This window comes from Micromonospora sp. WMMD882, from assembly GCF_027497255.1.
Taxonomy (GTDB): Bacteria; Actinomycetota; Actinomycetes; order Mycobacteriales; family Micromonosporaceae; genus Micromonospora.
In genome coordinates, this window is the sequence record NZ_CP114903.1 from 5,745,362 (window position 1) to 5,801,645 (window position 56,284).

General features: G+C 74.0%; 53 protein-coding genes and 2 tRNA genes (2 of these 55 cut by a window edge). 31 read left to right on the top strand and 24 right to left on the bottom strand.

Features of this window, described 5'->3' with window-relative positions:
- On the top strand, positions 1-28 hold the 3' end of the coding sequence (locus O7606_RS24775; RefSeq protein WP_281596397.1) for a hypothetical protein. It extends 167 nt beyond the left edge of the window; 28 of the gene's 195 nt are visible here — the last part of the coding sequence; the start codon falls outside the window, past its left edge; its stop codon occupies positions 26-28.
- On the opposite strand, the gene O7606_RS24780 is transcribed toward O7606_RS24775, so the two are convergent.
- Genes O7606_RS24780 through O7606_RS24795 form a run of 4 tightly spaced genes read right to left on the bottom strand, consistent with a single transcriptional unit; the run spans position 21 to position 3,179 of the window.
- Positions 21-464, bottom strand: coding sequence for an Rrf2 family transcriptional regulator (locus tag O7606_RS24780; RefSeq protein ID WP_281596398.1), 444 nt, complete (start codon positions 462-464; stop codon positions 21-23). The two genes, O7606_RS24775 and O7606_RS24780, sit on opposite strands and share 8 nt — an antisense overlap.
- Before the next feature lie 3 nt (positions 465-467).
- Positions 468-1,352: an ABC transporter permease gene (locus O7606_RS24785; RefSeq protein ID WP_281596399.1), complete on the bottom strand. Its 885-nt coding sequence runs from the start codon at positions 1,350-1,352 to the stop codon at positions 468-470.
- Positions 1,342-2,121, bottom strand: a complete 780-nt coding sequence (locus tag O7606_RS24790; RefSeq protein WP_281596400.1) for an ABC transporter ATP-binding protein — start codon at positions 2,119-2,121, stop codon at positions 1,342-1,344. Before O7606_RS24790 ends, O7606_RS24785 begins: the two co-directional genes overlap by 11 nt.
- Complete coding sequence (locus O7606_RS24795) at positions 2,118-3,179, bottom strand: ABC transporter substrate-binding protein (protein WP_281596401.1); 1,062 nt, start codon at positions 3,177-3,179, stop codon at positions 2,118-2,120. Before O7606_RS24795 ends, O7606_RS24790 begins: the two co-directional genes overlap by 4 nt.
- A gap of 287 nt (positions 3,180-3,466) precedes the next feature.
- Here O7606_RS24795 and O7606_RS24800 point away from each other — a divergent pair, with 287 nt between their 5' ends.
- The 3 genes from O7606_RS24800 to nudC are packed head-to-tail and all read left to right on the top strand — an operon-like array spanning position 3,467 to position 7,097.
- Positions 3,467-4,777 carry a pitrilysin family protein gene (locus O7606_RS24800; RefSeq protein ID WP_281596402.1) on the top strand — a complete coding sequence of 437 codons (1,311 nt, stop codon included), beginning with the start codon at positions 3,467-3,469 and terminating at the stop codon, positions 4,775-4,777.
- Positions 4,778-4,788: 11 nt separating this feature from the next.
- A complete protein-coding gene (locus tag O7606_RS24805; protein ID WP_281599863.1) occupies positions 4,789-6,132 on the top strand; it encodes a pitrilysin family protein in 1,344 nt (447 codons plus the stop codon).
- A complete protein-coding gene (nudC, locus tag O7606_RS24810) occupies positions 6,129-7,097 on the top strand; it encodes an NAD(+) diphosphatase (protein WP_281596403.1) in 969 nt (322 codons plus the stop codon). Before O7606_RS24805 ends, nudC begins: the two co-directional genes overlap by 4 nt.
- Before the next feature lie 94 nt (positions 7,098-7,191).
- Here nudC and O7606_RS24815 read toward each other — a convergent pair whose 3' ends face one another.
- Both O7606_RS24815 and O7606_RS24820 read right to left on the bottom strand, forming a co-directional pair.
- Complete coding sequence (locus O7606_RS24815; protein ID WP_281596404.1) at positions 7,192-7,431, bottom strand: DUF397 domain-containing protein; 240 nt, start codon at positions 7,429-7,431, stop codon at positions 7,192-7,194.
- Positions 7,432-7,496: 65 nt separating this feature from the next.
- Complete coding sequence (locus O7606_RS24820) at positions 7,497-8,462, bottom strand: helix-turn-helix transcriptional regulator (RefSeq protein WP_281596405.1); 966 nt, start codon at positions 8,460-8,462, stop codon at positions 7,497-7,499.
- Positions 8,463-8,671: 209 nt separating this feature from the next.
- On the opposite strand from O7606_RS24820, the gene O7606_RS24825 reads away from it, so the two are divergent.
- A complete protein-coding gene (locus O7606_RS24825) occupies positions 8,672-9,943 on the top strand; it encodes an MFS transporter (RefSeq protein WP_281596406.1) in 1,272 nt (423 codons plus the stop codon).
- A gap of 22 nt (positions 9,944-9,965) precedes the next feature.
- On the opposite strand, the gene O7606_RS24830 is transcribed toward O7606_RS24825, so the two are convergent.
- The gene (locus O7606_RS24830) at positions 9,966-10,211 is read right to left on the bottom strand and encodes a mycoredoxin (protein ID WP_281596407.1); all 246 of its coding nucleotides are present in this window, start codon (positions 10,209-10,211) and stop codon (positions 9,966-9,968) included.
- Between the two features lie 93 nt (positions 10,212-10,304).
- Between O7606_RS24830 and O7606_RS24835 the strand changes: the two genes are divergently transcribed.
- From O7606_RS24835 to O7606_RS24845, 3 genes are all read left to right on the top strand, one after another.
- The gene (locus tag O7606_RS24835; protein ID WP_281596408.1) at positions 10,305-12,491 is read left to right on the top strand and encodes an ATP-dependent DNA helicase UvrD2; all 2,187 of its coding nucleotides are present in this window, start codon (positions 10,305-10,307) and stop codon (positions 12,489-12,491) included.
- A gap of 129 nt (positions 12,492-12,620) precedes the next feature.
- Complete coding sequence (locus tag O7606_RS24840; RefSeq protein ID WP_281596409.1) at positions 12,621-12,884, top strand: hypothetical protein; 264 nt, start codon at positions 12,621-12,623, stop codon at positions 12,882-12,884.
- Between the two features lie 137 nt (positions 12,885-13,021).
- Entirely contained in the window at positions 13,022-13,387 is a 366-nt protein-coding gene (locus O7606_RS24845) for a WhiB family transcriptional regulator (protein ID WP_281596410.1), read from the top strand.
- A gap of 465 nt (positions 13,388-13,852) precedes the next feature.
- Here O7606_RS24845 and O7606_RS24850 read toward each other — a convergent pair whose 3' ends face one another.
- From O7606_RS24850 to O7606_RS24860, 3 genes are all read right to left on the bottom strand, one after another.
- Complete coding sequence (locus O7606_RS24850; RefSeq protein WP_281596411.1) at positions 13,853-15,205, bottom strand: AarF/ABC1/UbiB kinase family protein; 1,353 nt, start codon at positions 15,203-15,205, stop codon at positions 13,853-13,855.
- Positions 15,202-16,326, bottom strand: coding sequence for a hypothetical protein (locus tag O7606_RS24855; protein WP_281596412.1), 1,125 nt, complete (start codon positions 16,324-16,326; stop codon positions 15,202-15,204). The genes O7606_RS24850 and O7606_RS24855 overlap by 4 nt, the downstream gene beginning before the upstream one ends.
- A gap of 187 nt (positions 16,327-16,513) precedes the next feature.
- Entirely contained in the window at positions 16,514-16,681 is a 168-nt protein-coding gene (locus O7606_RS24860; RefSeq protein WP_170107818.1) for a DUF5679 domain-containing protein, read from the bottom strand.
- A 519-nt stretch (positions 16,682-17,200) separates the two neighbouring features.
- Between O7606_RS24860 and O7606_RS24865 the strand changes: the two genes are divergently transcribed.
- The gene (locus O7606_RS24865) at positions 17,201-17,731 is read left to right on the top strand and encodes a M48 family metallopeptidase (protein ID WP_281596413.1); all 531 of its coding nucleotides are present in this window, start codon (positions 17,201-17,203) and stop codon (positions 17,729-17,731) included.
- Between the two features lie 117 nt (positions 17,732-17,848).
- Positions 17,849-18,448: a hypothetical protein gene (locus tag O7606_RS24870; RefSeq protein ID WP_281596414.1), complete on the top strand. Its 600-nt coding sequence runs from the start codon at positions 17,849-17,851 to the stop codon at positions 18,446-18,448.
- Between the two features lie 164 nt (positions 18,449-18,612).
- Here O7606_RS24870 and O7606_RS24875 read toward each other — a convergent pair whose 3' ends face one another.
- Positions 18,613-19,827, bottom strand: a complete 1,215-nt coding sequence (locus tag O7606_RS24875; RefSeq protein WP_281599864.1) for a zinc-dependent metalloprotease — start codon at positions 19,825-19,827, stop codon at positions 18,613-18,615.
- A 194-nt stretch (positions 19,828-20,021) separates the two neighbouring features.
- On the opposite strand from O7606_RS24875, the gene O7606_RS24880 reads away from it, so the two are divergent.
- The 6 genes from O7606_RS24880 to O7606_RS24905 all read left to right on the top strand — a co-directional run bounded on the left by O7606_RS24880 (position 20,022) and on the right by O7606_RS24905 (position 27,063).
- Positions 20,022-21,035, top strand: a complete 1,014-nt coding sequence (locus O7606_RS24880) for a PDZ domain-containing protein (protein WP_281596415.1) — start codon at positions 20,022-20,024, stop codon at positions 21,033-21,035.
- A gap of 108 nt (positions 21,036-21,143) precedes the next feature.
- Positions 21,144-24,140 (top strand): UPF0182 family protein, encoded by a 2,997-nt coding sequence (locus O7606_RS24885; protein ID WP_281596416.1) that lies wholly within the window; start codon positions 21,144-21,146, stop codon positions 24,138-24,140.
- A gap of 111 nt (positions 24,141-24,251) precedes the next feature.
- Positions 24,252-24,325, top strand: a tRNA-Met gene (locus O7606_RS24890).
- Positions 24,326-24,597: 272 nt separating this feature from the next.
- Complete coding sequence (locus O7606_RS24895) at positions 24,598-26,193, top strand: Ig-like domain repeat protein (RefSeq protein WP_281596417.1); 1,596 nt, start codon at positions 24,598-24,600, stop codon at positions 26,191-26,193.
- A 279-nt stretch (positions 26,194-26,472) separates the two neighbouring features.
- Positions 26,473-26,549, top strand: a tRNA-Met gene (locus O7606_RS24900).
- A 268-nt stretch (positions 26,550-26,817) separates the two neighbouring features.
- Positions 26,818-27,063 carry a hypothetical protein gene (locus O7606_RS24905; RefSeq protein ID WP_281596418.1) on the top strand — a complete coding sequence of 82 codons (246 nt, stop codon included), beginning with the start codon at positions 26,818-26,820 and terminating at the stop codon, positions 27,061-27,063.
- A gap of 135 nt (positions 27,064-27,198) precedes the next feature.
- Here the strand turns inward: O7606_RS24905 and O7606_RS24910 are convergent, their stop codons facing one another.
- On the bottom strand, positions 27,199-28,530 hold the full coding sequence (locus O7606_RS24910; protein ID WP_281596419.1) for an extracellular solute-binding protein: 1,332 nt from the start codon (positions 28,528-28,530) through the stop codon (positions 27,199-27,201).
- Positions 28,531-28,694: 164 nt separating this feature from the next.
- Here O7606_RS24910 and O7606_RS24915 point away from each other — a divergent pair, with 164 nt between their 5' ends.
- Positions 28,695-29,528, top strand: a complete 834-nt coding sequence (locus tag O7606_RS24915) for a phosphoribosylaminoimidazolesuccinocarboxamide synthase (RefSeq protein ID WP_281596420.1) — start codon at positions 28,695-28,697, stop codon at positions 29,526-29,528.
- Positions 29,529-29,535: 7 nt separating this feature from the next.
- Here O7606_RS24915 and glpK read toward each other — a convergent pair whose 3' ends face one another.
- Both glpK and O7606_RS24925 read right to left on the bottom strand, forming a co-directional pair.
- On the bottom strand, positions 29,536-31,008 hold the full coding sequence (gene glpK, locus O7606_RS24920) for a glycerol kinase GlpK (RefSeq protein WP_281596421.1): 1,473 nt from the start codon (positions 31,006-31,008) through the stop codon (positions 29,536-29,538).
- 20 nt (positions 31,009-31,028) lie between these two features.
- On the bottom strand, positions 31,029-31,493 hold the full coding sequence (locus O7606_RS24925; protein ID WP_281596422.1) for an ATP-binding protein: 465 nt from the start codon (positions 31,491-31,493) through the stop codon (positions 31,029-31,031).
- A 121-nt stretch (positions 31,494-31,614) separates the two neighbouring features.
- On the opposite strand from O7606_RS24925, the gene O7606_RS24930 reads away from it, so the two are divergent.
- A complete protein-coding gene (locus tag O7606_RS24930; RefSeq protein ID WP_281596423.1) occupies positions 31,615-32,832 on the top strand; it encodes a DUF5931 domain-containing protein in 1,218 nt (405 codons plus the stop codon).
- A gap of 73 nt (positions 32,833-32,905) precedes the next feature.
- Entirely contained in the window at positions 32,906-33,574 is a 669-nt protein-coding gene (locus O7606_RS24935) for a response regulator transcription factor (protein ID WP_281596424.1), read from the top strand.
- Between the two features lie 16 nt (positions 33,575-33,590).
- On the opposite strand, the gene O7606_RS24940 is transcribed toward O7606_RS24935, so the two are convergent.
- Both O7606_RS24940 and O7606_RS24945 read right to left on the bottom strand, forming a co-directional pair.
- The gene (locus tag O7606_RS24940; protein ID WP_281596425.1) at positions 33,591-34,163 is read right to left on the bottom strand and encodes a DUF5709 domain-containing protein; all 573 of its coding nucleotides are present in this window, start codon (positions 34,161-34,163) and stop codon (positions 33,591-33,593) included.
- Positions 34,164-34,267: 104 nt separating this feature from the next.
- Positions 34,268-35,272: an SDR family oxidoreductase gene (locus O7606_RS24945; protein ID WP_281596426.1), complete on the bottom strand. Its 1,005-nt coding sequence runs from the start codon at positions 35,270-35,272 to the stop codon at positions 34,268-34,270.
- 156 nt (positions 35,273-35,428) lie between these two features.
- Here O7606_RS24945 and O7606_RS24950 point away from each other — a divergent pair, with 156 nt between their 5' ends.
- Positions 35,429-36,628 (top strand): glycosyltransferase, encoded by a 1,200-nt coding sequence (locus O7606_RS24950; protein ID WP_281596427.1) that lies wholly within the window; start codon positions 35,429-35,431, stop codon positions 36,626-36,628.
- Between the two features lie 27 nt (positions 36,629-36,655).
- Here O7606_RS24950 and O7606_RS24955 read toward each other — a convergent pair whose 3' ends face one another.
- The 4 genes from O7606_RS24955 to aroA form a co-directional block, all read right to left on the bottom strand.
- On the bottom strand, positions 36,656-37,537 hold the full coding sequence (locus O7606_RS24955) for a hypothetical protein (RefSeq protein ID WP_281599865.1): 882 nt from the start codon (positions 37,535-37,537) through the stop codon (positions 36,656-36,658).
- Between the two features lie 59 nt (positions 37,538-37,596).
- On the bottom strand, positions 37,597-38,400 hold the full coding sequence (gene hisN / locus O7606_RS24960) for a histidinol-phosphatase (protein ID WP_281596428.1): 804 nt from the start codon (positions 38,398-38,400) through the stop codon (positions 37,597-37,599).
- 23 nt (positions 38,401-38,423) lie between these two features.
- Positions 38,424-39,446, bottom strand: coding sequence for a ribosome small subunit-dependent GTPase A (rsgA, locus tag O7606_RS24965; protein ID WP_281596429.1), 1,023 nt, complete (start codon positions 39,444-39,446; stop codon positions 38,424-38,426).
- Positions 39,447-39,566: 120 nt separating this feature from the next.
- Positions 39,567-40,868: a 3-phosphoshikimate 1-carboxyvinyltransferase gene (gene aroA / locus O7606_RS24970; protein WP_281596430.1), complete on the bottom strand. Its 1,302-nt coding sequence runs from the start codon at positions 40,866-40,868 to the stop codon at positions 39,567-39,569.
- A 103-nt stretch (positions 40,869-40,971) separates the two neighbouring features.
- Here aroA and O7606_RS24975 point away from each other — a divergent pair, with 103 nt between their 5' ends.
- The 5 genes from O7606_RS24975 to rsrA all read left to right on the top strand — a co-directional run bounded on the left by O7606_RS24975 (position 40,972) and on the right by rsrA (position 44,409).
- The gene (locus O7606_RS24975; RefSeq protein ID WP_281596431.1) at positions 40,972-41,718 is read left to right on the top strand and encodes an SOS response-associated peptidase; all 747 of its coding nucleotides are present in this window, start codon (positions 40,972-40,974) and stop codon (positions 41,716-41,718) included.
- Between the two features lie 199 nt (positions 41,719-41,917).
- Complete coding sequence (locus O7606_RS24980; RefSeq protein ID WP_281596432.1) at positions 41,918-42,310, top strand: WhiB family transcriptional regulator; 393 nt, start codon at positions 41,918-41,920, stop codon at positions 42,308-42,310.
- 112 nt (positions 42,311-42,422) lie between these two features.
- Positions 42,423-43,046 carry an alpha/beta family hydrolase gene (locus tag O7606_RS24985; protein ID WP_281596433.1) on the top strand — a complete coding sequence of 208 codons (624 nt, stop codon included), beginning with the start codon at positions 42,423-42,425 and terminating at the stop codon, positions 43,044-43,046.
- Positions 43,047-43,298: 252 nt separating this feature from the next.
- Positions 43,299-44,120 (top strand): sigma-70 family RNA polymerase sigma factor, encoded by an 822-nt coding sequence (locus O7606_RS24990; protein WP_281596434.1) that lies wholly within the window; start codon positions 43,299-43,301, stop codon positions 44,118-44,120.
- A gap of 1 nt (position 44,121) precedes the next feature.
- Positions 44,122-44,409, top strand: coding sequence for a mycothiol system anti-sigma-R factor (gene rsrA / locus O7606_RS24995; protein WP_281596435.1), 288 nt, complete (start codon positions 44,122-44,124; stop codon positions 44,407-44,409).
- 136 nt (positions 44,410-44,545) lie between these two features.
- Here the strand turns inward: rsrA and O7606_RS25000 are convergent, their stop codons facing one another.
- Positions 44,546-44,677, bottom strand: coding sequence for a hypothetical protein (locus tag O7606_RS25000; protein WP_281596436.1), 132 nt, complete (start codon positions 44,675-44,677; stop codon positions 44,546-44,548).
- 124 nt (positions 44,678-44,801) lie between these two features.
- Between O7606_RS25000 and O7606_RS25005 the strand changes: the two genes are divergently transcribed.
- Complete coding sequence (locus O7606_RS25005; RefSeq protein WP_281596437.1) at positions 44,802-45,017, top strand: biotin/lipoyl-binding carrier protein; 216 nt, start codon at positions 44,802-44,804, stop codon at positions 45,015-45,017.
- Positions 45,014-45,547, top strand: a complete 534-nt coding sequence (locus tag O7606_RS25010; protein WP_281596438.1) for a GNAT family N-acetyltransferase — start codon at positions 45,014-45,016, stop codon at positions 45,545-45,547. The genes O7606_RS25005 and O7606_RS25010 overlap by 4 nt, the downstream gene beginning before the upstream one ends.
- Before the next feature lie 7 nt (positions 45,548-45,554).
- On the opposite strand, the gene O7606_RS25015 is transcribed toward O7606_RS25010, so the two are convergent.
- On the bottom strand, positions 45,555-46,121 hold the full coding sequence (locus O7606_RS25015; protein ID WP_281596439.1) for a TetR/AcrR family transcriptional regulator: 567 nt from the start codon (positions 46,119-46,121) through the stop codon (positions 45,555-45,557).
- A 109-nt stretch (positions 46,122-46,230) separates the two neighbouring features.
- Between O7606_RS25015 and O7606_RS25020 the strand changes: the two genes are divergently transcribed.
- Positions 46,231-47,859 carry an MDR family MFS transporter gene (locus O7606_RS25020; protein ID WP_281596440.1) on the top strand — a complete coding sequence of 543 codons (1,629 nt, stop codon included), beginning with the start codon at positions 46,231-46,233 and terminating at the stop codon, positions 47,857-47,859.
- Between the two features lie 109 nt (positions 47,860-47,968).
- Here O7606_RS25020 and O7606_RS25025 read toward each other — a convergent pair whose 3' ends face one another.
- On the bottom strand, positions 47,969-49,801 hold the full coding sequence (locus tag O7606_RS25025; protein WP_281596441.1) for a tetratricopeptide repeat protein: 1,833 nt from the start codon (positions 49,799-49,801) through the stop codon (positions 47,969-47,971).
- Between the two features lie 185 nt (positions 49,802-49,986).
- Between O7606_RS25025 and O7606_RS25030 the strand changes: the two genes are divergently transcribed.
- Together O7606_RS25030 and O7606_RS25035 are read left to right on the top strand one after the other, a co-directional pair.
- Positions 49,987-51,018 (top strand): SIS domain-containing protein, encoded by a 1,032-nt coding sequence (locus tag O7606_RS25030; protein ID WP_281596442.1) that lies wholly within the window; start codon positions 49,987-49,989, stop codon positions 51,016-51,018.
- 70 nt (positions 51,019-51,088) lie between these two features.
- Positions 51,089-52,687: a PAS domain-containing sensor histidine kinase gene (locus O7606_RS25035; protein WP_281596443.1), complete on the top strand. Its 1,599-nt coding sequence runs from the start codon at positions 51,089-51,091 to the stop codon at positions 52,685-52,687.
- A 555-nt stretch (positions 52,688-53,242) separates the two neighbouring features.
- On the opposite strand, the gene O7606_RS25040 is transcribed toward O7606_RS25035, so the two are convergent.
- The gene (locus tag O7606_RS25040; protein WP_281596444.1) at positions 53,243-54,730 is read right to left on the bottom strand and encodes a glycosyltransferase family 39 protein; all 1,488 of its coding nucleotides are present in this window, start codon (positions 54,728-54,730) and stop codon (positions 53,243-53,245) included.
- 389 nt (positions 54,731-55,119) lie between these two features.
- On the opposite strand from O7606_RS25040, the gene O7606_RS25045 reads away from it, so the two are divergent.
- Positions 55,120-56,284, top strand: partial view of a nitrite/sulfite reductase gene (locus tag O7606_RS25045; RefSeq protein WP_281596445.1) — the 5' portion only. The gene runs 548 nt beyond the window's last position; 1,165 of the gene's 1,713 nt are visible here — the first part of the coding sequence; it begins with the start codon at positions 55,120-55,122; the stop codon falls past the right edge of the window.

The following is a 56,284-nucleotide window of genomic DNA, read 5'->3' on the forward strand; positions in this document are numbered from 1 at the left end:
GGGCGCGGACGCCAACCCGGTCAGTTGACCGGGGTCTCGCGGCCGGGGGAGCTCGGCCGGCGGTCGGGGGCGAGCAGGTCGGCCAGGCTGGTCTGGTCGACCACCTGGGTGATCGCACCGTGTACGGCGAACCAGACGTCCCGTAGGCCGGTGGCGACGCCCTGGTAGCCGGCGGCGTCGGCGGGCAGGCCACGGACGCTGGTCAGGGTTCCGCCGACGGCGCGCAGCACGTCGCCGACGGTGATCTGGTCGGCTGGGCGGCTCAGCGTGTAGCCGCCCTCCGTGCCGCGGTGACTGACCAGGACGTCGGCCCGGCGCAGGTCGAGCAGGATCCCGTGCAGGACGCTGAGCGGGATCTGCTGGACCTGCGCCAGGGCGGCGGCCTTGACCGGCTCCCCGGAGGCGGTGTCGGCGATGGCCAGCACGGCACGGAGGGCGTAGTCGGCGCGGGCGGAGACGTGCACGGGTCAGAGGCTCCCCTGGTCGAGAACGCCCCAGCGGCGGCGGATCGCCTTGTCGGCCGCGCCGAACACCGCGTCGACGACCAGACCGACCACCAGGATGACGATCATGGTGGCGAGCAGCCAGGGCGCGTCGGACAACTCCCGTGAGTAGGTGAGCTGCGCGCCCAGCGAGGTCTGCGAGATGCCGACCACGATCAGCTCGCCGGCCATCAGGCTCCGCCAGGAGAAGGCCCAGCCCTGCTTGAGCCCGGCCACGATGGCGGGCAGCGCGGCGGGCGCGATCACGTACCGGTAGAGGTTCAGTCCGCGTGCGCCGAGGTTGCGGCCGGCGCGCAGCAGCAACGGCGGCACGTAGTCGACCCCGGCGATCACCCCGTTGGCGATGGACGGCGCCGCGCCGAGCACCACCACGAAGAAGATGGCCTGTTCGCTCAGCTCGAACAGCAGGATCGCCAGCGGGAACCAGGCGATCGACGGCATCGTCTGCAACGCCGTGATCATCGAGCCGATCGCGGCGCGCAGCACCCGGAAGCGGGCCACCGCGAGACCGACCAGCAGACCCACCGCGACGGAGAAGACGTACCCGACGGCGGCCCGGCGCAGGGTGGTCGCCATGCCGTCCCAGAGCTGCGCGGTGCCGGCCTGCCGGAACAGCTCCTCGCCGACGGCGACCGGGCCGGGCAGCGAGTACTCCGGTTTCCAGCCCGTCCAGACCACGACCTGCCACAGTGCCAGGGCGAGGCCGAACGCGGCCAGCTTGGGCCAGGTGGCCGACCAGAGCCGGGTGGCACGCGACGGCGGTCTCTCCTGGCCGGCGATCTCCAGCGCGTCCAGGCCGGAGAGTTCGGCGTCGGTCCGCGTCCCGCTGGTGAGGGTGTCACCGGCCATGGCGGCCCACCTCCGTACGGAGTCGGTCGGTGACCTCGGCGGCGATCGAGGCGACCTCGGGAGCGTCGATGCGTCGGGGGCGGGGCACGTCGACCCGGGTGGACCAGATGATCCGGCCGGGCCGGCTGGAGAGCAGGATGATCCGGTCGGCGAGCCGGGCCGCCTCGCGGACGTTGTGCGTCACGAACAGCACGGTCAGCTTCTGCTCGGACCAGATCCGTTCCAGCTCGTCGTGGAGGAGGTCCCGGGTCATCGCGTCGAGCGCGCCGAACGGCTCGTCCATCAGCAGGACCGGGGTGTCGAGGGCGAGGGTACGGGCCAGCGCGACCCGCTGCCGCATGCCGCCGGAGAGCTCGTGCGGACGTTTCCGGTCGAAGTCGGCCAGCCGGACGGCGCCCAGCAGCTCGGCGACCCGTTCCCGGCGGGCGGCGCGGGACAGGCCGCGCAGTTTCAGCGGAACCTCGACGTTGCCGGCCACGGTCAGCCAGGGGAAGAGGGCGGACTCCTGGAACATCAGCCCCGGGTCGACCCCGGTCCCGAGGTCGATCTCGCCGCTGGAGACCCGGTCCAGGCCGGCGACCAGGTTGAGCAGGGTGCTCTTGCCGCAGCCGGACGCGCCGACGAGGCAGACGAACTCGCCCGGCGCCACGTCGAGGGTGACGCCGTCCAGCGCGAGGACGGCGCCCTCGCCGCGTCCGTACACCTTGGTCACGCCGCGTAGCGCGATCGCACCTGTCGCGCTACGCGGCGTCGTCGTGGTCGACGTCACGGCTGGACGACCTCGGGTTTGCCCTGGGCCTTGAGCACCTCGTTGAGGTACTTCAGGTCGTACAGGCCGTCGAGGTCGACCGGCTGGGTGAGGCCGACGGCGACGGCGTGGTCCAGCCCCGTCTTGAGCGACGAGGGGATCGGGTCGTTGGTGAACTCCAACGTGGGCCAGGCCTGCTTGATCAGCTTGAGGTCCAGCGGCTTGCCGGTGATCTTGCCGAGGTGGTCGGAGATCGCCTGCTGCGCCTCGTCGGGGTTGGTGTTGACGAACTCGTTCGCGGCCACCTGGGCCTCGACCAGCTTCTGCACCACGTCCGGATGGTCCTTGAGGAACTTCGCGCTGACGATGAGGTTGGTGATGACGAACTTGCGGTCCGGCCAGAGGTCCCGCTCGTCGACGAGCACCTTGCCGCCGGCGTTGACCAGTCGGGAGACGAACGGCTCGGGCACCCAGGCCCCGTCGATCGCGCCGCTGCCGAAGGTCTCGACGGTCTGCGCGTTCTCCTGCGGGACGATCTTGACGTCGCCGCCGCCCTCCTTGGTGGTCTCGATGCCCTTCTCCTTGAGCCAGAAGCGCAGCGCGACGTCCTGGGTGTTGCCGAGCTGCGGGGTGGCGATCTTCTTGCCCTTGAGCTGCTCGACCGAGGTGATCCCGGGCTTGACGACCAGCGCCACCCCGCCGGAGGCCGCGCCGGAGATCACCCGGACCGCCTCGCCGTTGCTCTTGGAGTGGGCGTTGACCGTCGGGTTCGGGCCGATGTAGGTGGCGTCCAGCGCGCCGGAGAAGATCGCCTCGATGGCGGCCGGGCCGGCGTTGAAGGTCTTGGGCTCCAGCTTGACGTCCGCGCCGAGCTTCTCGGCGAAGATGCCCTTCTCGACGCCGACGACCGCCGGCGCGTGGGTGATGTTGGGGAAGTAGCCCAGGCGCAGGGTCGTCGACCCGGAGGAGCCGCCGGCCGCGCCCGCGTCGTCCTCGCCGCCGCAGGCGGTCAGGGCCGCCAGCCCGACCAGCGCCACGGCCGCCAGGGACCACGTCCGACGATGGGGGTGCCGTCTCATCCCGCTGATTCCAATCTGCAGTATTCCTACTTGGTAGGTAGGAAGAGTGGACCAGGGGGCGGGTGGCGTCAAGCGCCGACCGGATCGCGGGAAAACGACATCGGGGCTATCCCGGTTTTCCTATCTCTTTGGTAGGTTAACCGGACGGCGTCTCCGGTCGGGCGCACCTGGAGGAGGCCGAGCGGGTCGGCGCGGAGGCGCTGTCCCTGGTGTCCGCCCGGCCGACGCCGGCCGCCACCGGGGGCGGCTCCGGGCGCGTGGAGGTCCCGACACGTTAGGGTCGACGGGTGGCGGCGCGGAGATCCAGAATTCCAGCGACGAAGTACCCGGTGGAACGCTTCACCCTCGACAACGGCCTGCGGGTGGTGCTCACCCCGGACCGCAGCGCCCCGGTGATCGGGGTGGCGGTGGTCTACGACGTGGGCATCCGGTCCGAGCCGCAGGGCCGGACCGGCTTCGCCCACCTCTTCGAGCACCTGATGTTCCAGGGCTCCGAGAACCTGGAGAAGCTGGCCCACTTCCGGCACGTGCAGGGCGCGGGCGGCACCTTCAACGGCTCCACCCACCTGGACTACACCGACTACTACGAGACCCTGCCGGGCAACGCGCTGGAACGGGCCCTCTTCCTGGAGGCCGACCGGATGCGCGGCCCCCGGCTGACCGAGGAGAACCTGCGCAACCAGGTCGACGTGGTCAAGGAGGAGATCCGGGTCAACGTGCTCAACCGCCCGTACGGCGGGTTCCCCTGGCTGACCCTGTCGCCGGTGGCGTTCGACACCTACCCCAACGCGCACGACGGCTACGGCTCGTTCGAGGACCTGGAGTCGGCCACCGTCGACGAGGCGGTCGACTTCTTCCGCCGCTACTACGCCTGCGGCAACGCGGTGCTGGCGGTCAGCGGGGACGTCGACGTCGCCGAGGCCACCGCGCTGGTCGAGCGGCACTTCGGGGACGTCGAGGCGCGTCCCGCCCCGACCCGGCCGGATTTCGCCGAGCCCGACCTGACCGTGGAACGGCGTTCGTCGTACACCGACCGGCTGGCCCCCATGCCGGCGGTGGCGAGCGCCTGGCGGGTGCCGGACCCGCTCACCGACTTCACCGGCTACCTCGCGTACGTGGTGCTCGCCGAGGTGCTCACCGACGGCGACGCGTCCCGGCTGGTGGAGCGGCTGGTCCAGCGGGAGCGGCGGGTCACCAGCACCGGCGGCTACCTCGGTTTCATGGGTGACCCGTTCGACGTGCGGGACCCGACGGTGCTGATCCTCCAGCACCACCTGCCGCCCGGCGGGGACGTGGACAAGGTCCTCGCCATCGTCGACGAGGAGCTCGACCGGCTCGCCACCGACGGCCTGACCGACGGCGAGCTGGCCCGGACCCAGGCCCGGATGGCCACCCACCTGCTGCGGGACACCGACGCGGTGCTCGGCCGGGCGCTGCGGATGGCCGTGCTCGAACAGCAGCGCGGCGAGCCCGGCCTGCTCAACGAGCTGCCCCGGCTGGTCGGCGAGGTCACCGGGGAGCAGGTCCGCGCCGCCGCCGCCACCCTGCGGCCCGAGCGTCGGGCGTCCATCGAGGTCGTTCCCGGAGGTGCCCGGTGACCCCACCGACCCTGACCAACCCGACCCCGACCGCCCGGCGGGAGCTGCCGCCGCTCGGCCCGGTGGGCCGGCTGAAGCTGCCCCGGCAGGCCGAGCGGACGTTCGCCAACGGCCTCACGGTGATCGTGGTGCGGCGTCCGGCGGTGCCCCTGGTCGAGCTGCGGCTGTGGATGCCGTTCGGCCGGGCCCACGCCGCCCGGGGCACGCTGCTCGCGCAGACCCTGCTCGCCGGCACCGAACGGATGTCCAGCGTGCAGATCGCCGCCGAGTTGCAGGCGGTGGGCGGCGGGCTGTCCGCCGGGGTCGACCCGGACCGGCTGATGCTCTCCGGGGTGGGCCTGGTCACCGGGCTGGACCGGATGCTGGACATCCTCGCCGACGTGCTGACCGGCGCGACGTACCCGGCCGACGAGGTGGCCACCGAGCGGGCGCACACCGTCGACCGGATCGAGATGGCGCAGAGCCAGCCGGCGCACCTGGCCCGGGTGGCGCTGCTGCGGCGGATCTACGGCCGGCACCCGTACGCGGAGCAGACCCCGGAGCCGGAGCAGGTCCGGGCGGTACGGCCGGCGGCGCTGCGCCGGCTGCACGCCGAGCGGGTCCACCCGCAGGGCGCGGTGCTGGTGCTGGTCGGCGACGTGCAGCCGGACCGGGCGCTGGACGCGGCGGAACGCGCGCTCGGCGGCTGGCAGGGCGCCGGCCGGGAGGTGGCGCTGCCGCCCGTCCCGCCGCTGGCGCCGGGGCCGATCCGGCTGGTGGACCGGCCCGGCTCGGTGCAGTCGTCGGTGCGGATCGCCCTGCCGGCGGTCGGCCGCACCCATCCCGACCACGCCGCCCTGCAACTGGCGAACCTCCTCTTCGGCGGCTACTTCTCCTCCCGCTGGGTGGAGAACATCCGGGAGGACAAGGGCTACACGTACGGCCCGTACTCGGTGGTGGAGCACTCGGTGGCCGGTTCGGTGCTGGTCGCCGCGGCGGACGTGGCGACCGAGGTGACCGGGCCGGCGCTGCTGGAGACGGTCTACGAGCTGGGCAGGCTGGCCTCGCTGCCACCCGCCGCCGACGAGCTGGAGCAGGCCCGCCGGTACGCCCTGGGCAGTCTCCAGCTCGGCATGTCCACCCAGTCCGGTCTGGCCTCGCTGACCAGCGCGTACGCCGGCAGCGGGCTGCGCCTGGACTTCCTCGCCGAGCACGCCGCCCGGCTGGCGAAGGCCACCGTGGACGACGTCGCCGAGGCGGCGGCCCGGTACCTCGCGCCCGCGCGGGCGGTCACCGTGGTGCTCGGGGACGCCGAGCGGATCGCCCCCGGCGTGGCGGTGCTCGGCCCGGTGGAGTCGGAACCGGCGTCCACATGACCCGGGCCGGCAGCGTCCCCGGGTCGGCGGTCGACGCCGGGGCGCCCCCGCTGGCCCGGGTGGTCCTCGACCGGGCGGCGCAGCACCGTACCGACCCGGAGTGGCTGGCCGCGGCCTGGCGGCGGGGCCGGGTGCTGGTGGTGGACGCCGCGGCCGGGGGCCGGACCCTGGTCGTGGCCGACCGTGACCCGCCGGCGCTGCGGCTGGTGGACCCGTCGGACGCGCCGGACGCGCCCCCGATGTTCCTCGGCGTCCAGCCCGACGGGGCGCCGGTCTTCGCGGTGGACGCCGCCCTGCCCACGGTGCCGGGCGCCCGGGCGGCCGGGATCCGGGAGGTCGGGCATCTGCTCGGCGACCGGGACGCGGCCCTGCTCATCACGGCGTTGGCGTTGGCGAACTGGCATGTGCGGCACGGCTTCTCGGCGGCCACCGGTGATCCGACCACCCCGGACGAGGGTGGCTGGTCGCGGGTGGACGCGCACGGCAGCCGGGTGTGGCCGCGTACCGATCCGGCGATGATCGTGCTGGTGCACGACGGGGCGGTCGGTCCGGCGGGGCGTTGCCTGCTGGCCAACAACGCGACCTGGCCGGTGTCTCCGGGCGGTCGCCGGTTCTCCTGCCTGGCCGGCTACGTGGAGCCGGGTGAGTCGGCGGAGGCCACGGTCGTCCGTGAGGTGGCCGAGGAGGTCGGCGTCGCGGTCACCGGGATCACGTACGTCGGCAGCCAGCCCTGGCCGTTCCCCGGCTCGTTGATGCTCGGGTTCCTGGCCCGGGCCGATCCGGCGCAGCCGTTGCGGCTGGAACCGGCGGAGATCGCGCAGGCCCGGTGGTTCTCCCGGCGGGAGGTCGCCGACGCGATCGCCGGTGGGGCGGTGGACGTGGGGGACGGCGACCGGCTGCTGCTGCCGCCACCGTTGTCGATCGCGCGTTTCCTGCTCGACCGCTGGCTGGGCCTGACCGGCTGACCCCGACCGGCTGACCCTGGCCGCTCGGTCGGCGGTGGGACGGTCGGGCCGCCGCGTCCGGTCGGCGGACGTGGCGGCCCCCGGTCGGAGATGGTCAGCGGAGGTCGAACTCCCCGTTGCGCGCGCCGGTGAGGAAGCCGGCCCACGGCGCCCGGTCGAAGAACAGCACCGGCCCGCTGCGGTCCTTGCTGTCCCGCAACGCCACCGCCGCCGGACCGGTGCGCAGCGGCGCGACCTCGACGCAGTTGGACGTCTGGCTGCGCGAGCTGGTGCGCCAGGGGGCGCCCGCCAGCTGGGCGACGGTGCCGGACGCGGTCTCGTGGATCTGGTTCATGGCCTGCTCCTGGTCGTGAGCTCCGATGGGGCGAGTGGCCCGCCAGCTCCGGCAGGCGGCCCCGGTCAGCGCTCCGTCAGCCGAGCGGATCGGCTGCGGCGTTGGGCCGGCGTCGTTGGCGGCCCGTACGCCACCGTGGACGGTGCCGCCGTCTCGGTCACCCGTTCCGAGGCGTTGCTCAGCCAGGAGAGGGAGTCCGATGGGGAGCGTGCCGCCGCGCGCAGCCACTCGAAGACCATTTTATAGCGATTAAGGGCTTTTGCCTCGTGTGACACGACGTCGGTGAAACCTCCTTCGATGGCCAGCGTCTCCGGGTCGGCCGGGTCGGGAAAGCGGTAGAGCGAGAACGCCGTCGGGGGGAGGTACCACTCGCCGATGGTGGCGTCCCGGGGCAGCACCAGGATCGTCACGTTGGGCAGCGCCGCCAGCTCGCACAACTTGGCCAACTGCTCCCGGATCACCTCCGGCGGCCCGGCCCGCCGACTGAGCGCGCCCTCCTCCAGCACCGCCGTGTAGCGGGGCGCGTCGACCGGCTGCAACAACGCCTGCCGGGCCAGCCGCGCGTCGACCTCCGTCTCGACCGTCTGCGGGTCGGCGTCCTCGTCGGCGAACTGGGCCGAGACGATCCGGACCCGGGCGTACGTGGCGGTCTGGAGCAGGCCCGGCACCAGGACGGGGTTGTACTCGCGGATCTCCGCGCAACCCGCCTCCAGTTCGGCGTAGCTGCGCTGGTGCTCGGTCATCGCCCCGTACGATCTGAGCCAGGCTCGCATGTCGCCGGCCTCAAGGGTGATCGCGGTCAGCTCGGCGCGGATCGCGTCGGCCGCGCCGTAGAGATCCAACAGGCTGGAGACGTCCTGCGGGTCCGGGCGACTGCGGCCGTTCTCCAGTCGGGACAGCTTGGAAGCCGAGGCCCAACCGACCCGTTCGATGACCTGTTCGCCGGTGAGGCCGGACGCCTCACGCAGACTGCGTAGTTCGTGGCCGAGCCGGCGTCGCCGCAGGATCGGGCTGGGTACGGCAGGAGGCACGGCGTCCTCTTCTCCGTCGGGCCGTCGCAGACGCGACGGTAACTGAATGGCACTGGCCCCCCACGGCCAGTATGGACGGCGCGGCCGGCCCTCGACGTCCCACGCCGGGCGTGTCTCGAAAAAGGAGGACCGGAACCGGTGCCGCCCAGCCTGCCGAACCACCTCGAGTCCCCTGAGCGATACTTCCATTCCTCGTCGGAAGGACCCTGATGCACACCGTCCTGCGCCGTCCCGACTTCCGGCTGCTCTTCGGCGCGTTGGTGGCGAGCATGACCGCCGAGTCGATCCTCGTGCTCGCCCTGGCGATCTGGGTCAAGGACCTGACCGGGTCCGACGGGATGGCCGGCGCGGTGATCTTCGCGGTGGTCGCGCCGAAGACCCTCGCCCCCCTGGTCGGCTGGGTGGTCGACAGGCACCGCCGCAAGCCCTTCTTCGTGGTCGCGAACGTCGTGGCGGCGGCCCTGCTCATCCCGCTGCTGACCGTCCGGACCAGCGCCGACGTGTGGATCGTCTACCTGGTCGGGGCGTGCTACGGGCTGTCCTCGATCGCCCTCAACGCCGCGATCAGCGGGCTGATCCGCACCCTCGTGCCGATCGCGCTGCTGGCCGAGGCGAACGCCGCCCGGCAGACCGTGCGGCAGGGGCTACGGCTGGGCGGCCCGCTGGCCGGCGCGGCCCTCTACGCCGCCGCCGGTGGCTGGGCGCTCACCGTCATCGGCATCACCGGGTTCGTCGTCGCCGCCGCCGTGGCGGCCCTGCTGCGGGCGGCCGAGCCGGGCGCCCCGTCCCGGCTGGGCCGGACCCCGGCCGAGCTGAGCGCCGGCCTGCGGCACCTCACCACCGAGCCGGCGCTGCGCCGGGCCCTGCTCGGGTACGGGCTGGCCTCGCTGGTGATCGGCTTCACCGAGGCGTTGCTGTTCGCGTACGTGGAGCGGGGGCTGGACCGCCCGTCCGCCTTCGTCGGGGTGCTGTTCAGCGTGCAGGGCGTGGGCGGGCTGGTCGGCGCGCTGGTCTCCCCGGTCGCCGTCCGGCGGGTCGGCGAGGTGGGCGCGCTCGCCGCCGGGGTGGGGCTGTTCGGGGCGGCGGCGCTGACCCTGACGTACCCGAGTCTCTGGCTCGCCGTCACGGCGCTGCTGCTGGCCGGTCTCTCCCTGCCGCTGACCACCGTCGGATTGCACACGCTGGTGCAGCGGCGGACCGCGCCGGCGCTGATCGGCCGGGCCACGGCGGCCTCGGACGCGCTGGTCAGCGCGCCACAGGCGGTGTCCATCGGCACCGGGGCGCTGCTGGTCGCGGTGCTCGACTACCGGGTGCTGTTCCTGTTCGTCGGGGTGGTGACCCTGGCCGCCGCCGGCTACCTGTGGCGGGGCCGCCGCTTCTCGCCGCCGCTGGCCCGACCCGGCATCCCCACCCAACGGCGACCCCCGACCGGCGACCACGCCGACCACGAGGTCGTCGCCTCGACCCGCCGGGACCGGTGACGACCTCGTGGGACGCGGCTGATCAGGCGCCGGGCAGGCTGGCGAGGTGCTGCTTGACCTGGACGACGGAGGGGTTGGTGAGCGCGGAGCCGTCGGCGAACCGCACGGTCGGGACGGTCTGGTTGCCGCCGTTGACCTTCATCACGAACTCGGCCGCCGCCCGGTCCTGCTCGATGTCGACCACCTGGTAGGCGATGCCCTCCCGGTCGAGCTGGGACTTCAGCCGGTGGCAGTAGCCGCACCACGAGGTCGAGTACATCGTCAACATGAGTGAGATCCTCCATGGGTCCGCGGTCCGGCGGCCTGTGTTCCGCCGGGCTAACCGCTGCAACGTCGGCGGAAGCTGGGATGATTCCTCGCTGTGGCGTACTCAGCGGCGGAGCAGGTGCTGGCCGGGCTCGACGCCGAGCAACGGGCGGCGGTGACCGCGCCGGCCGGCGCGGTCTGCGTGCTGGCCGGCGCGGGCACCGGGAAGACCCGGGCGATCACCTCCCGGATCGCCTACCGGGCGCACCGGGGCGAGATCTCCCCCCGGCACGTGCTCGCGGTGACCTTCACCGCCCGCGCCGCCGCCGAGCTGCGCAGCCGGCTCACCACGCTGGGGGTGCCCGGCGTGCAGGCCCGCACGTTCCACGCCGCCGCGCTGCGCCAGGTGCGCTACTTCGCGCCCCGGCTGCTGCACGGGCGGGCCATGCCGGAGCTGCTGGACAGCAAGATCCGGCTGGTCACCCTGGCCGCCGCCCGGGCCGGCCTGCGGACCACCGACCGGGCCGCCGCCCGCGACCTGGCCGGCGAGCTGGAGTGGGCCAAGTCGTCACTGGTCGAGCCGGGGGAGTACGCGGTGGCCGCGGCGAAGGCGAACCGCGACACGCCGTACGAGCCGGCGAAGGTGGCCGAGGTCTTCGCCGCGTACGAGACGGTCAAACGGTCCGCCGGGGTGATCGACTTCGAGGACGTGCTCCGCGCGGCGGTCTGGGGGATCGAGGAGCACCCGGACGTCGCCGAGCAGGTCCGGGCCCAGTACCGGCACTTCGTGGTGGACGAGTACCAGGACGTCAACCCGTTGCAGCAGCGGCTGCTGGAGGCGTGGCTCGGCGGCCGGGACGACCTGACCGTGGTCGGCGACGCCAGCCAGACGATCTACTCGTTCACCGGGGCCACCTCGGCGTACCTGGTCGACTTCCCGCGTCGGCGCCGGGGCGCGACGGTGGTCCGGCTGGTCCGCGACTACCGCTCCACCCCGCAGGTGGTCGGGCTGGCCAACGCGGTGATCGCCCAGGCCCGGGGGACCGAGGCCCGGCTGCGGCTGGCCCTGGTCGGGCAGCGCCCACCCGGCCCCGAGCCGGAGCTGCGGATCTTCACCGACGAGCCGGCCGAGGCGAACGCGGTCGCCGTCCGCTGCCGGCAGCTCGTCGCCGCCGGCACCCCGCCCCGGGAGATCGCCGTGCTGTTCCGCGCCAACGCCCAGTCCGAGGCGTACGAGAAGGCGCTGGCCGAGGCCGGGGTGCCGTACGTGGTGCAGGGGGCGGAGCGCTTCTTCGAGCGCGCCGAGGTGCGGCAGGCGGTGGTGGCGCTGCGCGCGGCGGTGCGCTCGATCCCGGGGGAGACCCCGCTGCCGGCCGCCGTGGTCGAGGCGCTCGCCGCGGTCGGCTGGTCCCCGGACGCGCCCCCGCCCGGCGGCGCGGCCCGGGAACGCTGGGAGGCCCTGGCCGCGCTGGTCGGCCTCGCCGAGGAGTACGCGGCCACGCCCACCGTCCTGCCGATCGGCGAGGCGGCGGCGGTCGAACGGCCGGCGACCCTTGCCGACTTCACCGACGAGCTGCGCCGACGGGCCGCGCAGCAGCACGTGCCCACGGTCGACGGGGTGACCCTGGCCTCCCTGCACTCGGCCAAGGGGCTGGAGTGGGACGCGGTCTTCCTGGTCGGGCTCGCCGAGGGCACCCTGCCCACCGGGTTCGCGAAGACCGTCGAGCAGGTGGAGGAGGAGCGGCGGCTGCTCTACGTGGGCGTCACCCGGGCTCGCGAGCAGCTCTGGCTGTCGTACGCCTCGGCCCGGTCCCCGGGTGGGCGTCCGCGCCGGCCGTCGCGGTTCCTGCCGCAGCTCGACCGATCCGGCGGGACGGAGCGCGCCTCGGCCGGCGGTCCGGGTCAGCGGGCCCCGGCCGGCCCGGCCCGACGGGGCGAGCGGCGGCGCGCCGTGGTGGTGTCCTGCCGGATCTGCGGGGCGACCCTGCTCGCCGGGCCGGACCGCAAGCTCGGCCGCTGCCCGACCTGTCCGTCCGACATCGACGACGAGCTGCTGGCCCGGTTGCAGGACTGGCGGCAGCGGGTGGCCGGGGCACAGCGGGTCCCGCCGTACGTGGTGTTCACCGACGCGACCCTGACCGCGCTGGCCGAGCGGCGACCTGGCCGGCCCGAGGAGTTGATAGCCATCGCTGGCATCGGCCCCCGCAAGCTGGGGCTTTACGGCGATTCCGTGCTGGCCCTGGTGGATGGCGCGCCGGTCGACGCCGTCTGCTCAGAGAAAACTTTGGAAAACCCGTCGTAATTCGTTTGCCCTCGCCTGGTAGGGCGGAATAGCCTCAGGACGCACCTCGCGAGCGGCACCATCTTCGCTGCTCACGAGGGGCGAGACCCCAGTCGATCACGAGGGCACGTCAGGGAGGAGGTGGCACCGATGGAGAGCTACGTCTACGAGCGTCCGACGGCGCTGCCGGCTGCCGTCGTCGCTCCGTTGTCGGCCGTCCGGGCCGCCCTGACCGTCGGGCTCCCGGTTCCGCAGGCGCACCCGATTCAGGATCAGGCCGAGCTGATGCTGAATGCCGTCGTGCCGACCGGAATCGAGGGGACCAGTGGCTTCACGGGCAAGGGCTTCGCCACCACCGCCATGAAGCGGCGGCTGGACGCCCGCGGTGTTCCACCTCGAGGGAGACCGGTCTGATCTGATCAGACCACCGGCTCACCTCGAGGCCGCGGAACCCGCTACCGGGATCCGCGGCCTCAGTTTTTTGTTCCGCCGAAGCAAGTACGTCGGTAACACGATCCACGAGATCGAAGTGAGAGAGAGGTGACCGGGCGATGAGTCTGGCCTTGGCTCCGCTCGACGCGAACGTCGAGCTGGAGGCGAACCTGCCCTGCCGGAAGTTCGACCCCGACCTGTGGTTCTCCGACTCGCCCACCGAGCTGGAACTGGCCAAGTCGCTCTGCGGGGACTGCCCGCTGCGCGTCGAGTGCCTGGCCGGCGCGGTGGAGCGGGCCGAGCCCTGGGGCGTCTGGGGTGGCGAGATCTTCGAGCGTGGCGCGGTGGTCCCGCGCAAGCGGCCCCGGGGCCGCCCGCGCAAGGAGGACGTCGCCCGTGACGCCGCCCTGCGGGTCGAGGCCGAGGCGCGACTGGCCGCCAGTGGGCTGGCCACGTCCCGCAACGCGGTCCGGCTGGCGGCCTGACATGAACCCGATCCGCGTCCACGCCGGCGTCGCGCCGGTCGTACGTGAGCTGACCACGGGCGTTCCCGCCCTGACCCCGAACCTGCCCGTCCTGAACGGAGCCATCGAGATGCAACTACTCCACGAAGCGTTGTCCCGGGTGCGAATGCCCCGGCCTCAGGCCGGTCGCAGCACCACGAGCACTGAGGCAACCCGATCCGCCCGTACCGTCGCCATGGCCAGCCGTCAGCGCGCGGCCCGCGAACTGGGCGCCCTGTAAGCAGGGGCACTCCTCCTGACCCGACCGGGCCCGGGAGGGACCCCTTTCGACGATCACCAGCGCCACGGGCGCGCCCGGACTCCCCGGGCGCGCCCGTCGGCTTATCCCCGGCCCGGCCGGTTCGCCCAGCCCGGCCGGTCGGCTCAGCGCGGCCGGTTCCGCTCAGCGCGGTGGGCTGGCTCGGTGCGGTCGGCTGGCCGGCTGGCTCAGCCCACCGGGGCGAAGCCGGGCAGCCAGCGCTCCAGGATCGCCCGGTACGGGGCCTTCGCCTCCAACTGGCAGAGCACCCCGATCGACCCCAGCGTCACCCGGTGGATGAGCAGGTACGACGGCGGCAGGTTGAGCTGCCGGCTCAACTGGTAGGCCGGTGACCGGGGGCTGGCCAGCCGGGTCGCCTCGGCCCGCAGCCAGGCGCGGCTGAACTGGAACTCCTCGGTGGCCACCGGGTCCAGCATCGGCCGGACGAAGTCCAGCACGGCCTGCGCGTCGATCGGCTCGTCGGCCGGGACGAATCCCTCCGTCCGCAGCCCGTCCACCACGGCTTCCGCCTCGCCCCGCAGGGCCAGCCCGGCCAGCCGGCCGATCGGCTCGGGGGTGCCCTCGGGCAGCCGGGCCACCGCGCCGAAGTCGATCACGCCGAGCCGGCCGTCGGGCAGGATCCGGAAGTTTCCCGGGTGCGGGTCGGCGTGCAGCAGCCCGGCCCGGGCCGGCGCGGAGAGGTGCAGGGTGGCCATCAGCCGGCCGGCCTCGTCGCGCTGCTCCGGCGTGCCCGCCCGGATGATCTCGGCCAGCGGGGTGCCGTCCACCCAGTCGGTCACCAGCACCCGGGGCGCGGCGGCGACCACCGCCGGAATGAAGATCTCCGGGTCGTCGGCGTACGCGGCGGCGAAGGCGCGCTGCGACTCCGCCTCCAGCTCGTAGTCGAGCTCCTCGGTGATCCGCTCCCGCAACTCGGCGAGCAGCGGCTTGACGTCCAGGCCGGGCTGGATCGCCCGGAACATGGCGCTCAGCCGGGAGAGCTGCTTCAGGTCGGCGAGCAGGGCGTCACCCGCGCCCGGGTACTGGATCTTGACGGCCACCGGGCGGCCGGTCGGAGCGGCCGTCTTCCGGCGGCCGGCCGGACGTTCCCGCCACACCGCCCGGTGCACCTGGCCGATGCTCGCGGCGGCGGCGGGGGTGTCGTCGAACTCCAGGAACCGGTCCCGCCACTGCGGGCCGAGCTGCTCGGCGAGCACCTTGTGCACCGAGGCGGCGGGCAGCGGCGGGGCCGCCTCCTGCAACTTCGTCAACGCCTGCCGGTACGGGGCGGCGACCTCCTCGGGGAGGGCGGCCTCGAACACCGACAGCGCCTGCCCGAACTTCATCGCCCCGCCCTTGAGCTGACCCAGCACGCTGAAGAGCTGTTCGGCGGTGCGCTGCTGGATCTCGGCGGAGATCACCTCGGAGGCGAGCCCGGTGACGCGCTTACCCATGCCGAGGACGGTGCGTCCGGCGAAGCCGAGCGGCAGTGCGGCGAGCTTGGCGGTCCGGGACACGGCCCGGCGCGGGATATCGGTCACCCGGCCATTGTTACCGACTCGACCGTGCCCTTGCTGCGGTGCGGCCCGGCCGGGACCCGGTGCGGGGGCCATCGTCCCGTTCGACCGCAGTCACAGCCGTGATGTGGTGGCCAGGCGCGTCGGCGGAACCGCCCGGCCCCGACGATCTCGACGGCCGTCCCGACCGTCTCCACCGGGCCGCCCGACAGGTGGGCGAGCGCCTCGGCGGTGGCGACGGCCACGGCGGCGAGCAGGGTGGTCACGCCACAGGCGGACGGCGGGTCGGTGGCGGCGAGCTGGGCGGCCAGCCCGGCCCAACCCGGGTCGCGGTCCGTCCGGTGCAGGTCGAGACAGTTGAGGCAGGGCCCGACGGGCGGACGCACCAGCGGGCCGACCACCGGGACGCCGTCCCGCAGGGCGACCAGCAGGTGCGGCTGGCGGCGGCGGGCGTACCCGGCGGCCAGCAGGGCGGCCGGCCGGTCGGCGCCCACCTGGACCACCAGGTCGGCGCGGCGACGGCGGACCGGGCCGGTCAGCGTGTCCGGGGCGCTGCGGGCTATCGCGTCGACCACCGCGTCGGCGGTGTGCCGGCCGACGTCATCCGGCAGGAGCCCGGAGCCGGCCAGGTCGGCCGGCCGGACCAGGCCGCGCAGGTCCGGGTCGACGTGCCCCACGCCGGCCTGGGCCAACGCGACGGCGATCGGCCCGCCCAGCCGGCCGGCGCCGGTGACCACCACCCGGGAGGCGCGGCGACGACGCAACGCCTGGGCCGGGGTGCCGGTCGCCTCGGTCGCGCCGAGGGCGAGGGCGTCCGCCTCGTCGACGAGGCGGGCCCGCGTCGGCTCGGCGAGGTTGGCGGGCAGCAGCGTGTGCGCGGGGACCACCAGCCCGGCCGCCCGGAGGGCCGCCAGCAGGGTCCGCGCGTCGTCCGGGTCGACCCGGAGCCGGTGGGCCCGGTCGAGGACGTCCCGCTCGCTGTGCGTGCCGTCGAGCAGGTCGAGCAGGAGTACGGCCCGCGGGTTGGCCACCTCGACCAGCACCGCCCGGGTGGAGTCGAGGCCGAGTTGCAGGGTGTGCCGGTCCCGCCAGAGCCGGGTGAGGCCGGGCAGCAGGGTCGGCCGGAGAAGTGTGGCACGGGTCATGGTCACCAATGGTGACCGTGTCCAGACCTTCCGTCGATCGTTGTCCACAGCCCGGCGGGGACCGGGGCAGGGTTATCCACAGGCGATAGCGCGTTATCCACAACCCGGCGGTAGCCGTCTGGGTGACCGGATGGTCACGGCGCGGGAGGGGTGGCCGGTGGCCGTTCCCTCCCGCGCCGTGCCCGGATCAGACCTTCGCCTTGCCGAGAATCCGGTTCACTGTTGTGCCACAGACCGGGCACTTGCCCTTGGCCATGTTCATGCCGGTCTTCGAGACCTCGACCTTGCCCTCGAAGTCACGCTTCTCCTTGCACTTGACGCAGTAACCGTTGTAGGTCTGGGCCTGGTCGGCCACGGTGCCCTCCTCGTCTCGTCCGCCGGTCAGGTGCCCGGCGGTTGCCCGGCGGCGGGCCTCGCGGGCTCCGGCGCTGGGATTCTGCACGGCCACTTCATGACCGCTGGTCCGGCGGACCCTACCCAGGTGCGGGTGGTTCCATGTCAGAGATCCATCGACACTGTGAGCTAGTCGACGTCGAGAGTGTGCCTCCCGAATACGGTCTGAACAGTGAGTTTGGCGAGGACACGCCGAGTGAACCCCCCACCCGGGCAGCCATCGGGCACCCCGGTCGCCAGGGGTGAAAGAAGATCACCTAACGTGTTCGGGGAGGCGACGCCTCCGCTCCGGACCCGCGCCGACGGTCGCCACTGTGGGTGACCAGACCCCCGCCGGTGGTCCGGCAAACATTTTTTCCGGACGGCATGCCATCAATCCGGAGTTTCCGGGCGCGTGTCGGTGGGTTGACCCTTGCGGACTCCTGGTCAGAACGCATTAGCTTTCCCATGTGGCAGGAACCCGAGGGCGCGCGGGCCAGTGATGGCGGGCGCGCGGAAGCCGGTCGTCGAGGTGCGGCGTAGCCAGCGTCGGCGACGTACGGTGTCCGCGTATCGGGACGGCGAGCGGGTGGTCGTCCTGATTCCGGACCAGTTCTCCCGGGCCGAGGAGACCGAGTGGGTCGACCGGATGCTCGCCCGGCTCGCCGCCCGCGAGGGCCGCCTGGCCCGCAGCGACGCCGAGCTGCTCCAACGGGCCGTCCGGCTGATCGACCTCTACCTGCCCGAGTACGGCCGGCAGGCGGTCCCGTCGAGCGTGCGGTGGGTGACCAACCAGAACGGCCGCTGGGGCTCCTGCACCCCCGCCGACCGCACCATCCGGATCTCCCACCGGCTCCAGGACATGCCCGACTGGGTGATCGACTACGTGCTCCTGCACGAGCTGGCCCACCTCATCGTGCCCAGCCACAACGCGTCGTTCTGGGCGCTGGTCTGCCGGTACCCGAAGACGGAGCGGGCCAGGGGCTACCTGGAGGGCGTCGCCTCGGTGGCCGGCGTGCCGCTACCCGACTGACCCGGGGGCGCCGCCCCCGTTTTCGGGGTTGTCGTGCGGTCCGCCCGCCCGGACCCACCCGGATCGGCGAAATCGGCGGCGCTCCTGCTCGGGCGGACCGGACGTTAGGGTCGGTGGGTGACCCGACGAGTGGTGGTGGCGTTGCTCGCGCCGGTGGCCTGGTCGCCGCCGGGGATCGAGACAGCGCGTTGGCGGCACGCGCTGGCCGAGGACGTGGTGGACCTTCTCGCCACCCTCCAGGAGGTGGAGACGGCCGTCGCGGTGACCGCCGCCGACCGGCCGCTGGCCGAGGCGGTGGTCTGGCCCGGAACGCCGATCGTCGAGGTGCCGGCGCCCACGGCCACCGCCGTCCTCGCCGCGGTGGCCGGGTACGACCAGGCGGCCGTGGTCGCCGCCGACGCGCCCGATCTGCCCGGGCTCCCCATCGGCAAGCTGCTGCGCCCGTTGACCAGCCGGCCGGTGGCGGTGGCGCCGGCCGAGGGAGGCGGCCCCGGGCTGCTCGGGCTCGCCGCCCGGCTGCCCGTCCCGGACTGGCTGCCGGAGGTCGACCTGGACACCGCCGTTCCCGGGATCGTCCGCGCCGCCGCGCCCCGTCCGGGTGACGTGGCGGTCACCGCGGCGTGGCGCCGGCTGCGCGGGCCTGCCGACCTCGCCGCCCTGAATCCCGCGCTGGAGGGGTGGGAGGCGACCCGGGCGCTGCTCTCCGGCGGGGTCTGAGGCGGGCACGGCGCCGGCTGGCGGGGTCTGAGGCGGGCACGGCGCCGGCTGGCGGGGGCCTGAGGCGGGCACAGCGCCGGCTGGCGGGGCACGGCGACCGCTGGTGGGCACCCGGCGGTCGGCCGGCTGACCGATTCGTCGCCCGCGCCCGCCGGGACCGGAGGTCAGGAACGGCCGGGGTCGTCGTCCGGACGCCGTTCGCCCGGCGGCTGCTCCTCGGGGCCGCCCGGCGCGGTGAAGTCGAATTCGTCCAGCTCGGCGAAGTCGAGCTGGGACCGGGCGAAAGCGACCGGGTCGGCGAAGTCGTCGCCGGACGGGAGGAGATCCGGGTGACCCCACAGGGCGTCCCGGCCGGCGATCCCGCGGTGCTCGGTGAGCGCCGACCAGAGCGCCGCCGCCTCCCGCAGCCGACGGGGTCGCAGCTCCAGCCCGACCAGCGCGGCGAAGGTCTGCTCGGCCGGACCGCCGGCCGCGCGGCGACGGCGGAACGCCTCGCCCAGGGCGACCACGTTCGGCAGCCGCCCGCCGGCGGCCTCGTCCACCACGTGCCCGACCCACCCCTCGACCAGCGCGAGGGCGGTCTCCAACCGGGCCAGGGACGCCTTCTGCGTCGGAGTGTCCTCCGGCGTGAAGATGCCCTCCAGCGCGATCGCCTGCATGGACTCCGGGTCGGTCGGGTCGACCCGCCCCATCGCCTCCTCGATCGCCTCGCGGTTGACCCGGATGCCGGCGGCGTACGTCTCGACGCTGGTGAGCACGTGCCCGCGCAGCCACGGCACGTGCTGGAAGAGCCGCTGGTGGGCGGCCTCCCGCAGGGCCACGTAGAGGCGTACCTCGTCCTCGGGGAGCTCCAGCCCGTCGCCGTACTGGCGGATGTTGGCCGGGATCAGCGCGGCCGTGCCGGCCGGGCCGAGCGGCAGCCCGATGTCGCCGACGGAGAGGACCTCGGCGGCGAGCGACCCGAGTGCCTGGCCGAGCTGCCCACCGAAGAGCGCCCCACCCAGGGTGGCGACCATCGACTGCATCGGGCCGAGCTGGGCGCGCGCCTCCGGCGGGACCAGGTCGCCCATCGCGCCCACCATCCGGCTGGCGACCGGGTCGCAGAGCTTGCGCCAAACGTCGAGGGTCTTGAAGATCCACTCGTTGCGGTTCCAGGCGACCGGGGTGTGGATGCCCGACGGCCACGACGACACCGGCTCCAGCCACAGGTCGGCCAGGCGCAGCGCCTCCTCCACCGCGTTGCGCTCGTACGGCGTCACGGCCGGGTCGCCGCTGGCGGCGAGCTGGCTGGCCGCCACCTGCCGGGCCAGGTCCCAGTTGACCGGACCGCTGCCCGGCGCGGAGAGCAGGTGCTGAAGCTGGCTCATGAACTGCTGCATCTGCGCGGGGTCGTTGGGGTCTGGTGGTTGCCCACCCGGGAGCGCGAAGCCGAACGGAATATCAGGCACGAGCTCTACGGTACGCGGGCTGCGCCGCTGGTCGCCGCCGCCCGCGTTGCGCTGAGGGCGAATCCGCCGGCGGAGGCGGTTCGTCCGCGCCGGGCGCTCCCACCCCGGTCGGTACGCTCTGCCGCATGAGACGACGCGGTGTCACGGTCCTGCTCGGCGCTCTGCTCACCACCCTGCTCAGCATCGGCGTGCTCGCCGCGCCCATCCCGTACGTGGTGCTCGGCCCCGGCCCGACCGTGGACACCCTCGGCACCGAGAACGGCGAGGAGATCATCAAGATCACCGGCCGGGAGACCTCCTCGTCGGCGGGGCAGCTCCGGTTGACCACGGTCGGCGTGCAACCGTCGGTGAAACTGCGCTCCGCGCTGGCCGGCTGGTTCTCCCCGGACCGGGCGGTGGTCCCCCGGGAGCTGGTCTACCCGCCCGGGCAGAGCCGGGAGCAGGTCGAGGAGCGCAACGCAGAGGAGTTCACCGCGTCGCAGACCAGCGCCGAGACGGCGGCCCTGCGGGAGCTGGGCTTCCCGGTCCAGGTGGTGGTGCGGACGGTCGCCGCGGACGGCCCGTCGGGCGGCGCGTTGCAGCCCGGTGACCTGCTCACCACGATCGACGGGCAGCCGGTGACCAGCGCGTCCGGGCTGACCGGGCTGATCCGGGCCCGGCCGGCGGGCGCCGCGCTGGAGGTCGGGTACACCCGGGCCGGCGCGCCCGGCGTCGCCACGGTGACCAGCCGGGAGTCCGACGGTCGACCACGCATCGGGATCGAGGTCGAGCAGCGTCAGCCGCACCCCTTCACCCTGGAGATCGACCTCGGGGACATCGGTGGTCCGAGCGCCGGGCTGATGTTCGCCCTGGGGATCGTGGACAAGCTCGAACCGGACGACCTCACCGGCGGAAAGATCATCGCGGGCACCGGCACCATCGACGACGAGGGGAACGTCGGCCCGATCGGCGGCATCGCCCAGAAGTTGGTGGGCGCGAAACAGGCCGGGGCGGTGGTCTTCCTGGTGCCGGAGGCGAACTGCGCCGAGGCGGTCCGCAACGCCCAGCCCGACCTTCCGTTGCTGCGGGTGGGCAGCCTGGACGAGGCGCTGACCTCGCTGGCGGCGGTGCGGACCGGGGGAGAAGCCGCGCGCTGCTGAACCGTGACGGCTCCGGAGCGACACCGTGACCGGAAGTGTTCAGGAACACCACGTACTCTTGGTGGCCTGGTCGGAGCCGGTCTAGCGTGCGGAGCCAAAACAGTGGTCATGCGTAGCACCCCCCTGCCGAGGATGAGCCGACGCGGACGCGTCACGATCGGTGTCCTGATCGGGGTGTTCGTGCTGTTCACCCTGCTCGGTTGGGGGGTCCAGGCCTGGACCGACTGGCTCTGGTTCGACGAGGTCGACTACACCCAGGTCTTCACCGGCGTCCTGGTGACCCGGCTGCTGCTCTTCCTGGCCGTCGGGCTGGGCATGGCGGCGCTGGTCGGCGGCAACCTGTGGCTGGCCCACCGGCTGCGCCCCGGGCTGCGTCCGCACTCCGCCGAGCAGGCCACCCTGGAGCGGTACCGGATGGTGCTCGGCCCCCGGATCGGCATGTGGATCCTGCTGGTCGGCGCGGTGGTCGGGCTCTTCGCCGGGCTCTCCGCGCAGAGCCGGTGGAGCCAGTGGCTGCTCTTCCGCAACGGCGGCGACTTCGGGGTGGAGGATCCCGAGTTCGGGGTGGACGTCGGCTTCTACGTCTTCCAGTTGCCGTTCCTGCGGTACGTGCTCGGGGTGGGCTTCACCGCGATCGTGCTGTCGGTGATCGGCGCGCTGGCCGTGCACTACATCTTCGGCGGGGTGCGCCTGCAGGGCGTCGGCGACCGGATGACGAACGCCGCGCGCGCCCACCTGACCTCGCTGGTCGCGGTGTTCGTCCTGCTCAAGGCGGTCGCGTACGTGCTGGACCGGCGCGCGATGCTGCTGGAGTACAACGACAGCGCCAAGCTCTACGGCGCCGGGTACGCCGACGTGAACGCGCTGCTGCCGGCGAAGGAGATCCTCGCCTACATCTCGATCGTGGTGGCCATCGCGATCATCGTCTTCTCCAACGCGGTCATGCGGAACCTCGTCTGGCCGGGCATCTCGCTGGCCCTGCTCGGGGTCTCCGCGGTGGCGATCGGCGGCATCTACCCGTGGGCGGTGCAGACCTTCGAGGTCAAGCCGAGCGCCCGGGACAAGGAGGCCCCGTACATCCAGCGCAGCATCGACGCCACCCGGGCCGCGTTCCAGCTCGCCGACACGAAGACGACGCCGTACGGGGCGAACAACCTCACCCCGCCGGGGACCCTGGCCACCGACAAGGCCGTGGTGCCCAACGCCCGGCTGCTCGACCCGCAGCTCGTCTCCGAGACGTACACCCAGTTGCAGCAGGTCCGGGGCTTCTACGACTTCGGGCCGAAGCTCGACATCGACAGGTACACGGTCGACGGCCAGACCCAGGACTACGTGGTCGGCATGCGTGAGATCAACTACGGCGAGCTGACCGACCAGCAGAACAACTGGATCAACCGGCACACCGTCTACACGCACGGCTTCGGCCTGGTCGGCGCGCCGGCCAACCAGGTCGTCTGCGGCGGTCAGCCGTTGTTCGTCTCCGGCTTCCTCGGCGAGCGCGAGCAGGAGCGCTGCTCGGCCCAGACCGACCAGATCCCCACCGAGCAGCCGCGGATCTACTACGGCGAGCGGATGGGCCCGAACGACTACGCGATCGTCGGGCAGGCCGACCCGGACCGGGACGCCGAGTTCGACCGGCCCACCCCGACCACCGGCGGCGAGCAGTACTACACCTACACCGGCGCGGGCGGCGTGTCGGTCGGCTCGTTCAGCCGGCGGCTGCTCTACGCGATCAAGGAGCAGGAGTCGAACTTCCTCCTCTCCGAGGCGGTCAACGAGAACTCCAAGCTGCTCTACGTCCGTAACCCCCGGGACCGGGTGGAGAAGGTCGCGCCGTTCCTCACCATCGACGGCGACCCGTACCCGGCGATGGTCGACGGGCGGATCCAGTGGATCGTGGACGCCTACACCACGGCGGCCACCTACCCGTACGCCGAGCGGGTCAACCTGCAGACCGAGACCACCGACGAGCTGACCAACCAGGGCACCTTCCAGCTCGCCCGGGAGAACGTCAACTACATCCGCAACTCGGTCAAGGCCACCGTCGACGCGTACGACGGCACCGTCCAGCTCTACGAGTTCGACGAGAACGACCCGGTGCTCAAGGCGTGGAACAAGGCGTTCGGCGGTGACCTGGTGACGCCCCGGGCGGAGATCCCGGCCGAGCTGGCGGCGCACTTCCGCTACCCGGCCGACATGTTCAAGGTGCAGCGCAACCTGCTCACCAAGTTCCACGTGACGAACCCGGGCGACTTCTACTCCGGCCAGGACTTCTGGCAGGTGCCCAACGTGCCGGACAACCCGGACGGCGGGCAGAAGCAGCCGCCGTACTACCTCTACACCCAGTTGCCCGAGCAGGACGCGCCCCGCTTCCAGCTCACCTCGGCGGTCACCCCGAACGGCCGGCAGAACCTCGCCGCGCTGATCTCCGGGTCGTACGTCGACGGGCGACCGCGGCTGGAGGTGCTGGAGCTGCCGGACCAGACCCGGGTCTCCGGCCCGGTCCAGGTGCACCAGCAGATGACCAACAACGCGGCCATCCGGCAGCAGCTCAACCTGCTCTCCTCGAACCAGGCCCAGGTGCAGTACGGCAACCTGCTCTCGCTGCCCTTCGACAACGGCATGCTCTACGTCGAGCCGGTCTACGTGAAGAGCAACCAGCAGGACGCCTACCCGCTGTTGCAGAAGGTGCTGCTCTCGTACGGTGACGGCGGCTCGTACGTGGTGCTGGCCAACACTCTCCAGGAGGGCATCCAGCAGCTCGTCGAGCAGGGCAAGCAGGCCGTCGCCGGCAACCCGCCGCCGCCGTCGCCGCCGGCCGGTGACGGTGACGGCGAGAGCCCGCCACCGTCCCCGTCGCCCACCCAGACGCCGCCGCCGGCCACCGGCGAGCTGGCCGTGGCCGCCCAGCAGGTGCAGGCGGCCATCGCCGAGGTCAAGGCCGCGCAGACCTCCGGCGACTTCGAGCGGTACGGCCGGGCGCTCAAGAGCCTGGACGACGCGATGACCGCGTTCCAGCGGGCGCAGCAGGCGGCCGGGGCGTCGTCCGCTCCCGCCCCTGCCGGCGGAGGGTCGCCCACGCCGTCCGCGCCGTCAGGCGGCTGACCGCAGTGAGCTGACCGGGCCCGGGTGCGGGCGCGGCCCCACGGCCGCCGCGTACCCGGGTCCGCCCGTTTTGCAGGGGCGGACCGGAGTGCGCTAGGGTTGTCGTACCGACGCGGGGTGGAGCAGCTCGGTAGCTCGCTGGGCTCATAACCCAGAGGTCGCAGGTTCAAATCCTGTCCCCGCTACGAGAGGAACAGCGCATCAGGGCGCTCACCCACACGGGTGAGCGCCCTGATCGTCTTGCGCCCGTCATGGTGGGGTCGCGCGTTGGTCACCCTCGGCCGGGCTGGCGGGCGTCGAGCCGTCGCCGGGGGTTCCGCAAAGGGCTGGTTGGCAGCGTTCTGGCTGGCAGCAGGCGGTTTGGTGGTTGTGTCGGCCGGGCCACCGCCGCCGGTGACGGATCGGTAATCTTCCGCTCCACCCGCAATCAGGCGGGTGGTGATTCGGGGGAGGACCCTTGACATCCTCGCGTTTCCGCGTCCTGACGGCCGCGGTCGCGTCTCTCGTCATCTCTGTCGGGCTGGCCGCGACACCGGCGCAGGCCGCGCCGCGAATGGCGATCACCGACCTTTCGTTCTCCAGCGCCACGGTCGACGCCACCGAGTCCGCGCAGGCGGTGCAACTGACCTGGCGGGTCACCAACACCGACCAGCGGGCGATCACCGTCACCGGTCTGATCGAGCTGCGCGAGTTCCAGAACGGCGCCCCGGTCGGCCCGGTACGGTCGCTCAACTTCGCGTTACGGCACGGCGACGCCGACATCGCGGCTGACTGGGGCGGCACCGCGCAGGACTCGACCTACCGCCACGAGGTGTTCGTCCCGCAGTACGCGACGACCGACTCGACGTCCTGGCGGGTCACGAAGGTCACCGCCCAGGACGGGCGCGGCCACACCGCCAAACTCACCGCCGACGAGCTGGTCGCGCTCGGCGCGCAGTTCACCGTCACCAGGCTCACCGACGTGCAGGCGCCGACTCTCGGCACGCTCTCCCTGGACGGGCGGAGCGAGGTCTACCACGACGGGTCGGGTCTGACGCTGAGCTACGCCCTGAGCATCTACGACGTGGGTCTCGGTTTCCGCCGGGGCACCCTGGTGCTGGACGGGCCGGGTGACCGTCAGGTCAGCGGGACGTTCGAGGTGCGCAAGGCCGACGCCTGGTCCGGATGGTGCGGCGAGAACAACTACGTCTCCCTCCCGGCCACCTGGGCGTACTGCGCGGTCACCGTGGCCATCGCGCCCGACACCCCGTCCGGCTCGTGGACGGTCAACCGGGTGCGTCTGGTCGACGAGGCCGGCAACGTCACCGTCGCCCGTGACGTGGACTGGCCCACCGTCCACGTCAGCCGCAACGAGGTCGTCGAGGCCGGTGACTTCTCGGTGACCCCGGACGTGGTCGACAACTGGCGGGCGGCCAGGACCGTCGAGCTGCGGTTCCGGGCACAGAGCTGGGCCGGCCCGATCGTCAAGGTCGAGGTCCGCACCGAGCAGCAGTGCTGGCCGTCGTCGACCACCCCGACCTGGCGGCCGGACGGCACTGCATCGATACCGATCGCCATCCCGCAGAGTCGGGGCGGGTGTCGGGTCACCGGTGTCGCGATCACCGACGAGGCCGGCAACCGGTCGCTCTACGGGGAGCCGTACGGCGCGCCGGCGCTCGCTCTCGTCGTCGCCCAGCTTCCCGACGAGACGCCGCCGAAGGTGCTCTCGGTGGCGCCGCCGAAGAAGGTCTGGACGGTCTCCGAGCTGACGAACTCCTGGGGCGTCAGCTTCACCGTCCAGGTCGACGACACCTCGGGCGCGCCCGTCACCGGTTTCAGCACCACGCTCTTCAACTCGCTCGGCCACTCGGTGGGTGGGCACAGCGGCGGAATCTCCGAAGGGGACGACGGTCGGCTGGGGCTGTCCACCACGGTGCCTCCGGTGGTGGGCGAGTACGTGATCGGCTTCGACCTCACGGACGCGGCCGGCAACAGGTCCGCCTTCGGCTATCCGAACACCTCCACCCCCGAGCCGCCCGGGGGACCGTTGACCATCACGGTCGTGGCGGACTGATCCGGTAGCCGCTCCGGTGGCCCGGTCGACACCCGGGCCACCGGAGCGCGTCGCAGACCGCGTCGGATCCCGCCGGCTCCCACCGCACGCCCACCACCCCCGGCCGGTCGCCCCTGCCAGGGCGCCCGAGATCAGGCTGTTCCCACTTCCAGTCGCCTGAGGGCGCGGTGAGGCCACTCCTGCCCGGACTCAGCACGATCTTGGTGGAGCGTGTGGGGAGCGCGCGGGAGACCCCGCCGGTTTCCGGCCTGGGCGATGGGGTAACGTAGTCGTTGCCGACGCGGGGTGGAGCAGCTCGGTAGCTCGCTGGGCTCATAACCCAGAGGTCGCAGGTTCAAATCCTGTCCCCGCTACCACGTCGAACCGGCCCCCGGGATCTTTCCCGGGGGCCGGTTCGTTTCTCCGCCTGCCCCGGTCAACCGGGCCGCCGCCTCGCGCCTGTCCACCGCCTTCCGCCTGTCCGCCGCCTTCCGCTTGATCGACTCCGTTTCGCCGAGATGGGGGTGTCCTGCGTGGGGATCAGCCCCGTTTCCGTGATGTGGAGTGGGTCACCCGGGCGGCGCGGCGCGGGCGAGCACGGGGGACCGGGTGCCGTTCTTGCCTGTCTCGGCGAGGATGAGAGGTATGTCTTCCTGGAACAGATGGTGGGGACGGCTGAGCGCCGTCCTCGGCGCAGTGATGCTCTCCGTGTTCGTGCCGGTCGCTGCCTGGGCGTCCAGCGGCACGGGTGAGCTGGTCCTGGAGGCCGCCCGACGGCGGTCCCGGGGCGGTGGGTTCGGCCTGATCGGCCTGCTGTGCTGCCTCGTGGTGGTGGCCGTGGTGGTGGTGCTGTTGATCCGGCTGACCCGCGGGCGGCGTGGTCGGCGCTGAGCACCGGGTGGGCCGCGGTGCGCGGCGGCCCACCCGGGCCCGCGGTGCGCGGCGGCCCACCCGGGTGCGCGGCGGCCCACCCGGCCTGCGGTGCGCGGTGGCTCACCCGGGCGGCCCGACGGCCGGTCCGGTCGGTCAGCCGGCGAGGGCGCCGGCGGCCTGGCCCATGAACCGCCAGGTGGCCGCCCGGATCGTCGACTGACCTGACTGGATGCTCTCGGCGGTGCCGACCAGCAGGTCGCGGATCCGGGCGTGGCCGGCCGGCGGAGGTGGGGGCGCCGACCCGAACCGGTCCGCCAGGCTCGACTCGAAGGCGGCCGAGCGCCGGACCGCGACGTCCTGGACCGTCGGTTGCACGAGCTTGCGGATGTTGAGGTGCGGGCTCAGTCCCCGGTCGTAGCCGAGGACCCGGCCGGCCGCCACGTCGGTGGTCAGGAAGTTGACCACGTCGGCCACCACCGCCGGGTGCCTGGTGCCCCGGAACCCGGCCCAGTACATCGACGCCCGGGCCCACTGCGCGCCGGTCGGGCCGGGGCAGCTCACGATGCCCAGCTCGTCCCGGCTGAGCCGTTGCAGCTCGACGAGCTGGTTGGACCAGGCGAACGAGGCGGCGGCGTGGCCGGTCACCACGAGCTGACGGGCCAGCTCCCCGCTGTTGGCCCGCTGGACCAGCGCGGCGCTCGGGGTGGCCCGGGCGCTGCGGGCCCGCTGCCACAGCTCGAACCAGTCCATCAGCTCGGAGAGCTCGAAGCCGAGCTTGCGGCCCTGGTAGAACTCGGCGCCCCGGGACCGCAGCCAGAGCCAGAGCGCCCGGTGGTCCCCGGACGGGTCCATGGTGCCGGCCACCCGGCCGTCGCTGGCCCGGGTCACCCGGGCCGCCCAGGTCAGGTAGTCGGGGTAGGACATCCCGCTGGTCGGGGCCGGCTGGCCCAGCCGGCGCAGCAGGTCCCGGTTGAACACCAGCCCGGCGGAGTTCTGCGCGGCGGCCACCGCCATGGTGCGGCCCTCGACCTGGCCGTAGCGGACCAGCCCGTCGGGCAGGCCGCCGAGGTTCAGCCGGCCGTCGGCGACGTACCGGGTCAGGTCGAGCAGGATGTCCCGGCGGGCGTACTCGGTGAGGAAGGTGTCGTCGATCTGGAACAGGTCGGGGACGTTCCCACCCACCCCCTGCGTGGCGAGCCGCTCGTAGTAGCCGTCGAGCCCCTGCCAGGTGACCCGGAAGGTGACCGTGGGGTTGCGGTCGGAGTAGAGCCGCAGCGCCTGTTCGGTGAGTTCGGCCCGGCGGGCGGTGCCCCACCAGAAGACCGACAGCTCGACGGGCTCCTCCTCGGCCGGGGCGGCCTGCTCGGCGCGGCAACCGGCCAGTCCGCCGGCCGCGACGACCGGCAGACCCAGCAGCCCGGCGAGCACCCGGCGACGTGCCGGGTCGGCGCCGGCGCGGACGGGCAGGTGCGGCACTGCGGACACGGGCGGACTCCTGTGGCGGGGTGGGATCGGAACATTCACGCAGGTCGCGGGGGACAGTGTCAACGTCCGGCGGTACCGGACCGGGGGCCCGGAAGGCCAGTGGGCCGGCTGCCCGACCCGACGGGGGCACGGGCGGTACGCCGCCTCGTGTTCTACTAGGCCGCGTGGAACTACTGCACTCGGGCAAGGTTCGGGACGTGTACGCCGACGGCGACGACCTGATCCTCGTCGCCTCGGACCGCATCTCCGTCTACGACGTGGTGCTGCCGACCCCGATCCCGGACAAGGGCCGTCTGCTCACCGCCCTGTCGCTCTGGTGGTTCGAGCAGCTCGCCGACCTCGTCCCGAACCACGTGGTCTCCGCGGTGGACGTGCCGGCCGAGTTCGCCGGTCGGGCCGTGCGGTGCCGGCGGCTGGAGATGGTCCCGGTCGAGTGCGTGGCGCGCGGCTACCTCACCGGTGGGGGCCTCGCGGAGTACCAGCGCACCGGCGCGGTCTCCGGCGTCGAGCTGCCCCGGGGTCTGGTGGAGGCGTCGATCCTGCCCGAGCCGGTCTTCACCCCGTCGACCAAGGCGCCGCGCGGCGAGCACGACGAGCCGATCACGTACGAGCAGGTGGTGGCGAAGGTCGGCGCGGAGACCGCGGAGCGGCTGCGGCAGATCACCATCGCCGTCTACTGCCGGGGGGCCGAGATCGCCGCCGACCGGGGCATCATCGTCGCGGACACCAAGATCGAGCTGGGCTGGACCCCGGACGGCGCCCTGCTCCTCGCCGACGAGGTGCTGACCTCCGACTCGTCCCGGTTCTGGCCCGCCGAGTCGTACCAGCCGGGCCGGGGGCAGTTCTCCTACGACAAGCAGTACGTCCGGGACTGGGCGGCGGGCAGCGGCTGGGACAAGCAGGCCCCGGCCCCGGAGGTGCCGGCCGAGGTGGTCGAGGCGACCCGGGCCCGCTACGTCGACGTCTACGAGAAGCTCACCGGCGACCGCTGGGGGTGAGGCCGGGTCACTCGACCCAGTCGAGGGTGCGCCGCACCGCCTTGTGCCAGTGCCGCAGCTCCCGCTCGCGGTGCGCCGGGTCCATCGCCGGGGTCCACTGCGCGTCCGAGCGCCACTGGGCCCGCAGGGTGGCCAGGTCCGGCCAGAAGCCGACCGCCAGGCCGGCGGCGTACGCGGCGCCGAGGCAGGTGGTCTCGGTGATCCGGGAGCGCACCACCGGCACCTCCAGCACGTCGGCGAGGAACTGCATCAGCAGTCCGTTCGCGGTCATCCCGCCGTCCACCCGCAGTCGGCGCAGCGCCACGTCCGAGTCGGCGTTCATCGCGTCCACCACGTCCCGGGTCTGCCAGGCCGACGCCTCCAGTACCGCGCGGGCCAGGTGGCCCTTGGTGATGTAGCCGGTCAGCCCGGCGACCACCCCGCGCGCGTCGGTACGCCAGTACGGGGCGAACAGCCCGGAGAAGGCGGGCACCACGTAGCAGCCGCCGTTGTCGTCCACGGTGCGGGCCAGCTCCTCGACCTGGGCGGCGGTGGAGATCAGCCCGAGATTGTCGCGCAGCCACTGCACCAGCGAGCCGGTGACCGCGATCGCCCCCTCCAACGCGTAGGCGGCGGGCTGGTCGCCGATCCGGTAGGCCACGGTGGTGAGCAGGCCGTTCGCCGAGGGCACCGGGCTCGCCCCGGTGTTGAGCAGCAGGAAGCTGCCGGTGCCGTAGGTGCACTTCGCCTCGCCCGGCCGGAAGCAGGTCTGCCCGAACAGGGCGGCCTGCTGGTCGCCGAGGGCGCTGGCCACCGGCACCCCGGCCAGCACGCCGTCGGCGACGCCGTAGACCTCGGCGGAGGAGTGGATCTCCGGCAGCACGGTGGCCGGCACCCCGAGCGCGTCCAGCAGCTCGGCGTCCCACGCCAGGGTGGTCAGCTCCATCAGCAGGGTGCGGCTGGCGTTCGTCACGTCGGTGACGTGCCGGCCGGTGAGCTTCCAGATCAGCCAGGTGTCCATGGTGCCGAAGAGCACCTCGCCGGCCTCGGCGCGGGCCCGCAGACCGTCGACGTGGTCGAGCAGCCAGCGTAGTTTCGGCCCGGCGAAGTAGGTCGCCAGCGGCAGGCCGGCGCGGTCGCGGAACAGCTCCTCGTCGAGGGTCCGCAGGATCGACTCGGTGCGGGTGTCCTGCCAGACGATCGCGTTGGCCACCGGGCGGCCGGTGGCCCGGTCCCAGACGACAGTGGTCTCCCGCTGGTTGGTGATGCCCACCGCGGCGAGCTGCGCCGGCCCGATGCCGGCACTTGCCAGCGCCTCGCCGACCACCTGCTCGACGTTGGCCCAGATCTCCTCGGCGTCGTGCTCGACCCAACCCGGCCGGGGAAAGATCTGCCGGTGCTCCCGCTGGGCGACGGCGACGATCTCGCCGGCCCGGTCGAAGACGATGCAGCGGGAGGAGGTGGTGCCCTGGTCGATGGCGGCGACGTGTTCGGGGCTCACCCGCAGCACCGTACCCGGTCTCAGCTCCCGCTGCCGGTCGGCGGGGCCGCCGGGTCGAGGACAGCGCTGATCCGGACGGTGGTGCCGTCCGGGCCGGTCTCCACCCGCATGGTGTCGCTGAGCTCACGGGCCAGCCAGAGGCCCCAGCCGCCCGCGGTGTCCGGGGCCGGTCGGCTCCGGTCGTTGAGGCGTTGGGCGCTGATGCCCCCGCCGTGGTCGGAGACCTCGCAGAACAGGCCGTCGGCCTGTTGCCACAGCCGCAGCCAGCCCCGGCCGCCGCCGTGCCGGACCGCGTTGGTGATCAGCTCGTTGACGGCGAGCACGAAGTCGTCCAGCCGCTGCCCGGTCAGCCCGACGGCGCGCCCGCAGGAGGTGACGGCGTGTCGCAGCTCCGTCACCTGAGCCTGGTCGAAGGCTTCGGCGATCAACAGGGAAGATTCGATGGGCACAACCGTACGCGGTGTGGGGCGTTCGCCGTTCGTCATGGCCCGCTACCGCCATCGGGTTCCAGAGTTTTTTATGGCTTTTCTACCCTACGTCAGGGTATTCGGCGCTGCTCGTCGCCGACCCGGCGACGGTACCGGGTCGTGTGGCATCCTGCTGCGCATGTCGACACCGCCCGGCGGGCTGGCGGGCCCGCTGTGGCGGGCCATCGTGGTGTACCGGGTCGCCGCGCTGGCGTACGTCTGTCTGCTGACGGCGCGCGACGCCGACCGGTACGCGCATCCGCTCGCCGCCGGCCCGGTGCTGGCCGCGATGGCCGGCTGGACGGCGTACACCGGGTACGCGTACGCCCGGCCGGCCCGGCGGGGCTGGCCGCTGCTCCTGGCCGACCTCGGCGTCGTACTCGGGATCGTGCTGCTCACCCCCTGGGTGGTCGGCCGAGCGGCGCTGGCGGCCGGGGTGCCCGCCCTCGCCGTGGCCTGGCTCGGCGGTCCGGTGCTGGCCTGGGCGGTCTCCGGTGGCCGACGCCGGGGCGCGGTGGCCGCCCTGGCGCTCGGCGCGGCCGACCTGGTGGCGCGCGGCACGATCATCCCGTCCGCGTTGAACGGCGCGGTGCTGATGCTGCTCGCCGGGGTGGTGGTCGGGCACGTCGCCCGGTTGGCGGTGACCGCCGAGGAACGGTTGCACCGCGCGGTCGAGCTGGAGGCGGCGACCCGGGAGCGGGAACGTCTCGCCCGGGACATCCACGACTCGGTGCTCCAGGTGCTGGCGCTGGTGCAGCGGCGCGGCGCGCAGCTCGACGGCGAGGCCGGCGAGCTGGCCCGGCTCGCCGGTGAGCAGGAGTCCGCGCTCCGCGCGTTGATCGCCACCGCCCCGCCGTCGGCCCGGTCGGCACCGCAGGGGCTCGACCCGTCCGGCACGGCCGCCCCCGGCTCCACCGGCGACCCGCCGGTCGGGGACGACGCCACCAGCCTGGACCTGCGGACCCTGCTGCGCCGGCACGCCAGCCCCACGGTGTCGGTGGCGGCCCCGGCCACCCCGGTGCCGCTGCCGGCGCGTGCCGCCCGGGAGCTGGCCGCCGCGGTGGCGGCGGCCCTGGACAACGTCGCACGGCACGCCGACGGCCGGGCCTGGGTGCTGGTCGAGGACGAGACGACAGTGGTACGGGTGACGGTGCGTGACGCCGGCCCCGGCATCCCCGCCGGCCGGTTGGCGGAGGCGGCCGAGCAGGGTCGGCTGGGGGTGGCGCAGTCGATCCGGGGCCGGCTGGCCGACCTGGGCGGCACCGCCACCGTCGTCTCCGTGCCGGGCGAGGGCGCCGAGGTCGAGCTGGCGCTGCCCCGCCCCGACAGCGTCGGCCGTCGTCCGGGCCGGTCGTAGTCCGGGCCGGCTGTCGCGTCCGGGCCGGTCGTAGGCCGACCAGGGACTTCGACACAGGGCCTAGGGTGACCGCATGGGTGACGGCGACACGGGCGGGATCCGGGTGATGGTGGTCGACGACCACCCGATGTGGCGCGACGGGGTGGCCCGCGACCTCACCGAGGCGGGTCACCACGTGGTGGCCACCACCGGTGAGGGCCGGCAGGCGGTACGGATCGCCCCGGCGGCCCGCCCGGACGTCGTCGTGCTCGACCTGCACCTGCCCGACGCGGCCGGCGCCGAGGTGATCCACGGGCTGCGGGCGGCCCTGCCCGGGGTACGGGTGCTGATGCTCTCCGCCAGCGGCGAGGAGGCGGACGTGCTGGCGGCGGTGAAGGCCGGCGCGACCGGCTACCTGCTCAAGTCCGCCGCCGCCGCCGAGTTCCTGGACGCGGTGGCCCGCACCGCGCGTGGGGAGGCGGTGTTCACCCCGGGGCTCGCCGGCCTGGTGCTGGGCGAGTACCGCCGGCTGGCCGCCGAGCCGGCCCGGCCGGTGGGCGAGGGCGCGCCCCGCCTCACCGACCGGGAGACCGAGGTGCTGCGCCTGGTGGCGAAGGGGCTGTCGTACAAGCAGATCGCCACCCGGCTCGGCCTGTCGCACCGTACGGTGCAGAACCACGTGCAGAACACGCTGGGCAAGCTGCACCTGCACAACCGGGTCGAGCTGACCCGCTACGCGATCGCCCGCGGCCTCGACGACTGAGCCGCCCCGGCGACGGCTAGCGCGCCTCGGGCGGGCGGGTCTCGTGGATGGCCAGCTCCTCGGCGCTCGCCCCGCCGCCGGCCGCCCCGGCGTCGTACGCCACGGAATCGGTCTCGGTGTCGCTGCGGGCCCCCTCGTCCGGCTCCACCAGGCGGCCGACCTGGGCGTCCGCCACGGTGCCGAGCTGGCCGTGGTCGTAGATCGAGACCGGGGAGCTCGGGTCGGAGGTGGGGCCTGGATCGATCACGTCGGCGTCGAGCTGGGCCTGCGCGGCGGCCTCCTCGCTGTCCGCCTCGGCCGCGATGTCCGGGTCGACCGGGGCGGCCAGCGGGTCGTCGGCGGGCCGCTCGTACCGTTCGCGGTCGAGCTTGTAGTCCAGCGACTCGCCGTCGAGCTGCTCCTCGGCGGTGGCCCCGAACCGGTCCACCGCCACCGGCGTACGGTCGCCGGGCAGCTCCGCCGGATCCGGGCCGTCCGCCTCGCGCCCGGTCGCCACGTCGTCGTTGGCGGTGGAGTCGTCGTCGGCGGTGTCGGGCAGGCCCTGCGCCTCGGGGTCGGACAGGGGGGTCGGGAACTCGTCGTCGCGCATGGCTGATCACTACCCACTGCCCCCCCGGGGTAACCGCGTCCGACCCTCCCCAAAGCGGATGAACCGGTCAGCGGCTACGCCGGCGCATGGCGCGGCCGGGTGGCTCACGCGCCGGGCCGGGCGTGCCGGCTGCGGGCGTTCACCCGGGTCACCGTCCCGGCCACCGCCCCGGCGGCCAGCCCCACGGCCGCCCCCACCCGGACGAGTCGCCGACGCCGACCGTGCCAGCCGCCCTCCCGCCGCGCCTGGGCGTCGGCCCGGAACAGGCTGCCGCTGCCGTCACGGCGTGGCGCGGCCAGGAACTGGGCCCGGTGGGCGTACCAGCCGAGCGCCCGCTCGGTGAGGGCCGGGGCCAGCCGCCACTGGAGCGCGAGCAGCCGGGCCGCGCCGCCCGCGTACGCCTCCCGGCGGGGCCGGCGCAGCAGCCGGACGATCGTCTCCGCCACCAGCTCCGGCGGGTACACCGGCGGGGGCGGGGCCAGCTCGTGGCCGCTGTGGTTCGCCGCGTGCCGGAAGAACGGGGTGTCCACGCTGGCCGGCAGCACCGTGCAGATCGACACCTGCGACCGGCCGCTGACCCGCAGCTCCTGCCGGACGGTGTCGGCGAAGCCGCGTACCCCGTGCTTGGTGGCGTTGTACGCGGACTGGTAGGGCATCGCCACCTCGGCGAGCACCGAGGCGTTGTTGACCAGCACCCCGCCGCCGGCCGCGAGCAGGCGCGGCAACGCCGCCCTCGTGCCGTGCGCCACGCCGAGCAGGTTGACCTCGACCACCCGGCGGAACTCGTCGACCGGGATCTCCTCGAACAACCCCACCGCGCCGACCGCCGCGTTGTTCACCCAGGCGTCGATCCGGCCCAACTCGGCCACCGCGCGGGCGGCCAGCCGGTCGACCGCCGCCGCGTCGGTGACGTCGGTGGGTACGACCAGCGCCCGGCCGCCCAGCTCGCGGCAGCGCTCGGCGACCTGCTCCAGGGCGGGGACGGTACGGGCGGCGAGCACCACGGCGACGCCCCGCCGGGCCAGCGCGTACCCGGTCGCCGCGCCGATGCCGCTGGAGGCGCCGGTGATCACCACGATGGAGTCGGACAGGTCACGGGTCAGTGGCATCTCCCACACGTACCCCGGGTCGGCCGGCTCATGCCCGCCCGACGCGACCGGACCGCCGTCCGACCGATCCTGATCTGCCAGGTTTTGGCGTCCGGACGGCAGGTTAATGGGACCCTCTACCGGAGGACCGTAGCTCGTGATCGCATGGAGGTGACCATGCGCGTCGGCCTAGTCTGCGCGCACGCCGGCCCATCCCGGCGGGCCGACGGTCCCGCCGTGGGCACGCACCAGCACATCGCCCGGGTCGCGGCCGAGCTGGCCGGCCGGGGCCACGACGTACGCGTCTACGAGCGGCGGGACGACCCCGACGCCCCGACGACCGCGACCCGCGACGGGTACCGGCTGGAGCTGGTGCCGGTCGGCCCGCCCACCTCCCTGCCCACCGCCGAGCTGGTCCGGCACGTGCCCGAGTTCGGTGGCTGGCTCGCCGCCCGCTGGGCCGGCGACTGGCGGCCGGAGGTGGTGCACGGCCACTACTGGGTGGGTGGGCTCGCCGCCGCGCACGCGGTCCGGGAGACGGACATCCCGGTCGTGCAGACCTTCCACTCGCTCGGCATCGAGCAGTTGCGCCACCTCGGGCGGGAGTACGCCGGCCCGGGGGAGCGGATCCCGCTGGAGCGCGCGTTGACCCGGGCGGTCGACATGGCGGTGGCCCAGTGCAACGACGAGGTCGACGAGCTGACCCGGATGGGGCTGAGCCGGGCGTCGGTGGCGATGGTGCCGACCGGCGTGGACACCACACAGTTCCACCCGGACGGCGAGGCCGCCCCCCGGGACCGGCGTGCCCGGATCCTCACCGTCGGCGGCCTGACGCCGTCCAGCGGCCACGAGGACCTGATCCGGGCGATGCGGCTGGTCGGCGACGCGGAGCTGGTCATCGCCGGCGGGCCGCCGGCCGAGCAGCTCGCCGGGCACGCCGAGGCCCGCCGGCTGCGGGACCTCGCCGAACGGGCCGGCGTGGCCGAGCAGGTGCGGCTGGTCGGCGCGGTGCCGCACGACCAGATGGCCACCTGGTACCGCTCGGCCGACGTGGTGGCCTGCACCCCGCACTACGCCTCCGCCGGGCGGGTGTCGCTGGAGGCGATGGCCTGCGGCGTGCCGGTGGTCGGCTACGCCATGGGCGGCATCGCCGACGCGGTCGTCGACGAGGTCACCGGCAAGCTGGTGCCGCCCGGTGACGTCCGCGCGCTCGGGGTGACGCTGCGCCGGCTCCTCGCCGACCACGCCGGACGGTTCGCGTACGGGCACGCCGCCGTGGACCGGGTGCGGTGCAGCTACACCTGGGAACGCACCGCCGGGGCGCTGGAGCGCCTCTACGAACGGGTGGTCGGCCGCCGCAACCCGGTGGAAGCCTGACCCGCCCGGATCGCGGCCGGCCGGGCGTCAGCCGGAGCGCTGGGCGGCGCGGGCGCCGGCGCCGGCGGGCAGCAGTGGACGGGGTGGCGACGTGCGGTCGACCACCGCGTGGTGGTGCTGCGGCTCGGCGTACCGGGTCAGACCGATCACCGCGGCCAGCGTGGCCAGGAACCCGACGGCGGCCAGCCACTCCCGGCCCGGCCAGATCTTGTCGTTCAGCACCAGCAGCCCGACGATCGCGGCGGGCACCGCCCCGGCGGCGTCCATCGCCGCCACCGCCGCCGTGGTGGAGCCGCGCTGCATCGCCAGCCCGAGCAGGAGCTGCCCGACCACCGAGTGGGCGATCAGCAGGTAGAGCAGCGGGTCCCGGAGGAACGCCTCCACCGAGTGCGCCGCCGCCAGCGGACGGGCGGCCACCGCCGCGGCGGAGAACGCCAACCCGGCCAGCGAGCCGAGCGCCACCGAACCCGGCACGCCGCGCAGCCGTACCGCGAAGAAGCCGAGCGCCGCGATGCCCGCCAGGGCGACGGCCAGGGCGACCAGCGCGGCCGGGCCGAGCTGCCGTGACGGCGCCGGGCGGGCGGCCAGCACCAGCGCGGTGATCCCGCCGAACAGCAGCCCGAGCAGCGCCACCTCGGCCATCGGCAGCCGCCACTTCAACACCACCACCCCGAGGATGGCGGTGACCCCGAGCCCGGCCGCCACGCTCGCCTGCACCAGGAACAGCGGCAGGTCCCGGCGGGCCAGGAAGGCCAGCACGAACCCGGCCACCTGGCAGAAGAGCCCCACCAGGTACGTGCGTTGACCGGCCAGTCGCAGCAACAGCCCCGGGTCGAAGGTGTGGTGCACGGTCGTCCGGGCGGCGGCGATCGACTGGAGGAGGTTGGCGAAGCCGTACGCGACGATCATCGCCGCGAGGAAACACCAACCGGAGGAGGACACCCGGCGAGGATAGATGGTGCCCCGGCTCAACGCTCGGCAGGCCGACCCAGCCGGTCGAGGACGTCGGCGTGCAGCGGCCCGTTGGTCGCCACCGAGCTGCCGTCGCCGGGGGCGGACGCCCCGGTCAGGTCGGTGAACGTGCCACCGGCCTCGGTGACGATCGGCACCAGCGCGGCGATGTCCCACAGCGACAGCTCGGGCTCGACCATCACGTCCAGCGCGCCCTCGGCCAGCAGCACGTACCCGTAGAAGTCCCCGTACGCGCGGCTGCGCCAGGTGTCCCGCATGAGCTGGAGCATCGCCGCCAGCCGCCCGGTGGCCTCCCAGCCGTCCAGGGAGGCGTAGCAGAAGCTCGCGTCGGCGAGCCGGGCCACCCCGGACACCCGGATCGGCTCGCCGTGCGCCGCGTCCGGGCCGGCGTACGCGCCCGCGCCCGCCGCCGCCCACCAGCGTCGGCCCAGCGCCGGGGCGGACACCAGCCCGAGCACCGGCCGGTCGGCCTCCAGCAGGGCGATCAGGGTGGCCCAGACGGGCACCCCACGGACGAAGTTCTTGGTGCCGTCGATCGGGTCGACCACCCAGCGCCGGCCACCCGCGACGGTGGGCGGCTGCTCGCCGTACTCCTCGCCGACCAGGCCGTCGGCGGGCCGGTGGGTGGCGAGCAGGGCCCGGATATCCCGCTCCACGGCGGTGTCCGCGTCGGACACCGGCGTCAGGTCGGGTTTCGACTCGACCCGCAGGTCCAGCGCCCGGAACCGGGCGGTGGAGACCGCGTCGGCGGCGTCGGCGAGCAGGTGGGCGAGGGCGAGGTCGTCGGCGTACCCGGTCATGCCCCAGACGCTAGCGAGCCGACTCAGCCCGCGCCGTCCGGGTCGGTCTGCGCCCGTGGGTCGGTCTGCGCCCGTGGGTCGGTCTCGGTCCGTGGGTCGGGCTCCGTCCGGGTGTCGCTCTCGCCGGCCCGGGAGGCCAGCAGGCGACGGTACGACGCCAGCCGGCGCGGATCGGCCTTCCCGGCGGCCACCCAGGCGTCCAGCGCGCAACCGGCCTCGTCGGCGGTGTGCTCGCAGTTGGCCGGGCAGTCCACCGTGGCGTCCACCAGATCGGGGAAACCGTGCAGCAGGCTCTCCGCGGAGACGTGCGCCAGCCCGAAACTGCGCACCCCCGGGGTGTCGACGATCCAGCCCGGGGGTGCGCCGACGCCGGGCAGCGGCGGCAGCCGCAACGCCACCGCGCTGGTCGAGGTGTGCCGGCCCCGGCCGATCGCGCTGACCGTGCCCACCGCCCGGTCGGCCGCCGGGACGAGCCGGTTCACCAGCGTCGACTTGCCCACCCCGGAGTGCCCGACCAGCACCGAGATCCGCCCCGCGAGCAGCCCGCGCAGCGCGGCCAGGTCGGAGTCCGGCCGGACCAGCACGTGCGGGAGGTCGAGCTCGGCGTAGTAGTCCAGGACGTGCCCGGGACCGGCCAGGTCGGCCTTGGTCAGACAGAGCAGCGGCTCGATGCCCGCGTCGTACGCGGCCACCAGGCAGCGGTCGACGAACCCGGTGCGCGGCGGCGGGTCGGCCAGCGAGCCGACGATCACCAACTGGTCGGCGTTGGCGACCACCACCCGCTCCAGCCGTCCCTCGGCGGTGGTCTCGTCGTCGTCGGCGGTGCGCCGCAGCACCGAGCCGCGCTCGGCGATCCGGACGATCCGGGCCAGCGCGCCGGCGTCGCCCGAGGTGTCCCCGACCAGCCCCACCCGGTCACCGACCACCACCGACTTGCGGCCCAGCTCGCGGGCGCGCATCGCGGTCACCGTCGGATCGTCCGGGGCGGCGTCCGGCCGTACGCAGGTGTAGCGACCACGGTCGACGGCGATCACGAACCCGTCCACCGCGTCGGCGTGCCGGGGCCGGGTGCGGGTACGCGGACGGGAGGACTTCCCGGGCCGGACCCGGACGTCGTCCTCGTCGTACTCCCGTCGTCTGGTCGCCAGGACCGCGCCCCCTGTCCGTCAGCTCTTGCCGGTCACCATCTGCGACCATAGTGCCGGGAACTCGGGCATGGTCTTCGAGGTGCACCCGACGTCGTCCAGCTCCACCCCCGGGACGGCCAGCCCAACCACCGCGGCGGCGTGCGCCATCCGGTGGTCGTGGTAGGTGCGGAACGTGCCGCCGCGCAGCGGCCGGGGCCGGATCGCCAGCCCGTCGTGCGACTCGGTGACGTCCGCCCCGAGCCCGGCGAACTCACGGGCCAGCGCGGCGAGCCGGTCGGTCTCGTGGCCCCGGATGTGCGCGACGCCGGTGAACACCGACGGGGAGTCGGCGAGCATGGCGAGCGCGGTCAGCACCGGGGTCAGCTCGCTGACGTCGGAGAGGTCGGCGGTGACGCCGTGCACGACGCCGGTGCCCCGGACGGAGAGCCCCCCGGTGGTCAGGCTCACCTCGCCGCCCATCTCGTGCAGCAGCGCGCGGAGCCGCTCGACCGGCTGGGCGCTGCTGTGTGGCCAACCCTGGAGGGTCACCTCACCGCCGGTGACCAGGGCGGCGGCGAAGAACGGGACAGCCCCGGAAAGATCCGGCTCGATCTCCCACACCCGGCCGGCGAGCGGCCCGGGCTCGACCGTCCACACGTCCGGCATGCCGTCGTCCACGGCCGCCCCGGCGGCCCGGAGCATCCGTACGGTCATCCGCAGGTGCGGCGCGGACGGCACCGGCGGACCCACGTGCCGGACCACCACGCCCCGGTCGAAGCGGGGGGCGGCCAGCAGCAGCCCGGAGACGAGCTGACTGGAGGCGGAGGCGTCGATCACCACCTCGCCGCCGGAGACCCGGCCGGCGCCGAGCACGGTCAGCGGCAGGCTGCCCGGACCGGTGACGTCGATCCGGACCCCGAGCGAGCGCAGCGCCTCGACCAGCGGGCCGAGCGGGCGGGCGCGTACCGCCGGATCACCGTCGAAGGTGACCCGCCCGTCGGTCAGCCCGGCCACCGGCGGGAGGAACCGCATCACCGTGCCGGCCAGGCCGACGTCCACGTGCGCCGGCCCGACCAGCGGGTGCGGCCGGACCAGCCAGCGCTCGTCGTCGGTGATCGACGCGTGCGCGCCCATGCCCCGCAGACCGGCGGCCATCAGCTCGGTGTCGCGGGCGCGCAGCGGGCGCAGGACGGTGGACGGGCCACCGGCCAGGGCGCTGAGCACCAGGGCCCGCGCGGTCAGCGACTTGGAGCCGGGCAGCCGGAGCGTGGTGGCCACCGGGTCGGTCGCGGTCGGTGCGCTCCACGGCTGCGGCGGCCGGGTCGCGGTCAGATTCCCCACGGTCACATTCTGCCGGCTCCGGGCCGCCCGCGGAGAACCGTGTCGCGCGATCTCCCGGTTGGCGGGACAACCCGGGCTCGCGGGGCGGGTTAGCGTGTCCGGCATGTGTGGCAGGTACGCGACGACCCGCGACGCCGGGGCCCTCACCCGGATCTTCGAGGCGTACGACGACACCGCCGGCGCGCTGCGGCCGGACTGGAACGTCGCGCCCACCAAGCCGGTGCCTGTGGTCCGGGCGGACGACTCCGGCGACCGGGCGCTGTCGCTGGCCCGGTGGGGGCTGCTGCCGCCGTGGGCGACCTCCCCGTCGGCCGGGGCCCGCATGATCAACGCACGGTCCGAGACGGTGGCGACCAGCCGCGCGTACGCCGCTCCGTTCGCCCGCCGCCGCTGCCTGGTCCCGGCCGACGGCTGGTACGAGTGGGCCCGCGCCGGCAGCGGCAAGCAGCCGTACTTCCTGACCCGGGCCGACGGCGACGTGCTCGCCCTGGCCGGCGTCTGGTCGCTGTGGCGGGGGCCGGACGGGCCCTGGCTGACGTGCAGCGTGCTCACCACCGCCGCGGTCGGGGCGCTCACCGCGGTGCACGACCGGATGCCGGTGCTGCTGCCGCCGGAGCGTTGGGCGCCCTGGCTCGGCCCGACCGACGACCCGTCCGCGCTGCTCACCGTGGACGAGCGGTGGCTGGCCGGGCTGGAGATCCGGCCGGTCGGGCCGGCGGTGGGCAACGTCCGCAACTCCGGGCCGGAGCTCACCGCCCGGGCGCCCGGGGCGCCCGGGGCGCCCGGGCCGTCCGGGGTCGACGACGGGCCGGCGGGGCCGACCGGGCCGGGGAAAATGACGCTCTTCTGAACACCGGATGGCGTATTGTCGCGTGCTGATTTGCCAGAGTTACTGACGAATCGTCAGGCGAGTGTTGCGCCATATTTCTGGCAAACCCTTGTCCCCGTGTGTCCAAGTGCGATAGAACACAGCGCCGGTAGTGGGTGTCGATTCGCAGGGCGCGAACGACGATCACCGATCTTGCCGGTCCCACGGGGGAGGTGGGTTGATGACACGGGCGCGAATGCCACGTCCGCACGAAGTGGCCGCCGCACGCCGGGATCCGCGGCTGTTACGCGCGCTGCGCGAGCGACGCCAGGACGACGCGTGGCGTACCAGAGGCACCTGCCAGAGCGTGGACCCGGAGACGTTCTTCCCGGCGCCCAACGAGCCGGCCGACGCGGCCGTCGCGCTCTGCCGCGCCTGCGACGTGCAGGGGCCCTGCCTGGCCTGGGCGCTGGAGGTCGGCGACTGCCACGGCGTGTGGGGCGGCACCACGCCCCGGGAACGACGGGCCATGCTGGTCGCCTGGCGCAACGAGGTGCAGCCGGATCCGGACGCGGCCGACGAGGCCGGTCCGCCGGTCCGGGACCGCCTGCTCACCCTGGTCCCGCTCGCCTGACGGCGCCCCGCCCGGGCCCGGCCCGCGGTCGCCCGGGCCGTCCCGCCCGCTGGTTCGTCGTGACCGTCGGGTCGTCGTGACCATCGGTCGGCGGCCGGTGGAGAATGGGCCGATGCAGGGCAGCGGCACGCAGGTCCCGACGCCGCGCGGGCCGGCCCGCCTGGACGTCGACCACCCGACCGGCGAGGCGGTGAGCCTGCTCGTGCTGGGGCACGGGGCCGGCGGCGGGGTGGACGCGCCCGACCTGGTCGCGCTGCGGGACGCGGCGGTCCGGGCCGGGGTGCTGGTGGCGCGGGTGACCCAGCCCTACCGGGTCGCCGGGCGACGGGCCCCGGCTCCGGCCGCTCACCTCGACGAGGCGTGGACCGCCGTACTGGCCGAGCTGCGCCGCCGGCATCCCACCGCGCCCGCCCTGCTGGTGGGCGGACGCTCCAGTGGCGCGCGGGTGGCCTGCCGGACGGCCGCCGCGGTCGGCGCGGCGGGCGTCGTCGCGCTCGCCTTCCCGCTGCGCCCGCCGCAGCGGCCGGAGCGTTCCCGCGCCGCCGAGCTCGACACCGGGCTGCCCACCCTCGTGGTGAACGGGGACCGGGACCCGTTCGGCGTGCCGACGCCCGGCCCGACCGTCCGGGTGCGGACGCGGCCGGGGGAGGGGCACGATCTGCGCCGTGACCCGACCGGCAGCGCCGCCCTGGTCGTCGACTGGCTGGCCGCCCACGGCTGGGCCCGCGTCCGCTGACCGGGCCCGGCCCGCCCCCTCGTCGCCCCGGGCCGTGACCGGTGGCCGGACGGGTCGTTGCATCGATTGGCGCCGCCGGCCGGTCGGTCGGACGGGGTCACCCTCCCAGGCCCTTCCTGGTCCCAGCGTCACCTCCGGCGCCGCTGGGACCGGGAACGGGGCCGGCGACGGAAGCCACCCAGGTCGGAATGCGTGGCCGGCGGGCCGGCGTTGCACCCGGTGGACGGATTGGACGGCGTGAGGGGGTAGACCGTGCCGACCGGGACACGCAACCGGGAACGGGACGAACGGGGGGCGCAGCGGCTGCGACGGCTGCTGGACGGACCTGAGTGGCCCACGGCGGGCCGGCCCGGGCCGGGCGAGGTGAGCACGAGCACACCGGGGGAAAGTGAATCTACCGGCAGCTCGGGGCGCGTATTCTCGGCGGGACAGCATCCGACGCGAGGGGACGTGCGGTTGACCACCGAGAAGACGGACGAGCGCCGGGCGCGCTTCGAGCGTGACGCGCTGCCCTTCGTCGACCAGCTCTACGCCGCCGGGCTGCGGATGACCCGCAACCCGGCCGACGCCGAGGATCTGGTCCAGGAGACGTTCCTCAAGGCGTACGCCGCGTTCCACCAGTTCGAGCAGGGCACGAACCTCAAGGCCTGGCTCTACCGGATCCTGACCAACACGTACATCAACTCCTACCGGAAGCGGCAGCGTCAGCCGATCCAGGCGCCGACCGAGGAGATCACCGACTGGCAGCTCGCCGAGGCCGAGTCGCACACCTCCAGCGGGCTCCGCTCGGCGGAGACCGAGGCGCTGGACCGGCTGCCCGACAGCGACATCAAGGAAGCCCTGCAGCAGCTTCCGGAGGAGTTCCGGCTGGCCGTCTACCTCACCGACGTCGAGGGGTTCTCCTACAAGGAGGTCGCCGACATCATGGGTACGCCGATCGGTACCGTGATGTCCCGACTGCACCGTGGTCGACGTAATCTGCGGAAGCTGCTCGAACGCTACGCGGCGGAGCGGGGTTTCTCCGCCGCCCGTACCTCGGGTGGCTCGACCGCCGCCGCCGGCCGGGAGGTGTGACGTGAGCTGTGGGGAGCCCCACGAGACGGACTGCCGCGAGGTGCTGGCGGAGGTCTACCTCTACCTCGACCTGGAGTGCGAGGAGGAGCGGCAGCGGCTGATCCGGCACCACCTCGACGAGTGCGGCCCCTGCCTGCGGGAGTACGGCATCGAGCAGGAGGTCAAGGCGCTGGTCGCCCGGTGCTGCGGCAACGAGACCGCGCCCACCCAGTTGCGCGAGCGGTTGCGGGTCCGGATCAGCGAGCTGGTCGTCTTCGAGACGACGGAGTCCCGCGAGCTGGCCGACTGACAGAGCCGCTCCCGCCCACGGCGGGGGCGCGGCCGGGACGTACCGGTGGCCCGGGTCGAGCCTCGACCCGGGCCACCGGCGTGCCGACCCTGGGGCCGGTCCTCGACCACGTCGGCGGGCGCGGGCCCGCCACCGGTCAGGAGTTGGGACGCTTGCCGTGGTTGGCGCTGCTCTTCTTGCGGGCCTTCTTCTTGCGGGCCTTCTTCGCCATGGTGACCTCCTCGTCAGATCGTGGTCGGCCGCTGCGCGGCCGGCGCCGGTCGCGCACCGGATCTCTCGGCGTCCGCGGTCCGACCCGCTGATGTTAGTGCCGCTGCCTCGGGCCCTCACCCGGCGGGGCCGGCACGTGATTGGATACCGTCGCAGGTAACCGGGAGAGGGAGGGCCGTCCCATGGCCGATGAGATCCGCGCCGAGATGGTGGCCAACGTGTGGAAGGTCGTCGCGTCGACCGGGGACACCGTGTCCGAGGGGGACACCCTGGTGATCCTGGAGTCGATGAAGATGGAGATTCCGGTGCTCGCGGAGTCCGACGGCGTGGTGCAGCAGCTCGCGGTCAACGAGGGTGACGTGGTGCAGGACGGCGACCTGATCGCGGTCATCGGTTGACCGTGCTGGTCCGTTCCGCGCGGCCGGGCGACTTCCCGGCGGTGGCCGAGCTGACCGTCGGCGCGTACGAGGCGGACGGTCAGCTCGCCGGCGAGTCCGGGTACGCCCCGGTGCTCGCCGACGTGACGACCCGGGCCGGTCACGCCGAGGTGCTGGTCGCCGTGGACGAGACGACCGGCGAGGTGCTCGGCTCGGTGACCTTCACGCTGCCCGGTGGCCGGTACGCCGAGGTGTCCCGGCCGGGGGAGGCCGAGTTCCGGATGCTGGCGGTGGCGCCCACCGCGCAGGGGCGGGGCGTGGGCGGCTCGCTCGTGCGGGCCTGTCTGGACCGGGCGGCGGGGTACGGCTGCACGGCGGTGGTGATCTGCGTACGGGACGGTCTCGCGGCGGCGGCCCACCGGCTGTACGCCCGGTTCGGGTTCGCCCGGGAGCCGGAGCGTGACTGGTCACCGCTGCCCGGAGTGGATCTGCTGGCGCTCCGGCTGGAGCTGGCGCCCACCGTCGACCGGCTGACCACCGTCCGTCGGTAGCGCCCGGTCAGCCGTCGCCGATCGCGGCGAGCAGCTCGTCGGCCACCGTCAGGGCGTGCTTCTTGCGTTCGTCGTCGGTGATCTCCGGGGCGCGCAGGGCGAACCAGCTCGTGTGCACGGCGAACAGCGCCAGCGTGGCCCGGAGCTGGTCGGTCGGTGAGTCGGCGTCCCGGGCCAGCGCGTCGGCCAGCCGACCCATCCGCTCGCGGAGCTGCTGCCCGGCGGTCAGGCTCTTCAGCGCGGTCTGGTTCTGCTCGAAGAACCGCAGCACCGACGGGTGCCCGTGGCCGAACATCTCCTCGGCGTACCGGGCGACCAGCTCGCGCCGGGTCTCCAGGGTGGGTGGCCGCGACTCGGCCCAGGTGACCAGCTCGTCCATCACCGTCAGCCGGTCCTCGACGAAGCTGGTGACGATCTCGTCCTTGCTCTTGAAGTGGTAGTAGAGCGCGGCCTTGGTGACCTGGAGGCGCTCGGCGATCTCCCGTAGCGAGGTCTTCTCGTACCCCTGCTCGGTGAAGAGTTCCAGCGCGACCGCCTGGATGCGCTCGCGTGTGCCGCCGGTGCCCTGGCTCACTCCACCCTCCAATTCCCTTGACGGGTTCCGCTGCCCAACTTACCGTCCGGCAAGTAAGATAGCTAGCCGGTCGGCAAGTAAGTCGGTCCCGTCTCTCGGGGGAGCTCCAATGACCCAGACCCACCAGGCCGCGGCAAAACCGAACGTACGCCTCATCCTGGTCGCGCTCATGATCACGATGATGCTCGCGATGCTCGACAACATGATCGTCAGCACCGCGCTGCCGCGGATCGTGGGCGAGTTCGGCGGGCTCAACCACTTCACCTGGGTGGTCACCGCGTACATCCTCGGCACCACCGTCTCCACCCCCATCTGGGGCAAACTGGGCGACCTGTACGGCCGTAAGCCGGTCTTCCTCAGCTCGGTCGGCATGTTCCTCGTCGCCTCCGCCCTCTGCGGCATGTCCGGCTCCGACCTGCTCGGCGGCCCGGACAGCGGCATGGTGCAGCTCATCGCCTTCCGGGCGTTCCAGGGCCTCGGGGCCGGTGGCCTGATGGTCGGCGTGATGGCGATCATCGGTGACCTGGTCTCGCCCCGGGAGCGGGGACGCTACCAGGGGCTGTTCGCCGGGGTGATGGCGATCGCGATGGTCGCCGGCCCGCTGGTCGGCGGTTTCATCACCGACCACCTCTCCTGGCGCTGGGCGTTCTACGTGAACCTGCCGCTCGGCGGGGTCGCCCTGGTGCTGCTGGTCGCCGCGCTGCGCCTGCCCCGCTACCGCACCGAGCACCGCATCGACTGGCTGGGCGCGGGCCTGCTGTCGGTGGCCATCACCGCGGTCGTGCTGGTCACCACGTGGGGCAGCACCGAGTACGACTGGCTGTCCCCGCAGATCCTCGGGCTGGCCGCGGTCACGCTGCTCGCCCTGGGCGCGTTCGTCCTCGTCGAACGGCGGGTGACCGAGCCGATCCTGCCGCTGGGCCTGTTCGGCAACCGGAACTTCGCCCTGATCTCGGTGATGGGCTTCCTGCTCGGCTTCGCGATGTTCGGCGCGATGAGCTTCCTGCCGCTCTACCAGCAGACCGTGCAGGGCGCGACGGCCACCGAGAGCGGCCTGCTCCTGCTGCCGCTGATGTTCGGCATGCTGGTGGTGTCGCTGGTGGTCGGCCGGACCATCACCCGGACCGGGCGGTACCGGGTGTTCCCGATCGTCGGCGGCGTGGTGATGACCGCCGGTATGGCGCTACTGTCGCTGCTGGACGCCGACACCAGCCGGACCCGGTCCGGCTTCTACATGCTCGTGCTCGGCGCCGGTATGGGCTTCCTCATGCAGACCACCATGCTGATCGCCCAGAACAGCGTGGCGCAGCGTGACCTCGGCGCGGCCAGCGGCGCGGCCACCTTCTTCCGGTCGATCGGCGGATCGTTCGGCATCTCCCTGTTCGGCGCGATCTTCGCCAACCGGCTGGCCCGCTCGCCGGCCGGCACGGCGATGGAGGGCGGCAGCGGCGAGCAGGGCGTCGACCCCGCCGCCCTGAACGCGTTGCCCACGCAGCTCCGGGAGGCCGTCCTCGGCGGGCTGGCCGACGCGATCTCCCACGTCTTCACCTGGGCGGTGCTGTTCACCGTGGCGGTCCCGGTGATCGCCTGGTTCATCCGGGAGATCCCGCTGCGCTCCTCGAACGAGCCGGTCCCGGCCACCGAGGTCGACGCGGAGCCGACGGCCGTCGCGGCGGCCGACGCCGCGTCGGTCGGTCGTCCGGCCACCGCCGAGCCGACGACGGCCCGGCAACCCTGAGCCCGGCGGCCCGCCGGATCCGTCCGGTCGGCCCCGGTCGGGCCACGGTTCCGCCCCGCCCGCCCGGTCCCGCCCGCCCGGTCCCGCCCGCCCGGTCCCGTCCGCCCGGTCAGCCGGGCGCGGCGCGGCGGCGGGGCAGGGGCAGGCGACGCCAGAGCCGGCGGAGCCGGCCCGCGCGGGGCGCGGGAGCGGCGACGAACCGGTGCGCCAGGGCGGTGGTGGCCTCGTCCAGGTCGGGGGTGGCCAGGGCCAGGTGCGCCAGGGAGGTGGCGATCGGCACCGGGCGCTGCCGGCTCACGGTGACCGCGTCGGCGAACCGCGCGGCCACGGTACGGGCCACGTCCGGGCGCGCCGACGGGTCCACCCAGGCAGCGGTGACCAGGGCGAACAGGGCGCACTCGGTGACCCAGTCCTCCACTCCCCAGACCAGGTCGACAAGCACCCGCCGTCGGGTCGAGTCGGCCCACGGCTCGTCGGTGCGGTGGTGCAGCAGCCCCAGGCAGGCCCACACCTGCACGGACCGGATCCACAGCGCCGGGTCCTGCCCGAGCACCAGCCCGAGGGCCGTCGACGGGGCGGTGGGCGGATGCGCCAGCAGACCGAGCAGGTCCGGCAGCTCCAGGGTGGCCAACCCGACCGCGGCGTCGTACGCGGCCGGCGGGTGCGGCCAGGCCGGGTGGGCGAGCTGCCGGATCCGCTCCACCGCGGTGGCCGACGGTCGCGGCGGCAGCGGCACGGCCACCCCGTCGGCGTAGCGCCAGAGCGGCCGGACCTCGGGCCGGCGGGGCTCACGCGGATCGGGGCCGGTCACCCCGGTCACCTCGACCCGCAGCCCGGGACGAACCACCGACAGGGCCCGCAGCGCGCTCGGCGGCGCCGGGTTCGGCAGCCGGAGCGGACGTTCGCCGGGACGCCGGTCGGTGTCGACGAACCGGCGCAGGGCCTCCACGGCGGGGCCGCCGGCCGGGGTGAGCTGGCCGAGCCACGGCCGGCCCCGACAGCACTCGGCGAGGTCACCGTGCTCGTGCGAGTCGTCGGGGTGCTCCCGGGTGAAGTCGGCGAGCGCCACCAGGTGACCGACCCGGCCGTCCCGCTGGTGCCGCAGCCGGTGCGCGGTGTGCACCGCGCAGTCGAAGGTCGGATCCCGGGCCAGGGCCCGGTCGACCCAGGTCAGCGCCTCGTCGAGCCGGCCGTTGTCGGCCAGGGTGCCGGCGATGTCCGCGTACACCGCCAGGTCGGCGGGGTCGTGGTCGACCGCGCGGGCCAGCGCGGCCAGGGCCTCCCGGGTGCGGCCGGCGGCACGGTACGCGTACCCGAGCCAGACCTCGCCGAGCTTCGACGGCTGCGCGCGTACCCCCTCGGCCGCCCACCGGATCGCCAGGTCGATCTCGCCGATCCGCCGGGCCAGCGCGGACGCCGCGCCCAGCAGCAGGCCGTGCCCGGAGTGCACGGCGACGGCGTGCCGGGCGAGCGTGAGGTACGGCCGCAGCGGCGCGCGGGCCGTCGGTGGCACCGGGTCCGGCACCGCCGCGCAGACCTGCATCAGGATCCGTGCCCCGCGTTCCGGGTCGAGCCGTTCGGCCAGCTCGGGCGCGGTGACCCAGGGCACGCCGGCCCAGTCGGCCTGCGGCGCGTGCCCGGTGGCCGCGGCGAGCAGCTCCAGCCCCTCGCCGGGGCGGCCGGCGGCGGCGAGCAGGTGGGCGCGGGCTACCACGGCGCCGACGAATACGTGCTGGTCGAGGGGGAACAGGTCGATGCCGCCGCCGCTGACCGCGGCGATCCGGGCCAGCGTCTCGTGCACCTCGGGCATCGTCGGGGCGTACGCGATGGCGCCGGCGACGTGCCCGGCGGCGTGCCGTAGGTCGCCCTCTTCCAGCGCGAGCCGGGCCAGGGCCAACTCGCCCTCGGCGGAAAGGCGGGGGTCGTCCTCTCCCTCGGACACGGTGCCCCTTCACTCGGCGTGCTTCCGGGTGCGGTCAGCGTAGGGGATGTCGGGCGTTCTGTAACCCCCTGCGCGTTTGTGCTCGCTGAATTGTCGATGTGCGGTAAACAGTGCAAGACTGAGCATAGATCGCGCGAGAATCGCGCACGAAAAGGGGGTTATCGGTGACACGTCCCGGGGCTGGCATGACCGCCGACATCGAGGAGCAGCCCGCCGGCTACGCCCGGCTGCTCTCCGCCGCGCACGCCGGACCGATCGCCGAGGTGGCCGCGGCGATCGCCCGCCGACGACCCCGGCACGTGGTCTTCACCGCGCGGGGCACCTCGGACCACGCCGCCCTCTACGCCGCGTACCTCACCGAGATCCGGCTCGGCATCCCCGCCGGGCTCGCCTCACCCAGCACCATCACCCTCTTCGGCGCCCGCCCGGACCTCTCCGACGCGCTCGTCGTCGGGGTCAGCCAGAGCGGCGGCTCACCCGACCTGGTCGAGGTGCTGCGGGTGGCCCGCGCCGCCGGGGCGCTCACCCTCGCCGTCACCAACGCCCCGTCCGCACCGCTGGCCCAGGCCGCCGAGCTGAGCGTCGACATCGCCGCCGGGCACGAGCGGGCCGTCGCCGCGACCAAGACGTACACCGCCGAGCTGCTCGCGTTGCTGCTGCTGGTCGAGGGCATCCGCGCCGGCGACGGCGTCCTCCCGGCGCAGGAGCGGGCCGCCCTCGACGCGCTGCCCGACCTCGCCGCGCGTACCCTGGCCGACCCTGCCCCGGCCCAGCTCGCCGCCCGCTACCGGTTCGCCGCGCGCCTGGTCACCACCGGCCGGGGGTACGCGTACCCGACCGCCCGCGAGGCGGCGCTGAAGCTGATGGAGACCTCGTACCTGCCCGCGCTCGCCTTCTCCGGGGCCGACCTGCTGCACGGCCCGCTGGCGATGACCGACCCGGACGTCCCGGTGCTCGCCGTGGTCGGGTCCGGCCCCGGCGGCCGGTCGATGCGGGAGGTGCTGCCCCGACTCGGCGAGCGCCGCGCCGACGTGGCGGTGGTCGGCTCCGCCGACGTCGACGGGGCGACCCGGATGGCGGTGCCCGAGGTGGACGAGCGGTACGCCCCGCTGCTGGACATCCTGCCGCTGCAACGGCTCGCCCTCAGCCTGGCGCTGGCCCGGGGCGAGGACCCGGACAGCCCCCGTGGCCTGAAGAAGGTCACCTCGACCATGTGAGCCCAGGCCCGCCCGCCCGGGGCGCCCCGCCAGCGTGTCGGCGTGCCGGGCGGCGTGGCAGGCTGTCGGGGTGTCCACGCTGCGCGAACTCGCCGACGAGCACACCCAGCTCCGACCGGCCGACATCGACCACCTCCACCGGATCGCCGGGGACTGGCAGCTCCTGTCCGACCTCTCCTTCGCCGACCTGCTGCTCTGGGTGCCCGTCGACGGTGACGAGAGCTTCCTCTGCGTGGCCCAGGTGCGGCCCACCACCGCCCCGACCGCCTACCAGGACGACCAGGTGGGCCGGATCGTCGGCGGCCCGGAGGTGGCCCACCTGACCGTCGCGTACGGCCAGGGCCGGATCTGGCGGGAGGGCGACCCGGTCTGGTACGGCGACGTGCCGGCCCGGCACGAGGCGATCCCGGTCCGGCTGCGCACCGCCGACGGCGAGGCCGGTGAGGTGATCGCCGTGGTCGGCCGGGACACCAACCTCTCCACCGCCCGCACCCCGAGCCAACTCGAACTGAACTACCTGACCACCGCCGACGACCTGGCCCAGATGCTCGCCGACGGCACCTTCCCGCCGCCCCGGCACCCCGGTGAGACCACCTCCGCGCCCCGGGTCGGCGACGGGCTGGTCCGGTTGGACGCCGGCGGCAAGGTCACCTACGCCAGCCCGAACGCCCAGTCGGCGTACCGGCGGCTGGGTTTCGCCTCGCACCTGGTCGGGGAGGACCTGGCCGCGCTGCACCGCCGCCTCGCCACCGACCCGCTGGAGGGCACCGACGCGGCCAACGGGATCCTCGCCGCCCTGCGCGGCGAGGCCCCGCCCCGCCGGGAGATCGACGCCCGGGGCGCGACCATGCTCACCCGGGCGCTGCCGCTGATGCCGGCCGGAGTGCCGATCGGCGCGCTGGTGCTGGTCCGCGACATCACCGAGGTCCGCCGCCGGGACCGCGCGCTGATCACCAAGGACGCCACCATCCGGGAGATCCACCACCGGGTGAAGAACAACCTCCAGACCGTGGCGGCGCTGCTGCGGCTCCAGGCCCGCCGGGTCGGTATCCCGGCCGCCCGCGCCGCCCTGGAGGAGTCGGTACGCCGGGTCGCCTCCATCGCCCTGGTGCACGAGACACTCTCCATGTCCAGCGACGAGGCGGTCGAGTTCGACGGCATCGTCGACCGGGTGGCGAGCGCGGCGACGGAGGTGGCGGCGACCGAGACACCGGTACGGATGCGCCGGGAGGGCAGCTTCGGCGTCCTGCCCGCCGAGATCGCCACCTCGCTGGTGATGGTCCTCAACGAGCTGCTGCTCAACGCCGTGGAACACGGCTTCCCCGGCGAGGAACAGGGCCTTCCGCCGACGGACGGGGCGGCGGTGGACGGGATGGCGGTGGGCGGGATGGCGGTGGGCGGGGCGGCCACGGCGGACGCGGCGGCGGTCACCGCGGAGGTGGTCGTCTCCGCGCACCGCTTCCGCAAGCAGTTGCACGTCACCGTGGCCGACAACGGTCGGGGCCTGCCGACGGAGTTCGACGCGGACCGGGGCGCGAACCTCGGCCTGCAGATCGTCCGCGCGCTCGCCACCGGCGAGTTGCGGGGCAGCATCGAGCTGCGGAACCGGGCCGGTGGCGGCACCGAGGCCGTGCTGGTCGTCCCGCTGGGCGCCGCCCGCCGCGCCTGACCAGCGTCGACGGTCTCTTTCGCCGCTACCTTCCGCCCCTGTCCCGGCCCCCTGCCCCCTCCCACCGCAGTCTCCTGCCCTGGGCACCATGCCCGTTGCCCGTTGCCCGGGTCGGCCAGCCGGGTGGTGGGTGTGCCGGACGAAGCCTTTGGAGCTGCCCCAGATACGGGGCAGCAACAGCGTCCGCCGAGCTGGTGCCGCTAGACCCTGTGCCGAAGTCCCTGGCCGGCCTACGGCGGGCCCAGACGACGGCGGGCGCTGTTGGCGATCGGTCCGGGGGCGGGCTCGCGCCCCGATCCCGTGCCCCATATCCGGGGCAGCTCCAAAGGCTCCTAACTGGTCACCCTCTCCCCTCCGGGCCGGGGGAGGACAACGCGCCATCCCACTGAGCTGTCCGGTGGAGCCCGAGCTGTGTCCCGTGGAGCCCGAGCTGTGTCCGTGGAGCCTGATGTTGTCCCTGAAGCTGCCGACAGCCCCGCGCGGCCGAACCCGACCCACCCTCCGGCACGAGGCTCGGTCTCCGGCACGGCGGGCTCGCCCCCGCACGGGCGCGCCTCAGTCGGCGGCGCGGACGAGCAGCGTCACGGAGACGCCGGGCACCGTCCACCGGCCGGTGGGGGAGAAGCCGTCGCGCAACGCCGCCTCCTTCGCCGCCGGCAACGCGGCCACCGGGTCGGCCACCGGGTCGGTCAGCGGGCCGGTCGGCTGGTCGGCGACCACCAGCCAGACCCGGTTCACCCCGGTCAGGCAGCGGGCCGGCCGGTCGCACTCGACCGCCCACAGGTCGCCGGCCTGCCGCTGGTCGCGGGTCACGAGCACGTCCCGGGGCCGGTCCGGGCCCAGGTGGTACGCCAGCCCGATGTCGAGGAAGAGGAACCCGTCCCGGGGCGAGTAGACGATCGCGTCTCCCGGGCGCTGCCCGGCCGCGACGATCCGGGCCGCGCCCCGGTAGTCCACCGGGGCCGAACGCGGCCAGTCGTGGGTGCGGCGCAGGTCGAGCTGGGCCGGCAGACCGAGCAGGGCGGTGACGCCGAGCACGGCGAGCGCGGCCGGCAGCCGTACCGAGGTGAGCAGCGCCCCGGCCGGCAGGCAGAGGAACGGGGTGGTGAAGACCAGATAGCGCGGCACCCACACCGCCGTCACCACGCCGGCCGCGAACAGCAACGCCGCCGGCAGGCCCGCCGCGGCCAACATCAGCAGCCCCCACCGACGGCGGGCCGGGCGGGCGGCGCCGACCAGGGCCAGACCGACCAGCAGGCCGCCCACGGCGGCGCTGCCGGCGAGCGAGCCGGGCAGGCCGGGAAGCTCCCCGAGGCGGGCCGGGTCGACCCAGCTCAACTGGCGGGCGCGTTGCCCCCGGGCGAGCAGCGCCAAGGGCGTCAGCGCCACGGCGGGCAGGGTCAGGGCGAGCAGCCAGCGTCGCCAGCGTCCCCGGTCGGGCCCGCCGAGCACCATCAGCGCGTGCGCGGCGAGCAGGGTCACCGCGACCAGGTGGGCCAGACCGAGGGCGGTCACCGTGATCGCGTACGCCGCCCAGTGGGCCCGGTCGGGCCGGCGCAACGCGCTGACCAGCGCCAGGGTGGCGGCCACCGCGAACAGCGTCACCAGCGCGTACGGCCGGGCCTCCTGCCCGTACCGGGAGGTGCCGGGCAGCGCCGCGAAGAGCAGGCCGCCGAGCAGTCCGGCCCGTCGGCCGAAGAGGCGTCCCCCGAGTACGGCGGTGAGTCCGGCCGCCCCGGCCATGGCGAGCACGCTGGGCGCCCGCAGCGCGGTGACCGAGTCCCCGAACACCGCCGTCCAGCCGTGCGCCAGTAGATAGTACGGGCCGGCGCTGGCGTCCACGGCGCCGACCAGCCGGGCCAGGTCGGGCAGCGGGCGTCCGGCGGCGCTCCAGGTGGCCAACTCGTCCCGCCACGGCTGGGCGTGTCCCACCCCGGCCGCGCCGACCACGAGCGCCAGCAGCGCCGGCCAGAGCCACCAGCCGGCCCGGCCGACCGGTCCGCCCCACCGCGGGTCGTCCGACGCGTCGGATTCGCCGACCATCTCCGCAGCGTCGCACGGGTCGTGCCGCCGGGTCGGGTGGATCGGAGCAGCTCGATCGCTCTCCGTGCCGACGGCAGGCCGGCGCGCAGGTCGGCGGGACCGGCCCGTGATGTGGGATGGCGCACCGCAACCTTGGCCGGACTCTGCGGAGTATGGCAGCATGAGCGGCATGACCGCCGCTGTCGACCGCCGTCTCGTGGCCCGCCGCCACGTCGACTACGGCCGCGTCCGCAGCGCCATCTGTCCGGCCTACTGACGACACCCGACCACCAGTCTCGGGCGTCCCCCCGCGCCGGCTCTCCACGACACCGTTGTCTTCCCGCCCGGTCTCCGGGTGGCCGGCGCGCACCGCGCTCACCCGCAACCACCAGACAACGGAGGACGCCGCGATGGCCGTCAACAGCACCCCGGCCCGGCCCGAGCGCCCGGCGGCCCCCGCCGCCCGGAGCCCCCGCCGGCCACGGGGTGAGGGGCAGTGGGCGCTCGGGCACCGCGAGCCGCTCAACCCCAACGAGCGGATCAAGAAGGACGACGATCCGCTCAACGTCCGCGCCCGGATCGAGAACATCTACGCGCACCGGGGCTTCGCCTCGATCGACCCGCAGGATCTGCGCGGCCGGTTCCGCTGGTGGGGCCTCTACACCCAGCGCAAGGCCGGCATCGACGGCGGGCGGACGGCCGTGCTGGAGCCGCACGAGCTGGAGGACGAGTTCTTCATGCTCCGGGTGCGGGTCGACGGCGGTCAGCTCAGCCTGGCCCAGCTCCGGGTGATCGCCGACATCTCCCGGGAGTTCGCCCGGGACACCGCCGACATCACCGACCGGCAGAACATCCAGTACCACTGGATCCGGGTCGAGGACATGCCGGAGATCTGGCGTCGGCTGGAGGCGGTCGGCCTGCAGACCACCGAGGCGTGCGGCGACTGCCCCCGGATCGTGCTGGGCAGCCCGGTCGCCGGGGTGGCGAAGGACGAGCTGGTCGACCCGACCCCGGCGATCGACGAGATCGTCCGCCGGTACGTCGGTGACCCGGCCTACTCGAACCTGCCCCGCAAGTTCAAGTCCTCGATCTCCTGGCTGGTCGACACCCCGTACGAGGCGAACGACATCGCCTTCCTCGGGGTGGACCACCCGGACCACGGCCCCGGGTTCGACGTGTGGGTCGGCGGCGGCCTGTCCACCAACCCGATGCTGGCCAAGCGGCTCGGCGTGTGGGTGCCACTGGCCGAGGTCCCGGACGTGTGGGCCGGCGTGGTGGGCATCTTCCGCGACTACGGCTACCGCCGGCTGCGCAACCGGGCCCGGTTGAAGTTCCTGGTCGCCGACTGGGGCGTGGAGAAGTTCCGCGAGGTGCTGGAGAAGGAGTACCTCGGTCGGGCGCTGCTGGACGGCCCGGCCCCGCAACTGCCGTCCCGGCCGGTCGACCACATCGGCGTGCACGAGCAGGCCGACGGGCGGCGGTACGTCGGGGCGGCCCCGGTGGTCGGGCGGGTCTCCGGCGCCCAGCTCGCCGAGCTGGCCGACGTGGTCGAGGCGCACGGCAGCGACCGGGTGC

Coding starts and splice junctions, on each gene's coding strand:
- O7606_RS24785 (WP_281596399.1), bottom strand. CDS start 1,352: ATGGCCGGTGACACCCTCACCAGCGGGACGCGGACCGACGCCGAACTC.
- O7606_RS24795 (WP_281596401.1), bottom strand. CDS start 3,179: ATGAGACGGCACCCCCATCGTCGGACGTGGTCCCTGGCGGCCGTGGCG.
- nudC (WP_281596403.1), top strand. CDS start 6,129: ATGACCCGGGCCGGCAGCGTCCCCGGGTCGGCGGTCGACGCCGGGGCG.
- O7606_RS24815 (WP_281596404.1), bottom strand. CDS start 7,431: ATGAACCAGATCCACGAGACCGCGTCCGGCACCGTCGCCCAGCTGGCG.
- O7606_RS24825 (WP_281596406.1), top strand. CDS start 8,672: ATGCACACCGTCCTGCGCCGTCCCGACTTCCGGCTGCTCTTCGGCGCG.
- O7606_RS24830 (WP_281596407.1), bottom strand. CDS start 10,211: ATGTTGACGATGTACTCGACCTCGTGGTGCGGCTACTGCCACCGGCTG.
- O7606_RS24840 (WP_281596409.1), top strand. CDS start 12,621: ATGGAGAGCTACGTCTACGAGCGTCCGACGGCGCTGCCGGCTGCCGTC.
- O7606_RS24845 (WP_281596410.1), top strand. CDS start 13,022: ATGAGTCTGGCCTTGGCTCCGCTCGACGCGAACGTCGAGCTGGAGGCG.
- O7606_RS24855 (WP_281596412.1), bottom strand. CDS start 16,326: ATGACCCGTGCCACACTTCTCCGGCCGACCCTGCTGCCCGGCCTCACC.
- O7606_RS24865 (WP_281596413.1), top strand. CDS start 17,201: ATGGCGGGCGCGCGGAAGCCGGTCGTCGAGGTGCGGCGTAGCCAGCGT.
- O7606_RS24875 (WP_281599864.1), bottom strand. CDS start 19,827: ATGCAGCAGTTCATGAGCCAGCTTCAGCACCTGCTCTCCGCGCCGGGC.
- O7606_RS24880 (WP_281596415.1), top strand. CDS start 20,022: ATGAGACGACGCGGTGTCACGGTCCTGCTCGGCGCTCTGCTCACCACC.
- O7606_RS24885 (WP_281596416.1), top strand. CDS start 21,144: ATGCGTAGCACCCCCCTGCCGAGGATGAGCCGACGCGGACGCGTCACG.
- O7606_RS24905 (WP_281596418.1), top strand. CDS start 26,818: ATGTCTTCCTGGAACAGATGGTGGGGACGGCTGAGCGCCGTCCTCGGC.
- O7606_RS24925 (WP_281596422.1), bottom strand. CDS start 31,493: ATGACGAACGGCGAACGCCCCACACCGCGTACGGTTGTGCCCATCGAA.
- O7606_RS24930 (WP_281596423.1), top strand. CDS start 31,615: ATGTCGACACCGCCCGGCGGGCTGGCGGGCCCGCTGTGGCGGGCCATC.
- O7606_RS24935 (WP_281596424.1), top strand. CDS start 32,906: ATGGGTGACGGCGACACGGGCGGGATCCGGGTGATGGTGGTCGACGAC.
- O7606_RS24940 (WP_281596425.1), bottom strand. CDS start 34,163: ATGCGCGACGACGAGTTCCCGACCCCCCTGTCCGACCCCGAGGCGCAG.
- O7606_RS24945 (WP_281596426.1), bottom strand. CDS start 35,272: ATGCCACTGACCCGTGACCTGTCCGACTCCATCGTGGTGATCACCGGC.
- O7606_RS24950 (WP_281596427.1), top strand. CDS start 35,429: ATGCGCGTCGGCCTAGTCTGCGCGCACGCCGGCCCATCCCGGCGGGCC.
- O7606_RS24955 (WP_281599865.1), bottom strand. CDS start 37,537: ATGATCGTCGCGTACGGCTTCGCCAACCTCCTCCAGTCGATCGCCGCC.
- hisN (WP_281596428.1), bottom strand. CDS start 38,400: ATGACCGGGTACGCCGACGACCTCGCCCTCGCCCACCTGCTCGCCGAC.
- O7606_RS24975 (WP_281596431.1), top strand. CDS start 40,972: ATGTGTGGCAGGTACGCGACGACCCGCGACGCCGGGGCCCTCACCCGG.
- O7606_RS24980 (WP_281596432.1), top strand. CDS start 41,918: ATGACACGGGCGCGAATGCCACGTCCGCACGAAGTGGCCGCCGCACGC.
- O7606_RS24985 (WP_281596433.1), top strand. CDS start 42,423: ATGCAGGGCAGCGGCACGCAGGTCCCGACGCCGCGCGGGCCGGCCCGC.
- O7606_RS25005 (WP_281596437.1), top strand. CDS start 44,802: ATGGCCGATGAGATCCGCGCCGAGATGGTGGCCAACGTGTGGAAGGTC.
- O7606_RS25020 (WP_281596440.1), top strand. CDS start 46,231: ATGACCCAGACCCACCAGGCCGCGGCAAAACCGAACGTACGCCTCATC.
- O7606_RS25030 (WP_281596442.1), top strand. CDS start 49,987: ATGACCGCCGACATCGAGGAGCAGCCCGCCGGCTACGCCCGGCTGCTC.
- O7606_RS25040 (WP_281596444.1), bottom strand. CDS start 54,730: ATGGTCGGCGAATCCGACGCGTCGGACGACCCGCGGTGGGGCGGACCG.